Source organism: Chromobacterium sp. Ag138, from assembly GCF_055181315.1.
In genome coordinates this window covers 3,583,133-3,631,769 of sequence record NZ_JBUPWA010000001.1, presented here as the reverse complement: position 1 = coordinate 3,631,769, position 48,637 = coordinate 3,583,133, and the positions used below count along the sequence as shown (strand labels likewise).

The following is a 48,637-nucleotide window of genomic DNA, read 5'->3' as shown; positions in this document are numbered from 1 at the left end:
CGGTATTCCTCCACATCTCTACGCATTTCACTGCTACACGTGGAATTCTACCCCCCTCTGACGCACTCTAGTCGTGCAGTCTCCAATGCCGTTCCCAGGTTAAGCCCGGGGCTTTCACATCAGACTTGCACAACCGCCTGCGCACGCTTTACGCCCAGTAATTCCGATTAACGCTTGCACCCTACGTATTACCGCGGCTGCTGGCACGTAGTTAGCCGGTGCTTATTCTTCCGGTACTGTCATCCCCGCCAGGTATTAACCAGCGGGATTTCCTCCCGAACAAAAGTCCTTTACAACCCGAAGGCCTTCTTCAGACACGCGGCATGGCTGGATCAGGCTTGCGCCCATTGTCCAAAATTCCCCACTGCTGCCTCCCGTAGGAGTCTGGGCCGTGTCTCAGTCCCAGTGTGGCGGATCATCCTCTCAGACCCGCTACTGATCGTCGCCTTGGTGAGCTCTTACCTCACCAACTAGCTAATCAGACGTCGGCTGCTCGTATAACGTGAGGCCTTACGGTCCCCCACTTTCCCCCTCAGGGCGTATGCGGTATTAATCCGGCTTTCGCCGAGCTATCCCCCATTACACGGTACATTCCGACGCATTACTCACCCGTTCGCCACTCGTCAGCGGTGCAAGCACCCTGTTACCGTTCGACTTGCATGTGTAAAGCATGCCGCCAGCGTTCAATCTGAGCCAGGATCAAACTCTTCAGTTCAATCTCAAGCAAATTTTCTGGCACGCAAGTTCAAAGAAATAAACAAGTATCTCTTGTCTCTTGCAGTGCAAGTGTTCGGCTTTCGCCAAGCACTTACACCTATCGGTTATTCGTTCTGTTAAAGAGCAGTGCTATCCGCTGCGTCGTCATCACCGGAACCGTTTCGTTTCCGCTGTTTCGTTCGCTGCGTCAGCTGAGGAGACGAACTATACGCCCGGGCCCCGCCTCCGTCAACACCTTTCTGCAAAGAAATTGAAAAAAACTGGTCAAAACACCGTAAAGCACTGATAACAATAGAAACGGGCTTCGTAAGTCTTCTGAACCGCTTCCACTAGCCTGCCGGCCGCCATGAATGGATAATCTCCGGTCCCACCTTTTCATGCAGTTTCGAACGTGAACCACAAGACCTGGATCTTCGACCTCGACGACACCCTCCACCACGCCAGCGGCGGCATCTTCGACCATATCAACAAGCTGATGACCGAATACATGATGCGCCACCTCGGCGTGGACGAGACGGAGGCCTGCGCGCTGCGCACCCGCTACTGGGCGCAATACGGCGCCACCATGCACGGCCTGTCCACTCATCACGGCATCGACCCGCAGCAGTTCCTGATCGAAACCCATCCAGTTGAAGTGCTGGAACAGTGGCTGCAATTCGAAGACCAATTGGCGGAAAACCTCAGCGTCCTTCCCGGCCGCAAGATCATCCTGTCCAACGGTCCGCAGCACTATGTGGAAGGCATTCTACAGCGGATGCGGATTCAGCATCACTTCGAATCGGTATACGGCGTGGAGAGGCTGAACTATATCCCCAAGCCCCACCTTGACGCCTTCCATACCGTACTGGCCCGCGAAGGCCTGAATCCCGCGCATTGCATCATGGTGGAGGATTCCTTGCCCAATCTGCTGACGGCGAAGGAACTGGGCATGACCACCATCTGGGTCAGCCGCGAGCCGCGCAAGCCGGCGCACGTCGATCACCGCGTCGATAAGATCAGCCAGTTGCTGCGTCTGCATCTGGACTGAGCCAGTACATATATATAGAAAAAGGCCGGGAAACTTCCCGGCCTTTTTGCTGGATCGCGCGGATCCGCTTACTTCAGCTTGATCTCGGACCAGACCTTGTTCAGCTCGCGGCGATCCTTGGCGTTCAGATCGTGCAACTGCTGCAGACGCGGCAGGTCGGTGGCGGTCGGGAAGATCGCCGGGATCTTGGTCAGCTCGGTCTTGACGAACTTGCCGGCGGCGGCGTTCGGGTTGCCATTGCCCATCTCGTTGGTCAGGCCGGCGGCGTTCTTGCCGTCCAGCATGAAGTTGATGAACTTGTAGGCCAGGTCCTTGCGCGGCGCGTCCTTCAGCACCACGAAGTTGTCCAGCGACAGGGTGTTGCCTTCCTTCTGCAGACTGAAGTTCAGCGCGAAAGCGCGCTTGGCCTTCTTGGCGTCCTGCTGGGCCTGGAACATGTCGTTGGAGTAGCCGAAGGCGACATAGATGTTGCCGACGGTCAGTTCCTTGATATAGGACTGGTTGTTGAAGGCGGCCCAATACGGCTTGGCCTTCAGGATCACGTCGCGGGCGGCTTTCCAGTCGGCGGGATTGGTGGAGTTGGCCGGCTTGCCCAGGTACATCAGCGCGGCGGAAACCAGCTCGCGCTGCGAATCCAGCACGGTGACCTTGCCCTTGATCTTGGCCAGCAGCGCCGGATCGAAGATCAGCGCCCAGCTGTTGACCTTGTCGCTCAGGCCCAGCTGCTTCAGCTTGGTCTCGTTGTAGCCGATCAGCGTGGTGGTGAACGCGTACGGGGCGGAGTACTTGTTGCCCTTGTCGAAGAAGCTGTTCAGATAGCCCGGGTTCAGGTTTTTGAAGTTGGGCAGCTGCGCCTTGTCCAGCGGCTGCGCCTTGCCCTGCTTGATCAGCGCGTCGACGGCGAAACCGGTCGGCACCACGATGTCGTAGCCCTTGGCGCCGGCGGCCAGCTTGGCCAGCAGCTCTTCGTTGTCGCCGTAGTAGTCCTGCACCAGCTTGCACTTGCAGTAGGCCTCGAAACTCTTGGCCGCGCTCTCGGACAGGTAGTTGTTCCAGTTGTACAGATGCAGCTCTTCGGCGGCGAACGCCTGGGTGGAGGCCGCCAGCGCCAGCAGCGCGAGGATCTTCTTCATTTCGTTTCCTTTGTATTGCACAGCTTGGTGGTACTACGAGTTAACCGGGAGACACCCCCTCGCGTCGCCCGGGTGAGGCGGCGACGGCAAGGCATTATGCTGCAACGCAAAACGCCTTGCCGCCGGATCGGCCTTTCGGCCTGGCGGCTCAACCGTTTGCGCGCAAGGCGCTCGGCGAAACCTTGGACGCGATGACGATCAACGCCAGCGTCAGCAGCATCAGCAAGGAGGACACCGCGTTCACCTCCGGCGTCACCGCGATCTTGATCATCGAGTAGATCTCCAGCGGCAGCATGCTGGCGCCCGCGCCGGCGGTGAAGAAGGTGATCACGAAGTCGTCGATCGACAGCGTGAACGCCATCAGCGCGCCGGCGATGATACCGGGCTTGATCACCGGCAGCGTGATCAGGCGGAAGGCCTGGAACGGCGTGGCGCCCAGATCGCGCGCCGCCTCCACCAGGCTGTCGTCCATGCCCTGCATCCGCGCACGCACCACGATGGCGACGAAACCGATGCAGAAGGCGATGTGCGACAGCAGGATGGTGACGAAGCCCAGCTCCAGAATGCCGATCAGTTGGTTGACGATGACGAAGAAGATCACCAGCGACACCCCCATCAGCAGCTCGGGGATGGCGATCGGCGTCAGCACCAGGAAGGGCAGCAGCCTCAGCTTGTACTTATGCAGCGCGATGCCGGCCAGCGTGCCCAGAATGGTGGCGAAGAAGCTGGCGATGATGCCGATCAGCAGCGAGTTGCCGGCCGCGGCCAGCATCTTCTCGTTGTGGAACAGCTTCTGGTACCACTTCAGCGTGAAGCCCACCCACTCGGCGTTCAGCCGCGAATCGTTGAACGAGTACAGCACCACGATCACCAGCGGCAGGTACAGGAACAGATAGGTCAGGCCGGCCGAAGCCCACAGCCATTTGGATTGCTTCTTAGCCACGCGCCTTCCCCTTTCTAGCCACCACGGCCCCCAGCACGGCGATCAACAGCACGCCGCCGGTCAGCATGATCGACAGCACCGAACCGAACGGCCAGTCGCGGGTGTCCAGAATCTGCTGCTTGATCAGGTTGCCTATCATGATGGATTCGGTGCCGCCCAGAATGTCGGGGATGGCGAACATGCCCAAGGCCGGAATGAACACCAGCGCCGAGCCGGCGAACACGCCGGGCAGGCTCAGCGGCCAGGTCACGCGCCAGAAGCGCTGCCAGGCGCTGGCGCCCAGATCCTGCGCGGCGTCGAGCAAGGCCATGTCGTGCTTTTCCAGGTTGGCGTACAGCGGCAGCACCATGAAGGGCAGGTGCACGTAGACCAGGCCGACGATCACCGCGAACGAGGTAAACAGCAGCCGCACCGGCTCGAAGCCCAGCGTGGTCAGCACCAGGTTCAGCGCCTTGGTGAACGCCGACTGCGGGCCGAGGATGATCATCCACGCGTAGATGCGAATCAAGAAGTTGGACCAGAACGGCAAGATCACCAACAGCAGCAGCAGGTCGCGGTACTTCTTGCCGGAGCGGGCGATCAGCCAGGCCAGCGGATAAGCCATCAGCAGGCAGACCACGGTGGTGGTCAGCGCGTAGCCGGCCGACTTGATGAACAGCTCGATGTACAGCGGCTCTTCCACCAGGCGGTGAAAATTGTCCAGCGTCAGCTCCCAGACACGCTGACCGTCCTCGATGGTGAACAGCGGCGCCAGGCCGCCGTAGTCGCCGGGCTGGCGGAACGCGGCCACCAGCATGATCAGCGACGGGATCAGGAAGAACAATACCAGATACAGCAAGGGGGGCCAGGACAGCGCCCACTTGCCGAAACGATCACGCATCGCCATCGCTTACTCCGTCAGGAAACTGCCGGCGTCGAAACGCCAGGCGACTTCGACCACGTCGCCGTCGTCGAAGAACTTGGCCACGCCGGGAATATTGTTGGGCTGCATCGCCTCCACCAACACGCCGTCGGCCACCTCCACCACGTAGAGGGTGACGTCGCCCAGGTACAGGCAATCATGGACGCGGCCCTTGAAATAGGCCTCGTCCGGCAGTTCCGGCAGCTCCTTGTCGAGCTTCACCTTCTCCGGCCGCAGCGCCAGCCAGCCCTGCTGGCCTTCCTTCACGCCCGGCACCGCCTGGCACTTGACGTCGCCGCAGCCCTTCAGCGCCACGGTCATGGCGTCGCCGTGCACCGCCTTGACCGTGCCTTCCAGCACATTGCACTGGCCGAGGAAGTCGGCGACGAAGCGGTTCTTCGGATAGCTGTATAGCTTCTCCGGCGCGTCCAGCTGCTCCACCTTGCCGTGGCTCATCACCGCGATGCGGTGCGACAGCGCCAGCGCCTCGCCCTGGTCGTGGGTGACGTAGACGAAGGTGATGCCCACCTCTTTCTGCAGATTGATCAGCTCGATCTGCATTTCCTCGCGCAGCTTGGCGTCGAGCGCGGACAGCGGCTCGTCAAGCAGCAACAGGCGCGGACGGTCCACCAGCGCGCGGGCGATGGCCACGCGCTGGCGCTGGCCGCCGGACATCTCGTGCGGGTAGCGGTCGCCGAACTGGGTCAGGCGCACGTCCTCCAGCAATTCGTCCACTTGGGCGGCGATCTTGCGCTTGTCCCACTTGGCCATCTTCAGCGGGAAAGCGATGTTCTCGCGCACCGTCATGTGCGGGAACAGCGCGTAGCTCTGGAACACGGTGTGCACCGGGCGCTTCTCAGGCGCCACCTGCGACATGTCCTTGCCATCCAGCAGAATCTGGCCGGCGTCCGGCTGCTCGAAACCGGCCAGCATGCGCAGCAAGGTGGTCTTGCCGCAGCCGGAGGGTCCCAGCAGGGTGAAGAACTCGCCCGCCTCGACCGACAGGCTGACGTCATTGACAGCCGTGTAGTCGCCAAAGCGTTTAACCACGTTTTTGATTTCCAGGAGAGCCATCTATCTTCCCCGCCACGAAAAAGGGCGCCATTTTAACAAAAAATCGGTTTCCGGGGCCGCGAAAATCCCTTGTAAATTCAAGACCTCAGCTCACTTTACCGCCTGGCGCGCCCGACAAGTCAAGCCGGCGGGATAAGTTGCTCTTTTCACTGACAAAAACCCGCGCGCGCCCTCTTTCGGAGGACGCCGAAAACTTAAAATGGTTCTCACTGAAATGATGCATTTTGACAACAAACTTGTCTGAAACAAGCGATTCATGTCGCCAAGCGCCGCTTTTCATGTCGCCGCCGCGACAAACGCCCTGTCCTTTTCCAGCCCAGCAGGCTGATTACGCCGCGCCGCCAGCGGCCAGCATTGGCGACTTCCCCCGCGATGTCAATATCATCAATCGTTTACATTTAACCACAATGCAAAAGGACGCCCGCAGGCGTCCTTGCATGACCGATGGTCCGGCTGGATCAGAACTTGGTGCCGACGCCGATGCCGAACACCCACGGATCGACATGCAGCGTGCCCAGCTTGGCGCCGCCGAGCTTGTCGGCGGTCACGTCGGTCTGAATCCACAGCTTCTTCACGTCCACGTTGACGAACCAGCTCTTGTTGATCGCGTAGTCGGCGCCGATCTGCAGCGCCGGGCCGAAGCTGTTGTTCTTCACGCTCAGCGGCGTGCCCAAGGCATTCAGGCCCGTGCTGTAGAAGCGGGTGTAGTTGATGCCGGCGCCGACATACGGGCGGAAGGTCGCTTCCGGCGCGAAATGGTATTGGGCGGTCAGCGTCGGCGGCAGCACGGACACTTTGCCGATATCCGCGCCGTTGGCGGTGATCTTGTGGCGGGAAGTGCCCAGGATCAGCTCGGCGCCGATATTGTTGGTGATCATGTAGGTGAAGTCGATTTCCGGCACCGTCGAGCTCTTGGCTTCGACATTCAGGCCCGGCACCAGGCCGGAATTGCTCCAGCTGCTGGACGGCGCGACGTTGATCACGCGGAAACGTGCCAGAATGTCGCCTTGGGCGGCGAAAGCGCCGGCGGACAGCATGCCGATCATGGCGGCGAGTGCGAGCTTCTTCATTTCTGTTCTCCAATGACTAGGTAATGCCGCCATGAACCATGCCGGCGTTGACAGCCATGCACGCCGGCAGTAGCGTGCGACGTCCGCAGGCAGATTATCCAAGCCCCTCCTCTCACACTTTGCGTCAGATCATGAAACAGTCATGAAATATGCCGATCTACGGGAATTCATCGCCCAACTTGAACAAAAACAGCTGCTGAAGCGCATCAATGCGCCGGTATCGCCACATCTGGAAATGACCGAAATCGGCGACCGGGTGCTGAAGGCCGGCGGCCCCGCGCTGCTGTTCGAACAACCGGCCCATGACGGCCGCCGCTACGACTTCCCGGTGCTGGCCAATCTGTTCGGCACGTCCGAGCGCGTGGCGATGGGCATGGGCGCGGAAGACGTGATGCAGCTCAGAGAGATAGGCAAGACGCTGGCCTATCTGAAGGAGCCGGAGCCGCCCAAGGGCCTGAAGGACGCTTGGGACAAGCTGCCGCTGTTGAAGCAGGTGCTGTCGATGGCGCCCAAGGAAGTGAAGAAGGCGCCGTGCCAGGACATCGTCTGGGAAGGCGAGGCGGTGGACCTCGGCAAGCTGCCGATCCAGCACTGCTGGCCAGGCGACGCCGCGCCGCTGATCACCTGGGGCCTGACCGTCACCCGCGGCCCCAACAAAAAACGGCAGAACCTCGGCATCTACCGCCAGCAGGTGATAGGCAAGAACCGCGTGATCATGCGCTGGCTGGCCCACCGCGGCGGCGCGCTGGATTACCGCGAATTCCGCCAGCAAAACCCGGATCAGCCCTATCCGGTGGCGGTGGTGCTGGGCTGCGACCCGGCGACGATACTGGGCGCGGTAACGCCGGTGCCGGACACGCTGTCCGAATACCAGTTCGCCGGCCTGTTGCGCGGCAGCCGCACCGAGCTGGTCCAGTGCATCGGCTCGGACCTGCAGGTGCCGGCCCGCGCGGAGATCGTGCTGGAAGGCCACATCCACCCCGACGACATGGCGATGGAAGGCCCCTACGGCGACCACACCGGCTACTACAACGAGCAGGACAGCTTCCCGGTGCTGACCATAGACCGGATCACGATGCGCGAGAATCCGATCTATCACAGCACCTACACCGGCAAGCCGCCGGACGAGCCGGCGATCCTGGGCGTGGCGCTGAACGAGGTGTTCGTGCCCATCCTGCAGAAGCAGTTCCCGGAAATCGTCGACTTCTACCTGCCGCCGGAAGGCTGCAGCTACCGGATGGCCATCGTCAGCATCAAGAAGCAGTACCCCGGCCACGCCAAGCGGGTGATGATGGGTTGCTGGAGCTTCTTGCGCCAGTTCATGTACACCAAGTTCATCGTGGTGGTGGACGACGACGTCAACACCCGCGACTGGAAGGAAGTGATCTGGGCGATCACCACCCGGATGGATCCGGTGCGCGACACCACGCTGATCGACCACACGCCGATCGACTACCTGGACTTCGCCAGCCCGATCTCCGGCCTGGGCGGCAAGATGGGCCTGGACGCCACCAACAAGATGCCGGGCGAGACCAACCGCGAATGGGGGACGCCCATCGTGATGGACGACGCGGTCAAGGCGCGCGTCGACGCGCTATGGAGCGAACTGGGGCTGTAACGGCCCGTGGCGAACAAAAAGCCGGGCACGCGCCCGGCTTTTTTCATGCCCGGGCCGGCGTCATCCCAGCAGGCGATGGACGATGGCCAGCCAGCCGACGGCGCCGCCGCTTGCGCTGAGGGCGACGGCCTCATTCTCCAACAACAGCAAGCCGCCATCCGGCAGCGCTTCGCCGCCGCAGTTCCACGCGCCGCGCTGCAGATACAGCAGGACCAGATCGGCGGCCTCCAGCCGCACCGCGTCCCCGTCCGCCGGCGACAGCCGCTCCAGGCCGCCGCGCCCCCAGTCGCGCGCCAGCATCAGATTGCAATCGCGCAAGGCTCCGCCCAGCAGCCGGCACTGGATGCCGATCTCGCCGGTGAAAGCCACCACCTGGCCCGGCGCGTCCAGCGTCAGCCGGCGGCCATCGGCCAGGCTCAGCTCCATGCCATCCCCCTCCAGCAGGCCCAGCTGGCGGTCCACCCCGGCGAAATGCGAAAACGGTCCGCCCTCCGCCACCTCGGCGATGGACATCCGCACGGCGAACGCGTCGCGCCGCTGCGGATGCGGCAGCCGGAACAGCTCGCGGGTGCGGCCGCCGCCATTGGCCCACGGCATGTCCAGAAAACTCTGCGGGGTCAATACGCGCATGCCGACTCCTGAAAAAATGAACGCCCACCCGCATGATGCCGGATGGGCGTTGCGCTGAACAGCCGCGCTCAGCGCTCGGCTTCAGCGCCTTGCAAAATCACTTCCCTGCCGTACACCGGGCTTTCGGCGTAGCCGGCCGCCCGGTAGCGGATGGGATGGCCCAGCTGGCGGCGCAGCTGTTTCAACGCCGCCTGGTCCAGCCCCTTGCCCGGTTCCGCCGGCCGGATCGCCAGCACCGCGCCGTCGCTGCGCTCTATCCCCAGCTTCACCAGCGGATAGGCGCCCACTTCCACCAGCACGCCGCGCTCCCAGGGTTGGCCGCCCATCGCCAGCAGCGAGGGCAGCAGGACCAGCAGCCACAGCGCGCGCCGCGTCACGGCTTCACCAGCAACAGATGGCTATTCGCCGGCACGGTGATCCGGGCCGCGCCGCGCGATACCGACAAGGCCTGGCGCCAGGTTTCCTTGCTGCTGTCGTTGCGCCAGCCCACATCTGACGCCTGGAAGCGCACCGCCGGCAACGCCAGCGTCTTGCCGGCCGGGAAGTACTGGTTGGCCGGCAGCGTGATGGTCTTGGCCGGGAAGCCGAAGCCCGCCACGTCCTGGCTATAGGCGCCCAGGCCCAGCGTGGTGGTCAGCCGCTGCAGCAAGCTGCTGTAATCGCCGCCGCCCACCGCGCGCAATCCGTCGTTCAAAGCGCTCTCTCCCTTGCTGGGGCCGGTCACCCACGGTTTCATCACGCCGGGGCCGAACTGGTGCAGCATCTGCATGCCCAGCGCCAGCGCCTTCGGATAGCAAGTGTAATCGTCGGCGGCGACGCTCCAGCCCTTCAGATTGCACGCCGGGCTGGCCAGGAACTGCTCGAAGTCGCCGCGCGGACGCAGGTCCGGATGCGAGTTGGCGTCGCGGCCGCGCCCGCCGGTGTAGGTGTCGGCCGACACCAGGTAGCCCATGGTCTGGGCCGCCAGCTCGTTCTCCCACACCGTGGTCGGCGTCGAGCCAGGCTTCTGGCGCAGAATCTTGTTGTAAGCGTACAGCACGTGCAGGTACTCATGCGCCATGGTAGACAGCGCCAGGCTTGGGCCGTTGTCCTTCATCGACCAGTTGCCCGGGCTGTCGGCCTTGGCGAAGGTGTCCAGATCGATGAAGGTCACCAGCGCCTGATTGCTCTTGCCGATCACGTCGGCGCAGTCGGCGTCGCCCTGGCACATGCTGGCCGCGGCCGAAGCCAGCAGCGCGTTGGTCCAGCGCACGTAGCCGAGCAGGCGGCCGCCGCTGGTCTTGGCCGGATCGTTGAGCCGGCTCAGCACCAGGTGCACGTCCTTGGTGTCGCCGGGCAGGGCCAGGCTGCGCCAGCTCGGGTGGATGTCGTTGCCCCAGGGCTCGCTGACCACGCTGGCTTCCAGCGGATAGACGCTGTTGGCGAAACGCTCCGCCAGCGCATCTGCCTGGGCATTGTCGACGCTCACATCCAGGCCGCCCTGCCCCCAGACATAGACCTTGCCGCCGCCGTTGGGCAGATCGCGCACCGCTTTCAGCGTGGTGGGGCTATCGCCGTCCATGTCGTGCCAGGTGCGGGCGTCGCCCAGCGCGTAAGCTTGCTGCTGCAGCGCGGCCTGCGCGCCGCTCAATTTGGCCGAATGCTGCAATTGCAGCCGTTGCAGCGCGCCGTTGCGGCTGTTCTTCGCCACCGCGTTCAGCACCGCCTGGCTCTCGGCCTCCAGGCGGTCCGCCACGGCGCGGTCGGCGCCTCGCAGTCCGCTGCCGGAAAGCTTGAACTGGGTGGAGGTATCGCCGCCGCTGACGCGGACCAGCTCGGCCTGCCAGGCCGAGGTCACCGGGCCGGCGACTTGCAGCGTCTGGTCGCGGCCGGTGGTGTTGCTGTAACGGTAGACCGAGCCCGATGCCGCCCCGCCGGCGCTGGCCGGCAACTTGCAGCTGCCGCCCGCGCAATCCAGCGTGCCGACCTCGACGCCGCTGACGCTGCGCTGGGAAAAAGCGGTAGAAGGCGCGCTGCCCGACCCGCTGTCGGCGGACTCGCTCCCGCCGCCGCCGCATGCGGTCACCATTGCGCTCAGAATCACGGAAGCCAGGACTGTCTTTTTGATCTCTTTCATCACTTTGTCGTCTTTTTGTGGTTAATTTCTGAATACAATCTTGATATTAGCCATACGACATAAATCAACACAATGTCAATTTATTACAATTAATCGTCGGACAAATGCCGTCGCCTAGGCGGCCGCAGCGTCTCCCTCCGGCAAACCTGCTATCATTCAGCGCATTTTCCGAACAAGGATCTACCATGGCATTCCTGCGCAACCCCAACTCCGCTCAACGTCTGAAGCGATTGAACGCCCGTCAGCGCAAGAAAATGCGCGTAGGCGAGTTCCGCGAGCTGGGTTTCCATCTGGTGGCCGAGCTGCACGACGGCGCGGATGCCGACGCGCTGCTGGACGGCTGGCTGACCCGCTTCGACGAAGCCGGCATCAGCTTCGGCGGCCATTTCGACGGCAAGAACCGCCTGGAAGGCGTGGCCTTCCCGATCAGCGGCGTGCAGATCGACGAAGCGCTGCGCGGCGATCTGGTGGCCTGGCTGCAGGCCCGCGCCGAAGTGAAGTCGCTGGAAGCCAGCGAACTGATCGATCTGTGGCACGCCGCCTGAGGCTTGCTCCAGATGTGAAAAAGCCGGCGATCGCCGGCTTTTTTCTTGCCCGCCCGGCTTATTCACAGGCTCAGGCGGAAATCGTTTTTATCCACAGGCTTCATGACAGCTGCCGGAACACCCGGTAGCCGACGTAAAGCCAGGTTTCGCGCGCGAGAAAGCGGGACCAGCTGGCCAGCGTGCGGAAACGGCTGGACTGGGTGGGCGCCGGATGCGCGCGCAGGCCCAGGTCGCCGGCCATCAGCACCGCGCGCCGCATGTGCAGCGGATCGCTGACCAAGAGATAGGAGCGGATGCCGAACTGGTTGCCCAGATCCCGGGCGTTGGACAGGTTCTGCCAGGTGGTGCGCGACTGGTTCTCCACCAGCATCGCCGTCATCGGCACGCCCTGCCTGGCGGCGAACTCGCGCCCGACGTCCGCTTCGGCCGGATAGCCCGGCTCCGGCGTGCCGCCGGTGAACACGATCCAGCGCACCTTGCCGCTCTGGTACAGCTTGACCGCATGGTTGATGCGCTCGCGGAACACCGGCGAAGGCTTGCTGCCCCAGGCGGCGGCGCCCAACACCAGCGCGGCGTCGGCAGACGGCACGTCTTCGCCGCTGCCGTAGTCGACGATGCTCCACGCGACATAGGCGAAGCCCAGCACCACCAGCAGAACCGCCAGCAGGAAGCCTCTTATCATCAAGCGCAAGTAGAGCATCGGGACCGCAAGAAAAGGAAAGGGATCAGCGATTGTAACCTCAATGCCGCCGCCGCGGGCAGCCCCGGGCTAACGTTCCAGTTCCCAGATCGCCGCCTGCAGGGTTTCCATCCGCGCCGCCAGCGCGGTCTGCGCATCCTGCAAGGCCTTGTTGTAGATGTCCCGTCCCATCTTGTCAGCCAGGAAGTCCAGCAGGAAACGAGCGTCGAAACTGCCGACTTCCAGCCCCAGCTGGTCGGACAGGTATTGCTGCAATTGCGGCGCCAGCTGTTGCAGCTGCTGCTCGCTGAGGAGGAATTGAGTCGCCATCGTCGAATCCGGGCAAAGAGAGAAGGAGGAGATTATGGCATGGCGGACGCATCGATATCGATGCGCGGCTGCCGCGCCTCCGGCTACAGCCGCGACCACTCCCGCCCCAAGCGCAGCAAACCTTGCTGCACCGCGCGCTGGCTGCGTTGCAGACCATCCCGCCACGGTTCCCGCCCGTCATCCCGCCGCGGCCAATGCCGGCAGGCCTGCTCGAGCAGCTCGAACCTCGGCGGACAGCTGTCGTAGCACAACGCGATGCCGTCGGCGCAGCTCCGCCTGGCCAGGCGCGCCAGCTTGTCCGGCAGCGGCGCCGGGCTGAGGCAGACGCGGGCGCCGTAGAACAGGCTGGAGCGCCAGAAGCGCTGCTGGCAGCGCCAGTCGTCCAGCAGGCAAGACCAGGCACGGACCGGAAACTCGATACTCCACCACCAGGCGGGATGATTCATCGCGCGCTCCATTTTGTGCAATGCACAATAAACGTTATACCTCCATCGGAACGCCGCCACCAGCCGCTTGTGACGCGCATAAAAAAAACCGGCGCACGCAGCGCCGGCAAACACGAGTCGAACAAAGGATGGGAAATCGTTTACAGCGTCACCCAGCGCGGGCGGGTCAACATGTCCGGCTGCAGGATGTCGTCCAGCTGTTCGCGGGTGAGCAGGCCATGGGCCAGCACCACCTCGGCCACGCTGCTGCCGTTGGCGTGCGCCTCGGCGGCGACGCGGGTGGCGGCCTCGTAGCCGATCACCGGGTTCAACGCGGTGACCAGGCCGATCGAGCTTTCCACGCTCAGGCGCAGACGCTCGCGGTTGGCGGTGATGCCCTTGACGCAGTGCTCGGTCAACGTGTCGCAGGCGTTGGCCAGGTGGCCGGCGCTGCGGAACAGGCTGTAGGCGATCACCGGCTCGAAGGCGTTCAGCTGGAGCTGGCCGGCTTCGGCGGCCATGGTGATGGTGACGTCGTTGCCGATCACCTCGTAGGCCACCTGGCTCACCACCTCCGGAATCACCGGGTTGACCTTGCCCGGCATGATGGACGAGCCGGCCTGGCGCGCCGGCAAGTTGATCTCGCCGAAGCCGGCGCGCGGGCCGGACGACAGCAGGCGCAGGTCGTTACAGGTCTTGGACAGCTTCACCGCCGCGCGCTTGATCACGCCGGACAGCTGGACGAAGGCGCCGCAGTCCTGGGTGGCCTCGATCAGGTTGGGCGCGGTGATCAGCTGGCTGCCGATCAGCTCGGACAGATGCAGGCACACCAGCCGGGCGTAGTCGGGGTGGGCGGTGATGCCGGTGCCGATGGCGGTGGCGCCGAGATTGATCTCCAGCATCAGGGCGCTGGCTTCTTTCAGCCGCTGCTCATCCTCGCCCAGCATCACGGCGTAGGTCTGGAATTCCTGGCCCAGGGTCATCGGCACCGCGTCCTGCAGCTGGGTACGGCCCATCTTCAGGATGTCCTTGAACTCCTCGGCCTTGTCCGCGAAAGCCTTGCGCAGCGTTTCCATCCGCGACACCAGCTTCAGCACGCCCCAGAAGGCGGCCAGGCGCAGCGCGGTCGGGTAGACGTCATTGGTGCTCTGGCACAGGTTGACGTGCTCGTTCGGGTGCAGATATTGGTACTCGCCCTTGGCGTGGCCCAGCAGCTCCAGCGCGCGGTTGGCGATCACCTCGTTGGCGTTCATATTGGTGGAGGTGCCCGCCCCGCCCTGGATCACGTCGACGACGAACTGGTCGTGCAGCTTGCCGGCGCGGATCTCCTCGCAGGCGTCGACGATGGCCTGGGCCAGTTTGGGGTCGAGAATGCCGAGATCGCGGTTGGCCTGGGCGGCAGCTTGCTTGATGCAGGCCAGCGCGCGGATCAGGTCGCCGTAGCCGGCGATGGTCTGGCCGGTGATCGGGAAATTCTCGATGGCGCGCAACGTGTGCACGCCCCAGTAGGCGTCGGCCGGCACGTCGCGGTTGCCGAGCAGGTCGTGTTCGATACGGGTGGACATCTGGAGGTCTCCTCAGGGCGGCCGTCATGCGCGGCCTGGAATGCCCCGCACTGTATGCCCGCCCCGGAAGCTTGGCCAATTCCGAATGGCGATGGGGTCATGCAGGAAATGCATAACCTTGGGCCGGCCTTGTCGGGCGCGGCTTTGTCCTAGACCTCGGGGTAACGCTCGGCCAGGTAATCCCACAAATCCTCCAGCGCCGCGCGGCCGCGGCGGTGGTCGCAATACAGCCGCACCTCCATCTCCACGCTCCATTCATCGCCGCCGGCCGCCGCCAGACGGCCGGCCTCGCATTCGGCCGCCACCGAGCTCTCCGGCAGGAAGGCCAGGCCGTGTCCCGCCAGCGCCATCTGCTTCAGGCCCTCGGCCATATCCGTCTCGTAGCGCAGCGACAGATGCGCCGGCTCGGCTCCCCCGACCAGCAGCAGATCGCTCATCAGCCGGAAATAGGCGTTGCTGGCGTAGCCGAGGAAGGGCAGCGGCGCGTCGGCGGAGCCGGGCAGCGCGTAGCGCGCCGCGCCGCCATCGGCCGCCGCGTACGGCCGCAGCCGCTCCACGCCCAGCCGCAAACCGCCGTAACGCGCGTCGTGCAGCTCCACCGGCTGCTTGGGATGGTGGTAGCACATCAAGAGATCGCTGCCGCCCTCGACGAAGGCCAGCACCGCATCGTGGACGTTGCTGGCCTGCAAACGGCAGGACAGCCGGCCGAAGCCGGCTTCGACCTCGGTCAGCCACTTGGGAAAATAAGAGAACGACAGCGTGTGCGGCACCGCGAATTCCAGCGTGCCTTGCGGCAAGGGCTGCAGGCCGCGCAGCATGGTGCGGGTGGTGTTGAGCTGGGCCAGCAGCGGCACCGCCTGTTCGCGCAGCAGCTTGCCGGCGGCGGTGAGCTTGGTGGGATAGGTGGTGCGGTCGATCAGGTCCGCCCCCAGCCAGCTCTCCAGCGCGCGGATGCGGCGCGAGAACGCCGGCTGCGTCAGATGGCGCAGCTCGGCGGAGCGGGTGAAGCTGCCAGTGTCGGCCAATACCAGGAAGTCTTCCAGCCAGCGGGTTTCCATCGGCGCTCGTCCAGATTCGGGATGCCCGATGTTACACCGGCGCGGCGTGGACCGTCCGCGCGCGCCGCGCACAAATTGCCAACACTTCCGCCTTTGACGCCGGCCGCCCATCGGTGCACATTGCAAGCATGCACTCTCTCGCCACTTCTTTCCCCTGGCGGTCATGGCGCGGCCGCACGCTTGCGCTAGGCGCCAGCGGCCTGCTGCACCTGCTAGCGCTGCTGTGGCTGCAAACCGCGCAGAATCCTCCCGCTTCGGCCGATCAAGCGCCGCTGCGGATCAAGATACTGCCCATCACCCTGGCGGCCGAAGCGCCCGCCGCGACAGCCAATGCGCGCGCGGCTGCGGCCGAGCATCCGGCGCCGCGCATCGCCGCCCCTTCCCATACGCGGGCGGCCGGCCAGGCTTCGCGGCCTGCCCGCCCCGACCGCCGCGGTGCCAGCGCGGCAACCGGCGAGGCGCGCGTCACCATCGAGGGGTTGCGCCAGCAAATGCGCCGCCTGGCGCCGGAGAACCCGAACGCCAAGCCGCTGCCCGAAAACCCGGAGAAAGCCCGTCTCGCGCGCGGCATAGACCGGGCGGAACGCGCCGATTGCAAAAATGCCTACGCCGGCCTGGGCCTGTTGGCCGCGCCCATGCTATTGAAAGACGCGCTGGATAAAGACAACGGCTGCAAGTGGTAGCCTGCAGCCGTCGATAAAAGCGGAAAAGCGCGGGCTCAGCCCTGCAGTGTCACCCAGTCCTGGGTGGCTTCGGCGGCCTGGAACTCGTGCACCGCCTCCCGCATCAGCGCGAACGCCGCCGGCGCGTCCAACCGCTGGCAGGCATCGGACAGCCGGGCCAGCAGCGACGCCATCTCCTCTTCGGGCAAATGGTATTCCTGCGCGCGCATGATGCGGGCGTGGTCAGTGGGCAGCACGTTGTCGCCGATCAGCAGTTCTTCGTACAGCTTCTCGCCCGGCCGCAGGCCGGTGACGCGGATTTCGATGTCGCCGCCCGGCTGGTTCTCGTCCTTCACCTCCAGCCCGGACAGATGCACCATGCGCCGCGCCAATTCGATGATCTTCACCGGCTCGCCCATGTCCAGCACGAACACGTCGCCGCCGTCGCCCATCGCGCCGGCCTGGATCACCAGCTGCGCCGCCTCCGGTATGGTCATGAAGTAACGGGTGATGTCGGCGTGGGTCAGCGTGATCGGGCCGCCGGCCTTGATCTGGCGGCGGAACAGCGGGACGACGGAGCCGGAGCTGCCCAGCACATTGCCGAAGCGCACCATCACGAAGCGGGTGCGGCTGCCGCGCGCGTGGCGGGTCTGCAGCGTCAGTTCGGCCAGACGCTTGGTGGCGCCCATCACATTGGTGGGGCGCACCGCCTTGTCGGTGGAAATCAGCACGAAGGTGTCGACGCCGCAATCCTCGGCGGCGCGGGCGGTGGTGTCGGTGCCGAAAGCGTTGTTGACGATGCCGGCCACCGGGTTGTGCTCCACCATCGGCACGTGCTTGTAGGCGGCGGCGTGATACACCGTCTCCACCTGGAAGGCGCGCATCACCTGGGTCAGCCGCGCATAGTCAGTGACCGAGCCCAATATCGGCGTGCGCGGGATCCGCGGCGCGATCTGCGCCAGCTCCTGGTCTATGCTGTACAGCGCGAACTCGGACAACTCGAACAGCACGATGCGCGCCGGACGGTTCTTGACGATCTGCCGCGCCAGCTCGGAGCCGATGGAGCCGCCGGCGCCGGTGACCATCACCACCTTGTCGCGGATGTTGCGCGCCAGCAGCTCGGCCTTGGGCGGCACCGGCTCGCGGCCCAGCAGGTCTTCGATCTCGACTTCCTTCAACTCTTCCACCCGCGCCTCGCCGGACACCAGGTCGGCCATGCCGGGCAGGCGCTTGATCGGCACCCTCAGCTTTTCCAGCGATTCCAGCACCTCGCGCTGCCGGCCCCGGCCCACCGACGGCATCGCCAGCAGGATGCACTTGGCCTGGGTGTCCTTGATCAGCGCCGGCAACTCCGCCGGCGCGTGCACCGCCACGCCGCGATAGGTGCGGCGGTGCAGGTCGGGATTGTCGTCGACAAAGGCCATCGGCCGATACTCGCGGCCGGCCTGCAGGGCCAGCATCAGTTGCAGGCCGGCCTGGCCGGCGCCGTAGATGATCACCGGATCGCGCGGCGCCTCGGTGGCGTCGATCCGCCGCACCAGGCCGCGCAGCAGGAAGCGGCTGCCGCCGATGTAGGCCATCGCGAACACCCAGAAGATGATCACCGACGCGCGCGGCATCGCCCAGATATGGGCCATCTGGATCACCGCCTGCAGCACCAGCACCGACAGTGTCACGCCGCTAAACACGGTGAAGATAATCTTGTCATCCAGATACTTCAGCACCGCGCGGTACAGGCCCAGCTTGATGAAGATGGGAATCGCCCACAAGGGCGGCACGATGAAGATCCACAGGTGCGGGTTGAGCTTGGGGTCCCAATAGCCGCCCAGGCGCAGAAACACCGCGCTCCACAGCGCGAGCGGCAACAGCAGCGCGTCCATCAGCGCCAGCATCGCCATCTTGTTGTGGCGGGAGAAGGCTAGCAGTTTTTCAAACATGGTCATTCTTTCGTATCCGGCCGCCATTGATACAGCGCGTCCGGACAGCGTTCCTCGTTATCCTGCCCGTCGCCCAGGCTCAGCAATTTGAAACCATGCGCCTCGTAAAAGCGCCGCGCGCCGGCGTTGGCTTGAAACACATGCAGCCGGCAGGCCCGCATCTGCCACAATGCCACCCGCTCCAGCAGCGCTCGGCCAATGCCGGCATTCCGATGGCCGGCGCCGAAATACAGCTGATCCAGCCACAGCAGGCCATCTTGTTCCGAGTAAGCGGCGAAGCCGGCGATCTCGCCGCCCCGCTCCGCCAGCCAGACATCGCCTGCTGGCAGCAACGAATCGGCGAACCAGGCCCGCACCGCATCGTCGCCGTGCGCCAACGGCGCATACGGCATCTCGCGGCGGCAGGCCAGGTAAATGGCTGCCAGCGTACCGGCGTCGGCGGCTTGGGCGGCGCGGATGGAGAAGGTCATCGGCTGACGATCTTCATCAAGGTGGCGACGATGATGCGGATGTCTTCCCACAGGTTGTGCGTCTCGGCGTAGCGGACGTAATAGCCGAGCTTCTCCGGCAGCACCTCGTCGATGTAGGCGCGCTCGGGATCGGCGGCGCGACCCAGTATCTCGTTTTCATCGATCATGCGGATCGACGCCCAGTCGGTGATGCCAGGGCGCACCGACAGCACGATGTCCTTCACCTCGTCCGGATAGTGCGCCACATACTTGGGCACCTCCGGCCGCGGGCCGACCAGGCTCATGTCGCCGAACAGCACGTCGATCAGCTGCGGCAGCTCATCCAGCTTGGTCTTGCGCAGCAGGCGGCCGGCGCCGGTGACGCGCGCATCGGCGCCTACAGTCAGTTGGCCGTGGCGCTCAGTATCCACCTGCATGGTGCGGAATTTGTGGATGCGGAACAGCGTGCCGCCGCGCCCCACCCGCACCTGGCGGAAGAACACCGGCCCCGGCGAGTCCAGCTTCACCCACAACGCCACCGCCGCGAGCGGCAACGCCAGCGCGACGAGGCCCGCGCCGGAAGCGGCGATGTCGAACAAGCGTTTTGCCAGCCGCGAGCCGTGGCGGCGCGGCCGGCAGCAGGGCGGCAGCAATTCGCCGCCCTTTTTTTCCAGCCGCTCGCTCATGCGCCCAGAATCTCGCGCACCGCGGCGATGACGCGGGTCTGGTCATCGTCCGTCATACGGGTGTACAGCGGCAGCGTCACTTCGGCCTCGAAAGCGGCGTCGGCTACCGGGAATTGCTCGCGCGTCAGCTGGTAGCCGTCGCGCCATACCGGCTGGCGATGCAGCGGGATGAAGTGCACCGAGCAGCCGATGCCCTTTTCCGCCATCCTGGCGATGAAGTCGTCGCGGCTGATGCCGGCTTCCGGCTTGATCCGCACCGGGTACAGGTGCCAGGCGTGGTTGCTGCCCTCGTCCTTGGCGCGCGCCGGCAGGATCAGCGGCAGATCGGCCAGTTCGCGGTCGAAGCGCTGGGCCATGGCCTCGCGCTTTTCATAGAAGCCGCGGATCTTCTTCAATTGGTGGATGCCCATCGCCGCGGCGGTGTCCGGCATATTGTACTTGTAGCCCGGGGCCACCACTTCGTAGAACCAGGCCGGGGTCTTGGACACGTAGCGGTCGAAGGCGTCGCGGCTGATGCCGTGCAGGCGCATCACCTTGCAGCGGGCGATGATGTCCTTGTGCTTGGACACCACCATGCCGCCCTCGCCGGTGGTCATGGTTTTGTTGGCGTAGAAGCTGAACACGGTCACATCCGAATCCAGCGTGCCCACCAGTTTGCCCTTGTAGTAGGTGGGCATCGCGTGGGCGGCGTCCTCGACGATCTTCAGGCCATGCTCGCGGGCGATGGCGATGATCTCGTCCATCTCGCAGGCCAGGCCGGCGAAGTGCACCGGGATGATGGCCTTTGTTTTATCGGTGATCGCGGCGCGGATCGCATCCGGACGGATATTGAAGGTGGCGGCGTCCACGTCCACGCACACCGGGTGCGCGCCCAGATAGCGCACCACTTCGGCGGTGGCGGTGAAGGTGTAGGACGGCACGATCACCTCGTCGCCTTCGCGGATGCCGATGGCTTCCAGCGCCAGGTGCAGGCCGGCGGTGGCGGAGTTGACCGCGATCGCCTCGACGCCGTCGCCCAGGAAAGCCGCGAAATCGGCCTCGAACTGCTTGGTCTTGGGGCCGGTCGTCACCCAGCCGGAACGCAAAGCGTCGACCACTTCGTTGATCTCTTCCTCGCCGATATCCGGCAAGGCGAACGGCAGGAATTTTTGTTCGCTCATTTCTGTATCTTTCGCTATCGGGTCCGGCCGGCTTCTCGCCAGCCGTCAACATGCCACTCACTCATTCGCGGCCGGCACCCCCGGCCGCGGCGCAAAACCGGTCAAAGCGCCATGCGCCAAATCTTCCAGCAGGCCTGCTGGACACGCTCCGTGGTCACAGGCCCAAATCCTTTTCCACCTTGCCAAAGTACTTCAGCCGCTTCTTGTAGGCGTCGCGCACGCACAAGGCATCTTCGCACTTGTTGCGCACCTCTTTCAGCCAGCGCACCTGCTCCTTGCCATAGGGATCCAGCCGCTTGCCGGTATCGCCGTCTATGCCTTTGGTTTCATCCTGAATGGCGGTGAAGCGCTTGGCCAGTTCCGAGTCCAGGGCAGACAGCTCGGCGTCGGCGCAAATCATTTTTTCCACCTTCAGCTTGGCGTAAACGCAGTTGAAGCCGGCGGACTGTGCCGGCACGGCGGCGAGGCTCAAGCAGGCGGCCGCGGCCGCCATCCAGATTTTCTCGATCATCTTGTTCTCTTTCTTTTATCGGTTACATCACGATTGCCCGTTTCCAGGCAGATTCGGCGGAACGCCCGCCAGCGGGCTTCCTCCCTACCTTACAGTTTCACGGCAGCCAGGAAGCGCCGCGCCAGCACCGCGTAGTCGTGGTTGGCCAGCACATAGGCCTTGCCGGCCGCGCCCATCGCCTCGCGCTCAGCCAGCGGCAACACCGCCATGCGCTTGACCGCGTCGGCGATCACGGCCGGATCCTCCACGCCTATGCTCAAGCCCGCGCCGGCGTCCTTGACCATATCGTTGCCGGCCTCCACCGAGTGGATCACCGGCTTGCCCGCCATCATGTAGTCGAACAGCTTGTTCGGATTGATGCCGAAACGGTAGATCGGCAGCTTGCGCCAGCCGATGTAGAGCGCGTCGCACTCGGCCAGGAAGGCGGGAACGCTGCGCTTGGCGATGGACGGCAGGAACATCACATTGTCCAGCTTCAGTTCGGCGGCGCGCGCCACCAGCGCCTGCTTGTCCGGACCGTCGCCCACCAGCACGAAAGTCACCGGCGCGTCGCGCATCAAGGCCGCGGCCTCCAGCAGATAATCCAGCGCGTTGGCCAGGCCGTGGCCGCCGGCGTAGCCGACGATGAAGCGCCCATGGGACTTCAGCTCCGCCAGCCGCATCCGGTGCTCGGCCGGCAGCGGCAGCGCCTCGCCCTGCCACTCGCCCACGTCCACGCCATTGGGGATCACCGCGTATTTTTCAGGCGCCATGCCGTGCGCCATCATGTAGTCCTTGGCGCAAGGCAGCATCGACACCACGGTGTCGGCGCGCCGGTAGCCGAAATCCTCGGCCCACTGCAGCAGGCGGATGAACGGGTGCTTGGGCGACATGCCGCCCACTTCCACCGGCGTCAGCGGCCACAGGTCGTGCACCTCGTACACCAGCCGGGCGCCGGTCTTGCCGGCGATCCACGCCGCCGGCACGGTGTCCAGCGGATAGGTGGACGAGGCGATCACCACGTCCGGCTTCCATTCTTTCAAATAGCGCCGCGACAAGCCCATCACGCGGGCCAGGAAGCTGAAGATGTTCAGCACCCGGCCGACGCCGTTGCCCTCGTAAGGGCGGGTCTTGCACCAGGTGTAGCGGATGCCGTCGATATCCTCGTCGCGGTACTTGCCGTCGACTTGCGGATGGGTCTGGCGCAGGTGCGACACGTCGGCCGCCAGCATGTTCACTTCGTGCCCGGCCTGCACCCATTCGCGCGCCAGGTAATAAGGGCGGAATTCCATGCCGTGGCGCGGGCTGCCGGCGTAGTGGTTGATGTAGAGGATTTTCATGATTTACAGCGTCGCGTACAGCTTGATCAGCTTGTCGGCCTCGGCCGCCCAGCTGTATTTGTTCAACACCGCCCGCTTGCCGGACTCGCCCAGCGCGCGCATGCGCGCCTCGTCGCCCAACAGCTCGTTGATGGCGGCGGAGATGGCGGCCGCGTCCTGCGGATCGACCAGCACGCCGCAGCCGGCGTCGTCGACGATCTCGCGCCAGACCGGGAAGTCGCTGGCGATCACCGGCATGCCGGCAGCCATGTATTCAAACAGCTTGATCGGCAGCGCGTCCACGTAATTGGGCGTGGGGAACAGCGTCACCAGGCCGATTTTGCTCTTGGCCAATACCTCGGCCACGCCCTTGCGGTCCAGCACGCCCAGGTCGTTGACGCGCGCCCAGCCGGGCTCGGCCGTCACCTTGGCCCTGAGGTCGCTCTCGCTCCACGGCCCGGCCAGGTTCAGCCGGGTGGCGGTGCCCGGCAGCGCGGCGACAATCGGCTCGATGCCGCGGATGCGGCTGATGCCGCCGATGTAGCACACTTCGTTGCGGCGGCTTTCCCACGGCGTGTCGCGCACCAGCTCTTCCAGGATCGGGAAATTGCACACGTCCAGCGCGTTGGCGCCCAGCTTCTCGAAGCGTTTGCGGATGTGCGGGGTGGAGGTGACGATGGCGTCGAAGCGGCGCGCGGCCCAATCTTCCAGCGTTTCGAAGCCGCCGGACACCAGCGGGCGCACCGCGCCGGGGATCCAGTGCTTGGCCAGGATCTGGCGCGGCACGTCCTCGTGCACGTCATACACCACCTTGATGCCGGCCTGCTTCAGGCGCACGCCGGCGGGGATCAGTTCCGGGTCGTGGAAATGGACCACGTCGGGCCGCAGCTTCAGCGCGGCCTGGTAGACGCGCTTGACGGTGCCGGTCATCCGCGACAGCCGGCCGCCGGTCTTGGGGCCGACATCGTGGATGCGCACGCCGTTGCGGATTTCCTCGCCCTGGCCGTCGGCGACGATCAGCGTCACCTCATGGCCGGCCGCCGCCAGCGAGCTGCACTCCTTGACGAAGATGCGGATGTCGTGGCGCGGATGGGCGGAGGTCAGGTGGGCTATTTTCATCAGGTTCAAACCTTGTTGGCGGCCAGTTCGCGGATCAAGTCGGCGAAGCCGGCCATATTGGCCCGGTGCAGCGCCTTGGCCGCCACCAGGCCGCGGTTGATCTCGGCGGCGGAGCCCAGCGCCGCGTCGTCCTCGGCCTTGATCATCGCGCGGCACAGCTCGGGCCCCAGGCGATTGGCGTCCTCGGCGATCATGCCGTTGAGGCCGTCTATCACCCACTCGCCGTTGGCCGGCAGATTGGACAACAGCGGCAGGCAGCCGTGGCCCATCGCCTCCATCAGGCTGACGCTGGTGGCGTCCGAGCGCGGCACGCTGACGAAGACGCGCGACTCGGCGTACAGCCTGCCCAGCGCGGCGCTGTCGACGAAGCCGGCGAATTCGACGCGCTTGAGGCCGAGCGAGGCCGCCAGTTGTTTCAAATTCTCAGTCTCGCCGCCGCTGGCGGCGACCACCAGGCTCCAGTCGGCGCAGCAGCCGCTGTTCTCCACTTCAGCCCAGCCCCTGAGGATGGCGTCGATGCGGTACAGCGGCTTGTGCAGCCGGCAGGACAAGATCTGCTTTTTCTTGGCGCCGATCTCCGGCTGCGGCGGCAGCGCGTCGATGCCGTAACTCAACAGCGAGATGCGGCAATCGCCGGCCAGCTCGCGGATCTTCGCCGCCATGTACAACGAATCGGACGTGATCGCGGCGGCGGCTTTGAGATTGCCGCGCACCATCGCCCGCAGCAGCGGGTTTTGATCCGGCAGCAGCAGCACGTCCGAGCCCCAGGCCGTCAGCAACATCGGGATCCGCGAACCCGCCAGCGCGCGGCGCGCATGCCAGGCCACGCTGTTGGCCTGGTGGACGTGGACCACGTCGGGCTTTACCTCGGCGATCCAGGCCTTCAGACGGCCGGCGGTGGGCCAGGCCTTCAGGCTGAAGTCGACGCGCAGCTCGCCCTTCAGGTTGGCCGGACGGCGTTCCGCCGGCACGTCGCCGTTGCAGGCCAGGTACAGCTCGTCCACATGCGGCGCGATGCCGGAGAGAAAACGCCAGGTGTGGATGGAGGCGGAGCCCGCCACCAGCAGGCGGGCGATCTTGTCAGTCATTGGCCCAGGCCTCGTACAGACGATGCAGCTCCGGGCTCTGCGCCAGCCACTCGGCGTCGCCGTCGCGGGTGTCGCCGACCACTCGCGCCGGATTGCCGGCCAGGATGGCGAAATCCGGATACTCGCCGGCCGGCACGAAGCTGTAGGCGGACACGATGCTGCCCTTGCCCAGCTCCACGCCCGGCATCAGCACCGAGTGCGGGCCGATGAAACTGTACGGCCCCAGCCGGGTGGACTTCTTCAGATAGCCGACATGGTTGTCGCGCGTCAGGTACTCGCGGCCGTACAGCCGGATCGCCACATGGCTGGAGTGGGTCAGCACCGACACGTAGTTGGTGACCTGGCAGCCCTCGCCGATGTACAGGCCGCCGGAGGCGTCGATCAGATTGAAATGGCCGATATAGACATTGTCCTCGACCATCAGCTTGTCTATGTGTTCGATGCGCGTCATGTTGGAGACGCGGGTGCGCTTCAGGAACACGCCGTCGCCGCGCTGGAAGCCGTATACCATGCGCGGCCGCACCCATGCCGACAGCCGAAAGCGGATACGGCTGAGCAATCCATTCCAGTTCATCGTGCCGCCTTATAAAGCCAGGTGAAGTAAGCAAGGAAATAGCCGGCCATCACGACCGACACCAGTTGGAATGTGGCGACCGCATCCTGCCAGAGATGGAAGCCCAGCCACAACGAGCCCAGGAACAGCACGGCCTGCACCAGGGACAGGAAAAACGCGAAGCGCTGGCGATTGATCACCGGCGGCACCATGCCCAGCGGCGAGGCGACGAAATGGAACAGGATGTACAGCGACATCGCCTCGGCGTAGCGGCCGGCCTCGGCCCAGTTGCGGCCGAACACCAGCGTGAACAGCGGCTCGCCGAAAATCTGGATCACCAGGAAGGGAAACAGCGACATGCCGAACAGCGTCAGCATCATCTTGCGCAGGATGGGGCGCAGCGGCTTGCCCAGATTGCGCGCCTCGGCCAGCTCGCGATAGGCCACCTGGGCCACCGCCTGGCCGATCAAGGCCGCCGGCAGCTTCAGCACCCGCATCATCAGGCCGTAGAAGCCGACCGCCGAGGTGCTGGCCAGCACGGCCAGCACCGCCAGCGTGGCGGAGTCCAGCAGCGCCGTGCTCAAGGCGTGCGGGGCGTTGATCTTGGGAAATTCGATATAAGCGAGCGCCGCCTCGCGCATGCCCTGGCGGCTGACGCCGCGCCGCCAGCCGAAGCGGGCCTTCAGGTCCTGCCAGCTTTGCGCCAGCAGCGAGCCGAGCTGGCCGGCCAGCTGGCCCAGGATCAGGCCGCCGGCGCCGGCGCCCAGCCAGCCGGCCAGCACCTGGGTGCCGGCCATGCCGAAAGACTGGGTCATGCGGCCGTTGGCGTTGGCCTGGTAGCGGCGGTGGCGGTTGTTCCAGTTGGTCCACGCCTGCATCAGGCCCGCCAGCCATACCGACAGCGGCAGCAGCACCAGCCAGGACTCCAGCTCCGGCGCGCCCAGACGGGCGGCGATGTGCGAATGGCCGCCCATCAACACCACCAGGCCGATCAGCAAGGCCAGCGCGCTGGCGCACAGCAGAGACAGGCCCATCAGGTTGTCGGCGCGGCTTTCCTCGGCCGGCAGCACGATGGCCATCTCGTAGCGGGCGGTGGCCAGCACCGCCAGCGTCGACATCCACGACACGTACACCGCCTGGATGCCCACTTCGTGCGGGTCGTACAGGCGGGTGATCAGCGGCGAGGCCAAGAGCGGCACCACCTGGGCCACCGCCGCCCCGGTGACCAGGGTGATGATGTGGCGGATGAAACCGCTTTTAGGCACGCGCAGCGACGACAATGACACCATCCGCTCAGCCCAGCGCCTTCTTCACCGCGGCGACGATGGCGTCCTGCGCCTCTTCCGTCAGGAAGGGATGCATCGGCAGGCTCATCACCCGGCGGCCGGCGGCCTCGGACAGCGGGAAGCTGCCCTCGCCCTGGCCCAGGTGGGAGAAGGCCGGCTGCAGGTGCAGCGGGATCGGGTAATGGACGGCGGTGGGCACGCCCAACTCCTTCAGCTTGGCCTGCACCGCCTCGCGCTCGGCGACCTCGATGGTGTATTGCGCGTAGACGTGGGTGTTGCCCGCGCCGATCACCGGCACGCGGGCCACATCCTTCAGCAAGTCGCTGTAGCGGGCGCCGATGCGCTCGCGGGCGGCCACTTCGTCGGCGAAGCTGGGCAGCTTGGCCAGCAGCACCGCGGCCTGGATGGTGTCCAGGCGGCCGTTCAGGCCGATGACCGGATGGTGGTAGCGGCGGTCCTGCCCGTGCACGCGAATCTCGCGGATCTTCTTGGCCAGCGCGTCGTCGCTGGTGAACACCGCGCCGCCGTCGCCGTAGCAGCCCAAGGGCTTGCTGGGGAAGAAGCTGGTGCAGCCGATGGTGGACAGGTTGCCGGACTTCTTGCCGTGCTGGCTGGCGCCGAAGCTTTGCGCGCCGTCCTCGATCACCGGAATGCCGTGCTTGTCGGCGATGGCGTTGATCGCGGCGAAATCGGCCGCCTGGCCATACAGGCTGACCGGCATGATCGCGCGGGTGCGCGGCGTGATCGCGGCTTCCAGCAGGTTCGGGTCCAGGTTGTAGCTGACGGGGTCGATGTCGACGAACACCGGCTTGGCGCCCAACAGCGCGATCATCTCGCCGGTGGCGATGAAGGTGAACGGGGTGGTGATCACCTCGTCGCCGGGGCCGATGCCCAAGGCCATCATCGCGATCAGCAGCGCCTTGGTGCCGTCGCAGACGCCGATGGCGTGCTTGGCGCCGGTGTAGGCCGCCAGTTGCTCCTCCACCTCCTTCACCTCCGGCCCCATGATGTACTGGCCATGATCCAGCACCGCGTGGATGCGGGCGTCGATGTCGGCTTTCAGATGCTGGTATTGCGCTTTCAGATCGATGAACTGGATGGACATAAGAGGATCAACCCCAAATCAATATTTTAGAAAATCGCGCGGCGGCGGCCCACCGCAAACGATGGGGAGCCGCCCTGGACAGGCCGCGCGGGCGGCGCTTACTCGCCGCTCTTGATCGGCGTGCAGTGATTGCCGCCAACCTCGTAATGGATGCCGCATACCGGGCAGGAGTGCGTGCCGATATCATTGGACAGCCGCTCGCCACAGGAGCACATCCAGCCGATGCGCTTGGCCGGCGCGCCCACCATCAGCGCGTAGGCCGGCACGTCGCGGGTGACCACCGCGCCGGCGCCGATGAACGCGTACTCGCCCACCGTGTGGCCGCAGACGATGGTGGCGTTGGCGCCGATGGAGGCGCCCTTCTTCACCACCGTGCGGCGGTATTCGTTCTTGCGGTTGACGTGGCTGCGCGGATTGTTGACGTTGGTGAACACCATGGACGGGCCGCAGAACACGTCGTCCTCCAGCGTCACCGCGTCGTAGATCGACACGTTGTTCTGCACCTTGACGTTGTCGCCGATCAGCACGTCGTTGCCGACGAACACGTTCTGGCCGAAGGAGCAGCCTTTGCCTATCTTCGCCCCACCGCAGATGTGCACCCAGTGCCAGACGCGGGTGCCTTCGCCCAGGGAGGCGCCTTCATCGACGATGGCGCTGGGGTGGATGTGAACCTGGCTCATTTTTGCCGCTCCCATTTTTCCAAAAGCTTGTCCAGGCGAGTCAATTGCTGCTCGGAACGAACCATCGCCTTTTCCTGACGGCTCATCAGGTCCTCATAGCGAGCCCGCTGGCGCTCGGCATCCCGCTGCTGCGCCGATGCCGCCGCAACTTGCTTTTGGGCTTCGACATGCGCCCCGAAAGAAGAAAATATCAACATCAAGACACCACCAACCAGCCAGAATCCCAGGCCCCACAGCGCGCCATCCACTATCTTTCTGAACATGCTGTCCGCCTTAGTAATCCAGCGGCAGGCTGACGCGGCGGCCATCGCGGGCGGATAGGTACATCGCGATCAGCAGTTCCAGCGACTTCAGGCCCTCGCGGCCGTCGGTTTCCGGCGCGGCTTCGCCGCGCATGGTCTTGATCACATTGTCGTAGTACAGCGGGTGGCCGAAGCCGTAGACGCTGGTGGTCGCGTAGCTGGCTTTCTTGATGTCTTCATCCATCGCGTGCGGCTCGGCGAATTCCCAGTGCTGGATCTCATTGACGGCCACGCCGCCCACGCGCACCGAGCCCTTCTCGCCCAGAATGGTGATGCTGCCTTCCAGATTCTTCGGATAAGTCAGCATGGTCACGTTCATGCTGCCCAAGGCGCCGGAGCGCCATTTGACGCTGACGGTGCCGGTGTCTTCCACTTCGATATTGCGGGCCAGCGTGGCGGTGTAGGCCTGCACGCTTTCCACCGGGCCGATCAGCCAGTCCAGCAGATCGACATAGTGGCTGGCCTGATTCATGAACGCGCCGCCGTCAAACTCCCAGGTGCCGCGCCAGCCGGCCGCGTCGTAGTACTCCTGCGGACGGGTCCAGAACACATTGACGTTGACCATGTAGATGCGGCCGAAGCGCTTTTCGGTCATCGCGCGCTTCAACAACTGCAGCGTGTCGTTGCGGCGGTTCTGCTTGACCACGAACAAATGCCGGTTCGCCTTGTCGGCGGCCTTGACCATCTCCAGGCCGTCTTCCCAGCGGGTGGCCATCGGCTTCTCGGTCATCACATGGAAACCGGCTTCGGAGCACTCGATGCTCTGGCTCGGATGCAGGCCGGACGGCGTGGTCAGAATGACGATGTCGGCATTGGTTTTGGCCAGCATGTCGGTCAGGCTGGCGTGGCCGCGGGCCCCGGTGCGCTCGACTGCGGCCTGCAGCGCGGCCGGATCGATGTCGCAAACGTCGACCAGCTCGGCGCGGTCGGCGTGCTTCTCCAGCGCGCCGAAGTGATTGTTGGCGATGCGGCCGCAGCCGACCAAAGCGAAGCGGATCTTGCGATCGGCAATCGGAGGAGTCACTATCATTTGAACGTCCAGTAACGTACTGAATACACCAGTATCTTCAAATATTCGGCCAGCACCGCGCCGGCGTCATACAGGGCAAGGCTGTGGCGCAAATCGTTGCCTGGATACACGATGTGCATGCCCCAGTCCACGTCCGGCCAGGCTTGGCGGAAAGTCTCCAGCGCCCTCCTGGAATGGAACCACGAGGTCACCAGCGTGGCGCGCCGCGGCTGATGCGAGGCCAGCGCCTGCCGTGTGAATTCGGCGTTTTGCCGGGTATTCCGCGACTGGCACTCATAGCCTATCTTCCCGCGCGGCACGCCGGCCATCACCAGCCTGCGCACGATCAGCAGGCAATCGCCCTCGCCGCTGACGAAGACGAAAGGCGCGCGGCCCTGATGATACAGTTCCGCAGCGCCTATCACCCGCTCGCCGCTTTCCCCGCCCAGCACCACGATCCAGTCCGCGCGCGGCTGGGGCACCTCGGCCACCAGCCAGCTCTTGGAATAGCGGATCAGCGGCGTCAGCGCCAGCGCGGCCAGCAGCGTGAACATTCCCAAGCCCGCCAGCCACGCCCCCGCCCGGGGAAAGCGCCCTTGCATCCCTTAAGCCTTGACGATGTGCTCTGCAGGCTCCAGGTACTTGCCGCGGCTGTCGACCACCAGCTGGGCCTTGGCCTTGATCAGCTCGTAGTCGAACTTGTCGTGGTCGGTGGCCAAGAGCACGCAGTCGTAGCTGGCGATGGATTCGGCGGTCAGCGGCACGCTCTTCAGATCAAACGCGTGTTCGCGCATCTTCGGGAACACCGGCACGTGCGGATCGCTGTACGCCACTTCGGCGCCCAGGTCGCGCAGCTTTTCCATCAGGAACACCGACGGGCTCTCGCGCATGTCGTCGACATTCTTCTTGTAGGCAATGCCCAGCACCAGCACGCGGCTGCCGTTGATGGCCTTTCTGCGCAGATTCAGCGCGGAAGCCACCTTGGACACCACGTAGTCCGGCATATTGCTGTTCACTTCACCCGCGAGCTCGATGAAGCGAGTGTTGACGCCGTACTCGCGCGCCTTCCAGGTCAGGTAGAACGGGTCGATCGGAATGCAGTGGCCGCCCAGGCCCGGGCCCGGATAGTAGGGCACGAAGCCGAACGGTTTGGTGGCCGCGGCGCGGATCACTTCGTGGATGTCGATGCCCATCTTGTCGGCGACGATCTTCATCTCGTTGACCAGGCCGATGTTGACCGCGCGGTGGATGTTCTCCAGCAGCTTGGTCATTTCGGCGGCGCGGGTGGACGACACCGGCACCACTTTGTCGATCACCGCGCTATACAGCGCGACGCCGATTTCCTGGCAGGCTTCGGTGACGCCGCCGCACACCTTGGGGATGGTGCGGGTGGTGAAGTTGGGATTACCCGGATCCTCGCGTTCCGGCGAGAACACCAGGAAGGCGTCGCTGCCCACCTTCAGGCCGCGCGACTCCATCCGCGGCAGCAGTTCTTCGTCGGTGGTGCCCGGATAGGTGGTGGACTCCAGCGACACCAGATGGCCTGCGCGCAAGTAAGGCACCAGGCTGTCGATGGTGTTCAGCACGAAGGACAGATCCGGCTCGCGGTACTTGTTCAGCGGCGTCGGCACGCACAGAATCAGCGTGTCGGCTTCGCCGGCGCGGGAGAAGTCGGTGGTGGCTTCGAAGCCGCGGGTCAGCGCGGTGGCGATGCTGTCGGCGGAAATGTGCTCGATGTAGCTGTTGCCGGCCATCAGGGCGTCGACCTTGGCCTGGTCGATATCGAAGCCCAGCACCTTGTAGCCGACCTCGGCGAAACGCAGCATCAGCGGCAGGCCGACATAGCCCAGACCCACGATGCCGATCACAGCGGATTTGTCCGCGATACGATTGAGCAGTTGCTGCTTGATCACGATGAATGTCCCAACAGGATGTAAAAGCTTGAGCGGCAGACGCCTGTCTGCCGCCCGGTCATTTAGTACTCGGGTTTAAGGCACTGCCACTTCCGACCCGGGCCCATGGCCCGAAACCGGCGCATGATACGCGCGCAACTTGGCATTATACGCCGCCTTGCTTGGGACTTTGGGTAAGCAAACGTAACCGCCGCGCCCTTTCCGCAACGGATTTGTCCTGGCTCAGATCAGCAGGTGCCCGGCGGTCTGCTGGTTGGTCTGCTTCAGCCGGTTGACGAACTCGCCGAACTCCAGCCCGAAACGCCCCTCCAGCTCGTCGGCGCGCTTCTTCAGCGCCTCCCACTGCGTCAGGCTCGGGCTCTGGCGAAAGGCCATCACCGCGACGTTGCCGTGGGTGGCGGCAGGCAGTTCGATCACCCGCCCTTCGAAAACGTTCAACAGCCGCTCGATGAAAGCCTGGTAGCGCTTGTCGCCGCTCCACCAGTTGGTGACGAACACGCCCTTGGGACTCAGCGCGCGCTTGCAGTCTTCGAAGAAGTCTTCCGTCGTCAGCGCGTCGACGATCTGCAGGCCGTCGAAGCCGTCCACCAGGATGGCGTCGGTGGAGCCGCGGAAGATCTTCACGTAATCGGCACCGTCGGCCTCGACGATCTCGAAGAAATCGCCCTCCTCAGGCAACTGGAAGAAGGCGCGCGCCACCGCGATCACCTGCGGATTGATGTCCACCGCCACGCTGACGGCGTCAGGCAGGTACTCATCGATGAATCGCGCGAAGGAACCGCCGCCCAGGCCGATCTGCAGGATATGCTTGGGATCGTCGTTCCACAGCAGAAAGCCCATCATCGCGCGGCTGTAGGACAGCACCAGATCCGGCGGATCGTCGAGGTCCATCGAGCTCTGGATGGTTTCCGATCCCAGGTGCAGCGAGCGGATATTGCCCTCTTCCGAGATTTCCACCTCCGGCATCGCCTCCACCGCCGGCCGCACGCGGCGGCGGAACGGGTGCAGCGCCCTACGCGCCACAACCGGACTCCTTGGCGCGGGAGTCCAGGATGCTGATGGTGCGCTTCTGCGGCGCGGGCTCGTCCGCGTCGTCCGCATCCGGCGCCGGATCGCGGAATTCTTCCTTGTCGAAGGCGGTGTCGCCGTCGGCGAACGGCGCGTCGCCGGTTTTCAGCGCGGCGAAATCGTACAGCTTGGTGTCGGCCAGGTGCGACGGGACGACGTTTTGCAGCGCGCGGAACATGCTCTCGACGCGGCCGGGGAAACGCTTGTCCCAGTCGTTGACCATCTCCTTCACCACCTGGCGCTGCAGATTGGGCTGCGAGCCGCACAGATTGCACGGAATGATCGGGAATGCTTTCCAATCGGCATAGCGGATGATGTCCTTCTCACGGCAATAGGCCAGCGGGCGGATCACCATGTGGCGGCCGTCATCGGACACCAGCTTGGGCGGCATCGCCTTCATCTTGCCGCCATAGAACATGTTCAGGAACAGCGTGTGCAGGATGTCGTCGCGATGGTGGCCCAGCGCGATCTTGGTGGCGCCCAATTCGTCCGCCACGCGGTACAAGATGCCGCGGCGCAGGCGCGAACACAGGCTGCAGGTGGTTTTGCCTTCCGGCACCAGCCGCTTGACGATGGAGTAGGTGTCTTCCTCGACGATGCGGTACTCCACGCCGATAGACTTGAGATACTCCGGCAGCACGTGCTCCGGGAAGCCCGGCTGCTTCTGGTCCAGATTGACCGCGACGATGGAGAAGTTGATCGGCGCGGACTTCTGCAGGCCCAGCAGGATGTCCAGCAAGGTGTAGCTGTCCTTGCCGCCCGACAGGCAGACCATCACGCGGTCGCCCTCTTCGATCATGTTGAAATCATTGATGGCGTCACCAACGTGGTGGCGCAGGCGCTTGGCCAGTTTGTTGCCTTCAAACGCGGCCTTCTTGGCCTTGTCGTCGAGCGCGGCGTTCAGTTCGGACATGGGTACGGCTAAGAAATTGAAAAACAGGCGATTTTACCGTTTTCCGCCGCCAAAATCCATGGCGGCGGAAAACCGTCACAGCACGATGCCGCGGCCGCCATCCACCGCCAGGATCTGGCCGGTGACGTAAGTCGCGTCCAGCAACAGAAAAGCCACCGCGCGGGCGATGTCTTCCGGCACGCCGGTGCGCTGCAGCGGAATGGTCGCTTCTATTCTGGCGCGAACCTCCGGGCCGAACGATTCCGCGCCGTCCGGCCACAAATTGACGCCCGGCGCCACGCCGTTGACGCGCACCGCCGGCGCCAGCTCGATCGCCAGGCTGCGGATCAGCTGAGCGTGGCCGGCCTTGGCCAGGTTGTACACCACATGTCGCGCCATCGGCCTGTCCACATGGATGTCGGCGATGCCGACGATGGCGCCGCCGCGCCGCGTCAGCTCCGGCGCCAAGGCCTGGCTGAGAAACAGCGGCGCTTTCAGATTGCTGCCCATCAGATCGTGCCAGGCGGCCTCGTCGATCCTGCCCACTTCCGTCGGGAAGAAACTGGACGCGTTGTTCACCAGGCCGTCCAGCCGGCCGAAGGCCGCCACCGCGCGCGCCGCCAGCTCCGGCAGCGCCGCGGCATCCAGCAAATCGGCCTGGACCAGCTTGGCGCTGTCCGGCCGCGCCGCGTTCAATTCCGCCGCCAGCGCCTCGGCGTCGGCGCGCGAGCCGCGGTAGTGCAACACCAGCCTCAGCCCGCGCGCGTGCAGCAGCCGGGCGATGCCCGCCCCCACCCGGCGCGCGGCGCCGGTGATCAGGACCACGCGCTCATCTTGTTGTCGCTCTGTTAGCATTGCTCCCTCGAATCGAATTCCTCGCCCCTTCACGGGCGCTGCGCTTTGCACCACAATCGCGCCACATTGTAGCAGGACGACAGCCATGACCACCTTACCCGCCGCCAGTCCAGAAGCGCTGGCCACCAGCAAGGCCCTGTGCGGCCGCATCAGCCAGGCCGTCGCCGAGGCCGGCGGCTGGATACCCTTTTCGCATTATATGGAATTGGCGCTATACGCGCCTGGCATGGGCTATTACGCGGCCGGCAGCAGCAAGCTGGGCGAGGGCGGCGATTTCATCACCGCGCCGGAGCTGACGCCGCTGTTCGGCCAGTCGCTGGCCCGCCAGCTGGCGGAGCTGCTGCCGCAGACCGCCGGCGCCATCTACGAATTCGGCGCCGGCACCGGCAAGCTGGCGATAGATCTGCTGGCCGAGCTGGAGACGCTGGGCTGCCTGCCGCAGAAGTACGTGATCCTGGACCTGTCGCCAGACCTGATCGACCGCCAGCGCGACAATATCCGCGCCGCGCTGCCGCGCCTGGCCGGCCGCGTCGAATGGGCCGACCGGCTGCCGGACGCCATCGACGGCATCGTGATCGGCAATGAATTGCTGGATGCGATGCCCTGCGAGATGGTGTTCCGCGACGAAAACCGCGCGCTGCGGCAGCGCGGCGTCACCATCCGCGACGGCGCCCTCGCCTATGAAGACCGCGATTTCGCCGACGCCCGGCTGGCCGAGCTGGCCGCGCAGCTGGTGCCGGACATCCCGCGCTACGAGACCGAGATCAGCCTGGCCAACCGCGGCTTCATCTCCACCGTCGCCGGCGCGCTGACGCGCGGCGCCATCCTGATGATCGACTACGGCCACGCCGCGTCCGAGTACTACCACCCGGAACGCAGCATGGGCACGCTGCTGGGCCACTACCGCCACCACACGGTGCAGGACCCGTTCTACCTGCCCGGCCTGATGGACCTGACCTGCCACGTCGACTTCAGCGCCGTCGCCCAAAGCGGCATCGATGCCGGCCTAGACCTGATAGGCTATACCAGCCAGGCGCAGTTCCTGGTCAACTGCGGCCTGGTGGACCGGCTGCAGTCGCTGGACCCCAGCGACGTCAAAACCTATCTGCCGGTGGCCAAGGCGGCGCAGCGCTTGCTGTCGCCGCAGGAAATGGGCGAAACCTTCAAGGCGATGGGCTTCGGCAAAGGCGTTTCCATAGACTGGCTGGGCTTCGCCCGCGGCGACCGCTGCTACACGCTGTGAGCCCCCGCCACAATCCCGCAAAAGGCGCTTGACAGCTTCTGGGGCGCTGCGTATAGTTCGCGTCTCGGTGCGACAGCATCGAAATGTGGCGAATTAGCTCAGTCGGTTAGAGCGACGGAATCATAATCCGCAGGTCCGGGGTTCGAGTCCCTGATTCGCCACCACAGTTTGACGAGAAGACGCGAAAGCGGTTTCTCCACGGCGAATTAGCTCAGTCGGTTAGAGCGACGGAATCATAATCCGCAGGTCCGGGGTTCGAGTCCCTGATTCGCCACCAATACCATCAAGGGGTTACAAGATTTTTCTTGTAGCCCCTTGATGCATTTCACTCCCATGCAGGCACTGCATTCCGCATGAACCTATCCCGATGCATGCCCGCGCCCCACTCCAACCCATCCTACCAGAAACGCATCGCCCAAGCTCAGGCGTGAACCTGATTTTGGCCAGCCGCTCCAAGCCGCTGCCCAGCGGATTCGCGCGACAGAGCTAGGCCAGCCCTCCCGGGTCCGCGCAAAAAAACAGGACTGCTGCGCTAAGATGAAGCAGTGGGGAGGGCCGTAAGAAATGGATTTCGTCATTACCGAACAGCTGCAGAACGTGCTGTTTGAGCATATCGCTCGCAGTGAAAATGGCATTGCCGTAGTGGATGCCAATGACTTGATCCTCTTCCACAACGACACCTTCCTGGAAATGTTCGGACTCCAGGACCGCCCTGTCGTTGGTTGCCGGTTCGATGACTTAATAAGCTGGATGCATGCCCATGGCGTCGGCGCCAAGACCCACGGCGTCTCGCGGGAGGACTGGCTGTCCTCAATGCGCAGCCAATACCGCTCTGCCGCGTTTCGCAACTTTGAGCTGGATCTGGTTGACGGCAGATGGCTGCTGATGACCGAGCAGGTCAATCCCTCCGGAGAAGTCGTACTGGTGGGCAGCGACATCACCCGCCTGAAACAGACCGAGCACGCCTTGCGCGTCGCCCAAGAAGAACTGGAAAAACAGGCATGGTCAGACGAATTGACGGGGCTGCCCAATCGACGCCATTTCATGCAAAGGCTTGACGGCGAATATCGCCGAGCCTTGCGCCACCAGCACCCCTCCACGCTAGCCATTCTGGACTTGGACCATTTCAAGCGGATCAATGACCAATATGGCCACCCTGCCGGCGACGCCGTATTGAGGCACTTCGCCGGACTGCTGCATGAAAATTTGCGCAAGGAAGATATGACCGGTCGTCTGGGCGGAGAGGAGTTCGGTCTGCTATTGCCCGAAACGACGCAAGAAGAGGCGCTGGGCGTGTTGGAACGCATCCATCAGCAGTTGTCCCTGCAAAGATTGGACGCCATCGCTCCGGACTTTGCCTATACCTTTTCTGCCGGCTTGATGGCGCTTGCTCATGACCACCCCCTCAGCCTGCAAGAATGGATAAGCTCGACCGACCAGGCCTTGTATCAAGCCAAAGCCGCCGGCAGAAACCAGGTGGCGGTCTATCGCGGAGAAACGCAATGAACCGCCCAGGGCAGGCTCTTAAAACAGGCTCGCCCTGCCCGTTCGCCATCCCCTAGCCGTCAAACACCCCGATCCGGAAGCGCTTTTTTCTGCCTGCTCTTCCGTTCCGGGGCATAGCCACGCAAGAACACCGCAACCGCAGCCCGCACCGATTGCGCTATCTGATCGTTCGACGGCAGCTCGCTGCTTGCGCCAAGCAAATGCCGCTGATATTCAGACTCCAGCATGCCGAGAAGATGCGCGGCGGCCGTCGCCGGCTCGGCCTCGCGCAGACGCCCGGCCTCCATCTCCTGGCCCAGATAATCGGCCAGCTTGTCTATCTGCCGTGCCAAGCCCTTGTCATACAATAGCCGGCCCAGGCCCGAACGCCGGCCCTCCGTAATGATGATGCCGCGCAGCGTGACGAGACTGGGCTGCAACATGCTGGCCAGAAAGTGCTCGCCGAACTCCTGCAATGTAATGTCTATATCTTTGCCAGGATCCAGACGATCGAACGAGGATGCCAGCAGATCGATGGCCAGTTTTTTCATGACCATCTCGAACAGCTCTTCTTTGGACGGGAAGTAGCCATACAGCGTGGGCTTGGTCAAGCCGATGCGTGAAGCGATTTCCGCCATCGAAGTCGCATCATATCCTTGCTCGAGGAAGACTTCCGCCGCCCCCTCGATGATAGCCTGGCGGCGGCTCTCTGTTTTTACGCGCATGTCGCCCTGGAATGGATATCGCAAGCTGAACTTGCCGAAGGCTGCATTCTAGCACCATAAGCATACCGATCAGTCAAGATATGTCAGAGCCAGCGAGCGAGCGCGCAACGTCTGCGCCTCGCCAGGAAAGCACCCAGCTCCAGCCGCGCCATCTCCCCATCCAGCAAGCGGACAAGCCGGCCCATGCTGGAATGCGGCTCCTCGCCCATCGCGATGCCGCGCATCATCGACAGGTCCGGACTCAGGATCACGTCCAAGCAGCGCTCGCCAAACCGTCGCCGCGCCCTTTCCAGGTCATCGCATGGCGTCAGGCTGGCAAGGGCGCGCATCATGCGCTCTGCCGCCTGTGTCTTCATCACCACACGGAACAGTTTCTCCTGGAAGGGGAGGCAACGGAACAAAGCAGCGGTCGATCCCCCTTGCCCTAGGCGCGCTTTCCGCCTTAGACGCGGCTTGGCAGCCGAATTCCAAAAGACTGCGGCCGCAGCCGGCACGATGCCTGGCCGGCTAGTCTCGCGTCCCACTCAATAACTTTACCAATAAGTTTAATTAATCATTGACAGCGACAATTCGCCATTGATATAAATTTACTCATTGGTTTAGTTAAGGAGATGAACATGACCGCTGATGCAGGACTTGCCACCCGCGTGATCACACGTTGCGGCGCAATGCTGGCGCTGAGCGGCGCGCTTGCCGGCTGCGCCGGCATCCCGGATCTGGGCCCCAAGCCGCAAGCACATACGCTAGCGCAGCTGCAAAGCGCGCGCAGCCTGCCAGGCTCCGGCGAAGCCTGGGCAGCGCAACAGTGGTGGAAACGCTACGGCGATGATCAGCTCGACCAGATGATGGACGAGGCCTTGGCCAATTCCCCGGACCTGGCCACGGCGCAGGCTCGCCTACTCAAGGCGGAAGGCTATGCCCAGGCCGCCGGCGCCAGCTTGCTGCCCAGCGCGGATCTGAATCTCAGCTCGACTCGGCTGAAGCAAAGCTACAACAATGGCGCGCCCAAAGCCTTGGCGCCGCAGGGCTTCAACAGCGCGTCCCGCGCGGCGCTGGACTTCAGCTACGAAATCGATTTCTGGGGAAAAAACCGCGACTCGCTGGCCGCGGCCACCTCCGAACTCGAGGCCGCCCGCGCCGAAACGGCGCAAAGCCGCTTGATGCTGACCAGCGCCATCGCCGCCGGCTACGCGCAACTCGCCAGCCTGCACGCCGACCGCGACGCGGCGGAAAAAGCGGTGCAAGTGCGCCGCGACAGCCTGCAATTGCTGAAAGACAGGCAATGGCACGGCCTGGAAACGCTGGGCAGCGTGGAGCAGGCGCAATCCCGTCGCGCCGCGGCGGAAGCGGACCTGATCGCCGCCGACGAGGCCATTGCACTGCAGCGCAACAGCCTGGCCGCCTTGCTGGGCGCCGGGCCCGACCGCGGATTGGCCATCCATAGACCGGCTGTCGACCTCAGCCGCCCGCAGGCGCTGCCGGCTACGCTGCAGGCGGAGCTGATCAGCCGCCGCCCGGATCTGACCTCGGCCCGCTTGCGCGTCGAAGCAGCGGCCAAGCGCATCAATGTCGCCCGCGCCGGCTTCTTTCCCAACGTCAATCTGACGGCTTATGTCGGCGGCCAGTCGCTGGGCGCGATCGACCTGCTGACCAAGTCCGGCTCCAGCATCGCCGGCATCAGCCCGGCCATCAACCTGCCCATTTTCCGCGGCGGCCAGCTGCAGGGCGAATACCGCGCCGCCCGCGCCGGCTACGACGCCGCCGTGGCCAGCTACAACCAGACCCTGATCCAGGCGCTGCGCGAAGTCGCCGACGCCGTCACCCGACAACGCACGCTGGAGCCGCAATTGTGGCAACGCCAAGCCGCGCTGGAATCAGCCGAAGAAGCCTACCGCGTAGCGAACGACCGCTATCGCGGGGGCCTGGCCAACTACCTGACGGTGCTGAACGCGGAAGACAGCGTCATCGACACCCGCCGGGCGCTGACCGATCTGCAAAGCCAGCAATTCATGCAAGACATCGCGTTGATCAAGGCGCTGGGCGGCGGCTATCGCGACGCCGGCATCTGATCCGCCATCGAACTCTCAATACGTCATTCAAGGAATCCAGCCATGAGCGCCCAAACCGAAACCCTGCCCGCCTCCGGGATGCCCGCCGACAAACTGCCCGCGCGCCGCAAGAAGCTATTCCTCCAGCTCGGCGCGGCCCTCGCCGTCGCCGCCGTCGGCTACGGCGGCTACTGGACCCTGGTGGCTTCCCACTATGTCAGCACCGACAACGCCTATGTGGCGACCGAGGTGGCTCAGGTCACGCCGGAAGTGGCCGGCACCGTGCGAACGGTTGATGTCGTGGATACCCAGCATGTCAAGAAGGGCGACGTCTTGGCGGAACTGAACGACAGCGACGCCAAGCTGGCGCTAGCCCAAGCCCAGGCGGACCTGGAACGCGCGCAGCGCCGCGTGAAAGGCTATTTCGCCAACAATGACAGCCAGTCCGCCCAGGTGCAGGCGCGCCAGGCCGAACAAGCCCGCGCCGCGGCCCAGCTCGTTGCCGCCAAGTCCGATCTGGAGCGCGCCCAGCTCGACTTCCAGCGCCGCCACGCCCTGGCCAAGAACGGCTCGGTCTCCGCCGAGGAATTGAGCAACGCGCAAAACGCGCTGTCCGTGGCCGAGGCCAACCTGCGCGCCGCGCAAGCCGCCGCCAGCCAGAGCGATGCCAACTACCGCGCCGCCATGGAGGCGCTGAAGAGCGGCCAGACCCTGACCAGCGACGCCACCGTCGACAGCAATCCGGAAGTGGCGCTGGCGCGCGCCAAGCGCGACCAGGCGCGGCTGGATCTGGCGCGCACGGTGATACGCGCGCCGGTGGACGGCGTGGTGGCCAAACGCCAGGTTCAGATCGGCCAGCGCGTGCAGGCGGGCACCCCGCTGCTTGCCGTCGCGCCGCTGCAGCAGGCCCACGTGGACGCCAACTTCAAGGAAGTGCAGCTGGAAAAAGTGCGCATCGGCCAGCCGGTCAAGCTGACCTCCGACCTCTACGGCGACGGCGTCGAGTACCACGGCAAAGTCGTCGGGCTGTCCGGCGGCTCCGGCGCGTCCTTCGCGGTGATTCCGGCGCAGAACGCCACCGGCAACTGGATCAAGGTGGTGCAACGCCTGCCCGTCCGCATCGCGCTGGACCCGGCCGAACTGCAAGCCCATCCGCTATCGGTCGGCCTGTCGATGACCGCCACCATAGACACGCGCGCCAACTGAGGTAACGGCCATGTCCCACTCCACCACGCCAGCCTCGCCGCTGACCGGCGCCACCTTGTGGCTGGCCGCGCTCGCCCTGTCGGCAGGCAATTTCATCGCGGTGCTCGACACCACCATCGCCAACGTATCGGTGCCCAATATCGCCGGCGGCCTGGGCGTGGCCGCCAACCAGGGCACTTACGTCATCACCTCGTACGCGGTGGCCGAAGCCATCACCGTGCCGCTGACCGGCTGGCTGGCCGCCCGCTTCGGCACGGTGCGCCTGTTCATCGCCTCCATGATGCTGTTCGGCCTGTTCTCGCTGCTGTGCGGGCTGTCCCATTCATTGGAAACGCTGCTGCTGTTCCGGGTCTTGCAAGGCCTGGCCGGCGGCCCGCTGATGCCGATGTCGCAGACGCTGCTGCAACAGATTTTCCCAAAGGAGAAGGCCAACGTGGCGGTGGGCTTGTGGAGCATGACCACGCTGGTGGCGCCGGTGCTGGGGCCGGTGCTGGGCGGCGTGCTGTGCGACCAGGTCAGCTGGCCTTGGATCTTCTACATCAACGTGCCGATCGCGCTGCTGTGCGGCTGCCTGGGCTGGCGATTGCTCAAGGGGCAGGAGAGCGCGCGGCAAAATTCGCGCATCGACGCCATAGGCCTGGGCTTGCTGGTGGTGTGGGTGGCCGCGTTGCAGATCATGCTGGACGAAGGCAAGGACCTGGACTGGTTCGCCTCCACGGAAATCGTCTACCTGGCGATCATCGCCGCAGTCGGCTTCCTGGCTTTCCTGATCTGGGAGCTGACCGACCACAATCCGGTGGTCAATCTCAGAGTGTTCCGCCACCGCGGCTACTGGGTCAGCGTGACGACCATCGCGCTCGCCTTCGGCTCGTTCTTCGGCGCCACCGTGCTGACCCCGCAATGGCTGCAGAGCTATATGGGCTACACCGCCACCGACGCCGGCATCGCCCAGGCGCTCAGCGGCGTGCTGTCGGTGCTGGCCGCTCCATTGGTTGCCCACCTGACCACTCGCATGGACCCTCGCCCCCTGGTGTTCATGGGCGTGATGTGGCTGGGCGGCGTCACCTTGTTCCGCAGCTTCAACACCACCGACGTCGGCTTCTGGCAGGTGTCCATTCCGCTGTTCTTCCAGGGGCTGGGCATGCCGTTTTTCTTCGTGCCCTTGATCGGCCTGGCCATGTCCAGCGTGGATGAGCCGGAAATGGCCTCCGCCGCCGGCCTGATGAACTTCCTGCGCACCATGTCGGGCGCCATCGCCACCTCGCTGGTCACCACCGGCTGGGACGACAAGGCCAAGAAGTACCACGACATCCTGACCGGCATGGTCGACAGCGGCGGCGAGGCCATGCGGCAGATGAGCGCCGCGTTTGGGGCCGAATCCGCGCGCAACATGCTCAACAGCCTGGTGGACGCGCAAAGCATCATGCTGTCGACCAATGAAATGTTCTGGATCAGCGGCCTGTCCTTCGTGGTGGCGGCCTGCTTCGTCTGGCTGGCGCCGAAACCGACCCGCGTAGCGGACACCAGCCACGTGCACTGAGCGCGGCCAGCAACATTCCGCTCACGCCTGAGGCCGCCGCGCCGATGCGGACCGTGCCAGCGGTACGGCAACGCGGCACCAGGCTTGTTGGCGGCGCCTGGGGCCTACGCCCAGCGCATGCGTCCCCTTGCCGCCGCTCCCGTCAAACCGACGCATCGGGTATTCACCATGAAAATTTTCAGCCGCTGCCTTTTGATCTCGGCCGCCACTTTCATTTTCGCCGTCGCCGGATGCGGCTTGCATACGCTATTCCAGGCCCGGATTGCCCATTCCGGCGATCTGATCCGGTCCATCTCCGCGCTGATCGGCACCTTGTTTTCCATCGTGCTGGGCTTGCTGGTCTCGTCATCGTATACCGCCTTCAACAGCCACCAGACCGACTTCAACGCGCTGGCCGCCGCGGCCGCCAATATCGATCTCCTGCTCAAGCAATCTCCAGAAGAGTCGGAAGCATCCCGATCCTTGCTGAAAGACGTCATTTTGCGAATATTGGGCCGCTACTGGCCAAGCAAACGCGACTTTGCCGTGCACGAGCTGAGCTATAAAGACCTGGCTGGCGATATCGAGGCCTTGTTGAAAATAAACCACCGCTTCCAGGCATTCAAAAATGTCAGCCGCGACGACTTGAATGCCATCCGCCAGTTTTCCAACCACTTCATCACCATTCAGTCGAACATCATCCGCAGCCTGTCAAACCAGATTCCATCCTTGCTGCTGGTGATTGTATTCGGCTGGGCCTGTCTGCTGTTTTCCTGTATGGCATCCTGAATGGCGGCGATGCGCTCTCCTTATCCATCCTGTTCTTGGGCGCCGTCGCCATCGCCAGCGCCAACTTTCTGATCCTGGAATTGACCCATCCCTGCCAGGGCATATTCACGGTTTCCCGCACGCCATTCGATCTATTGCTGGAATCGCTCAACAAGGAGGCGCACGCCGACGTATCCGTGATTGCCGCCTCGCCATGACCATGCGGCTACGCTCAATCCCCCTCGCAAATCAGCCTTTGCAGGACAAGAGTGTCCGCATCCAGGCGCATAGCCATGCATTTAACTCGGCGGAATCATCATCCGCAGGTACGGAGTCCAAGTCCCGGACTCGCCACCCCATGCCAACCAGGCCAGCGCAAGCTGGCCTGGTTCTGCTGTTCGATCGCCCCGGAAGAGGCTCCCGCGCCGCCTATTGAACCATCCGGCCCGGCGCTATACTCAAGCACGACTCCACCCTCAGAGCCGCCCATGATCCGCCCATCTCCTCTGCTCGGCAGCTTCCGGCTTAGACTGGCCATTTTGTTCGGCGGGCTGTTTCTCGCCTCGGCGCTGCTGGCCGCCGCCTGCCTCGACCAAGTGCTGTCCGACCGCATCGTGCGCGACCAGGGAGAGGCGATGAGCAGCCTGGCCGGCAGCATCGCCAAGGCCATCGAAAGCAATCTGCGGGAACGCCACCGAGAAGTGCTGCTGCTGGCGCAAACACCCACCTACGTTCGGGCGCCGCTGGACGGCGACGACCTGCGCCAGAGCCTGGAGCGCACCAAGCAGGCCTACAAGTACTACGCCTGGATCGGCATCGCCGACACGCAAGGCAAGATCGTTTCCGCCGCCGGCGGCATGCTGGTCGGCCAGAGCGCCGCCAAGCGCCCCTGGTTCATCCACGGCCTGCATGCGCCTTTCGTCGGCGACATCCACCAGGCCGTGCTGCTCGCCAAGCTGATGCCCGCCTCCTCCGCCCAAGGCGAGCCGCTGCGCTTCGTCGATTTCGCCTCCCCGGTTTACGACCCATCCGGCAAGCTGCGCGGCGTGCTGGCCACCCACGCGCTGTGGGACTGGGTGGAAGACATCATCCGCGAGCGATTGCCGCCCAAGTCCGGCCTGGAAACCTTCATCGTCGACCGGCACGGCAACCTGCTGTCTCCGTTCGACGCGGTGGGAAAAATACGGTCGCCGGCGCCGATGCCGGCGGAGCAGAGCTTCCGCCTCGGCCCCTGGCCCGGCGGCGGCGACTACCTGTACAGCGAATCCCGGGTGCAGGAGGCAGGGCTGGGTTGGCGCGTGATCGTCCGCCAGCCCAAGCAACAGGCGCTGGCGGCGCTGAACCGCCTGCGCGGCGCCTTGATGCTGCTCGGCCTGGCCGCCAGCGCGCTGCTGATGGCCGCGGTCTACCGGCTGGCCACCTCGTTCAGCCGGCCGCTGGAGCAGCTGGCCGGCACCGCGCAGCGCGTCGGCAGCGGCGAAGAAGACGCCGACTGGGCCATAAGCGGCGGCACGCAGGAATTGCGCCAGTTGTCGGAAGCGATGCGCAACATGACCTCCTCGCTGCTGGCCCGCAAACAACAGCTGGCCGATATCAACGCCAACCTGGAGCAAATGGTGGCCGACCGCACCGAACAGTTGCGCGAGTCCAACCACTTGCTGCTGCGGAAGGCCGCGGAACTGGCGCTGCAAGCGCGCCAGGATGCGCTGACCGGCCTGCACAACCGCATGGCCGCCAACGAGCAGCTGCAGGAGGAACACCTGCGCTACAAGCGCGCCGGCGCGCCGTATGCGGTTCTGCTGCTGGACGTCGACCACTTCAAGCGCGTCAACGATACCTTCGGCCACGATGCCGGCGACCGCGTGCTGCGCCACATCGCCGACACGCTGCGGGATTCGGCGCGCGCCACCGACTTCGTCGCGCGCTTCGGCGGCGAGGAGTTCCTGCTGCTGCTGCCGGCAACCGACGCCGCCGGCGCGGCGGTGCTGGCCGAAAAGATCCGCGCCGCCGTCGAGCAATCGCAGGCTCCGGATGTCGGCCGGATCACGATCAGCATAGGATTGGCCACCGCCGACGCCGCCGATGCGCAGCCGGAAGCGGCGGTGAAGCGCGCCGATCTGGCGCTGTACCGCGCCAAGACCGGCGGCCGCAACCGGGTCGAAACCGAGGCGGCAAGCTGAGCCGGCCAATTTATCCACAGCATCGAGCGCGCCGCGCGGTTTATCCACAGTACGTCGCGTGGCGCCCGGACTGACAGTCAGCCGCCCGGCAGCGCCCGCTCCAGCAAATAGCCGATATCCACCGCCCGCGCGTCCAGCGCGCCCGCCACCCGCCCCCAGTGTCCGTCCGCCAGCCTGCTGGCGATGAAGCCGTCGGCCACCGCCGCCGGCGCGCATGCCCGTAGCAAGCAGCCTTGGGCGGTCAGCGCCAGCTGTTGGGCGAAGCGGCGGCCGAGCGCCTCCAGCTCCGGCGCGGACAAGGCCGCCATCGCCATGAGATCCGCCAGCGCGGCGCGCAGACGGCGGTCGTCGCCGGCCAGCCCGGCCAACTCGTCCAGCAGCCGCTGCCAGGCCTCCGGCTCCCGCCGCAGCGCCCGCATCACGTCCAGGCACATCACATTGCCCGAGCCTTCCCAGATCGAATTGACCGGAGCCTCGCGGAACAGCCGCGCCATCGGGCCGGCGTCGACGTAACCGTTGCCGCCGAACACCTCCATGGTTTCGCCGGCCAGCTCCACCGCGCGCTTGCACACCCAGAACTTGGCCGCCGGCGCGACGATGCGCTTCCAGGCCGGCTCGTCGTTTTCAAAGCCCTCGGCCAGCCGCGCCGCCAGCCGCAGCGCCGCCTCGCTCTCCAGCGCCAGATCGGCCAGCACCGCGCGCATCAGCGGCTGCTCGGCCAGCCGCTTGCCGAAGGCGGCTCGCCGGCGGGCGTAGGCGATGGACTGGACCAGGCCCTGGCGGATCAGGGCCGCGCTGCCGATCACGCAATTGAGCCGGGTATAGGCGGCCATCTCGATGATGGTGGGGATGCCGCGGCCGGGGTCGCCGATCAGCACGCCCCAGGCGTCCTGGAATTCCACTTCGCTGCTGGAGTTGCTGCGGTTGCCCACCTTGTCCTTCAAGCGCTGGATCGCCACCGCGTTGCGGCTGCCGTCCGGCCGCCAGCGCGGCAGGTAGAAGCAGGACGGGCCGCCGTCACGCAACTGCGCCACCACCAGATGGGCATCGCTCATCGGCGCGGAGTAAAACCATTTGTGGCCGCGCAGCGCGTATTCGCCGCCGCGTCCGCCGGCGCCGATCGGCGTCGCGGTGGTGGCGTTGGCGCGCACGTCGGAACCGCCCTGCTTCTCGGTCATGCCCATGCCCAGCCAGGCCGACGCCTTGCGTTCGACCGGCAGGTCGCGCGCGTCGTGGTCGCGGCTGAGCAGCTTGTCGCCCAGCTGCGCCCATAGCACCGGCTCCCGCCTCAGCAGCGGAATCGCCGCCTGGGTCATGGTAGCCGGGCACAGGGTGCCGGCCTCCACCTGGCCGTGCAGGTAGAACCCGGCCAGGAAGGCGGTCCAGCGTCCCTTGCGCTCGCTGTCGAACGGCAGCGACACCAGCCCCTGGGCGCGATACAGCGCCAGCAGCTCGTGCCAGGACGGATGGAATTCGACGCGGTCGATGCGCCGGCCGCGGCGGTCGAAGGCCTGCAGCTGCGGCGCGCAGCGGTTGGCCTGCTCGGCCAGCTCGAAGGTCGCCGCGCGGCCCAGCCGCTCGCCGTAATCGGCCAGCCAGGGCCCCGCCCAGTCCGCGCCGGCGCGATGCAGGGCCTCCTTCAGCGCGACATCGGTGTCGAACAGACTGTAATCCTGCAACTCGTCGTACTGATTGCTCACCTCGTGGGTCTGCCAGCTCATGCGCCGCTCCCGAATGGCTGCGCCGCCTCGCGGCGGCGCTCAAATGAACGTTTGCTCCATCACTTCAGCTTAGCGGACCGGATCGCCGGCCGCAGCCGGCCCAAAGCGCATCAGCGCAGCGGCAGGTGCACGTCGGTCAACAGCAAATGCTCCGGCGTGTCGCTGGCCAGGTTCAGGTAGTGGAAGTACACCGGGAAATCGCGCAGCGCCTCGCCGCTGGCCGGCAACCACTCCCGGTACAGGTACCAGATTGTGTCGCCCAGACTATGATGCGATCCATGATGGCAGGCCACCGCGCAGCGCCCGCCCGGAATCTGCTTGGCGATCACGCCTTGCGGATTGGCCGGCACCGGCCCCGCGACGCTGCCGCAGATGTCGAAGCGGAACCGTTCCAGCTCGACGGTTTCCGGATTGTCGTAGGCGATGCCGTAGGTCTGGCTGCCGGCGACCGGCGACAAGCCGCTCGCCTTGCGCCACTCGATGAAGCGCAGCGCGCTGTCGTTGACCCGCTCCGGCGGCCCCAGATGTTCCAGCGCCGCCACCATGACGGGCTCGGCGGTGATGATGTTGACTTCCATGCTGTCCATTCTTTCTTTGACCGGAGGCGTCATCCGCGCATGCCAGCCCGGCCAATCCGGACGGCGCCGGAACTCGCTGGGCGAACAGCCCAGCGCTTGCCGGAAGGCGCGCGAAAACGACTCGGGATTGTCGAAACCGCAGTCCAGCGCGATGGAGGTGATCTTGCGCCGCGGCTGGAACGCCAGCCAGTACGACGCCCGGCGCAGCCGCTGCATCAGGATGTAGCGGGCCACGCCCACGCCCAGATACGCTGAAAACTGTCGGTGGAAATGGAAGCGCGAGAAATGGGCCAGCTGGCTCAGCCGCTCGACATCGAGGGGCTGGTCCAGATAGCTGGCGATGTGATCCAATACTTTTTCGAAACGCCGCGCGTAGCGGTCCGCCTTGTCCATGCTCGTCCTCCATGGCGGCCACTATGCGGGAATGCGCGAAAACCTTCTTGACGCGGCTTGCTCTGTTTCACGCCGCGTCCGGAACCGGTGCCGGGCATGCCAGCATACAATACGCCCGGCGCCGGGTGCGCCTCAGTCCGCCGCGCGCGCCCAGTCCTCGATCAGGCGCTCCGGCGTGCGGCAGGCGCGGCGCTTCAACACGAAGCCCTGGCAGCGTTCGGCGAAGCCGCGGCGGTTTTCCAGCATGTCCTGCCGCATCTCGTCCAGCTCCGCGCGCCGGCACTGCTGCAGCCGGGCCGGGTCCAGCTCCTGCTTGCGCCGGGCAAGCTCCGGCCAGTTGCGCTCCGCCGCGCCGGCCATGCTCAGC

The 48,637-nt window shown here is 64.9% G+C and carries 49 protein-coding genes, 2 tRNA genes and 2 other annotated features (1 of these 53 only partly in view); of the genes, 14 read left to right on the top strand and 37 right to left on the bottom strand.

Annotated elements, in window-relative coordinates; all coding sequences use genetic code 11:
* Positions 1–134 (bottom strand) — a sequence feature (16S ribosomal RNA rRNA prediction is too short).
* Between the two features lie 31 nt (positions 135–165).
* Positions 166–707, bottom strand: a sequence feature (16S ribosomal RNA rRNA prediction is too short).
* 401 nt (positions 708–1,108) lie between these two features.
* Positions 1,109–1,744 carry a pyrimidine 5'-nucleotidase gene (locus ACY3GB_RS17020; RefSeq protein WP_463089775.1) on the top strand — a complete coding sequence of 212 codons (636 nt, stop codon included), beginning with the start codon at positions 1,109–1,111 and terminating at the stop codon, positions 1,742–1,744.
* Positions 1,745–1,812: 68 nt separating this feature from the next.
* Here the strand turns inward: ACY3GB_RS17020 and ACY3GB_RS17015 are convergent, their stop codons facing one another.
* The 5 genes from ACY3GB_RS17015 to ACY3GB_RS16995 all read right to left on the bottom strand — a co-directional run bounded on the left by ACY3GB_RS17015 (position 1,813) and on the right by ACY3GB_RS16995 (position 6,865).
* The gene (locus ACY3GB_RS17015) at positions 1,813–2,877 is read right to left on the bottom strand and encodes an ABC transporter substrate-binding protein (RefSeq protein ID WP_463089774.1); all 1,065 of its coding nucleotides are present in this window, start codon (positions 2,875–2,877) and stop codon (positions 1,813–1,815) included.
* Between the two features lie 148 nt (positions 2,878–3,025).
* Positions 3,026–3,820 carry an ABC transporter permease gene (locus ACY3GB_RS17010; protein ID WP_463089773.1) on the bottom strand — a complete coding sequence of 265 codons (795 nt, stop codon included), beginning with the start codon at positions 3,818–3,820 and terminating at the stop codon, positions 3,026–3,028.
* Positions 3,813–4,706 carry an ABC transporter permease gene (locus tag ACY3GB_RS17005; protein WP_463089772.1) on the bottom strand — a complete coding sequence of 298 codons (894 nt, stop codon included), beginning with the start codon at positions 4,704–4,706 and terminating at the stop codon, positions 3,813–3,815. Before ACY3GB_RS17005 ends, ACY3GB_RS17010 begins: the two co-directional genes overlap by 8 nt.
* A gap of 3 nt (positions 4,707–4,709) precedes the next feature.
* On the bottom strand, positions 4,710–5,771 hold the full coding sequence (locus ACY3GB_RS17000) for an ABC transporter ATP-binding protein (protein WP_463089771.1): 1,062 nt from the start codon (positions 5,769–5,771) through the stop codon (positions 4,710–4,712).
* Between the two features lie 482 nt (positions 5,772–6,253).
* A complete protein-coding gene (locus ACY3GB_RS16995) occupies positions 6,254–6,865 on the bottom strand; it encodes an OmpW/AlkL family protein (protein ID WP_046157451.1) in 612 nt (203 codons plus the stop codon).
* Between the two features lie 142 nt (positions 6,866–7,007).
* Between ACY3GB_RS16995 and ubiD the strand changes: the two genes are divergently transcribed.
* Positions 7,008–8,483 (top strand): 4-hydroxy-3-polyprenylbenzoate decarboxylase, encoded by a 1,476-nt coding sequence (ubiD, locus tag ACY3GB_RS16990; RefSeq protein ID WP_463089770.1) that lies wholly within the window; start codon positions 7,008–7,010, stop codon positions 8,481–8,483.
* Between the two features lie 60 nt (positions 8,484–8,543).
* Here the strand turns inward: ubiD and ACY3GB_RS16985 are convergent, their stop codons facing one another.
* The 3 genes from ACY3GB_RS16985 to ACY3GB_RS16975 form a co-directional block, all read right to left on the bottom strand.
* Entirely contained in the window at positions 8,544–9,113 is a 570-nt protein-coding gene (locus ACY3GB_RS16985) for a HutD/Ves family protein (protein WP_463089769.1), read from the bottom strand.
* 68 nt (positions 9,114–9,181) lie between these two features.
* Positions 9,182–9,490 carry a hypothetical protein gene (locus tag ACY3GB_RS16980; protein WP_463089768.1) on the bottom strand — a complete coding sequence of 103 codons (309 nt, stop codon included), beginning with the start codon at positions 9,488–9,490 and terminating at the stop codon, positions 9,182–9,184.
* Positions 9,487–11,229 (bottom strand): M30 family zinc metallopeptidase, encoded by a 1,743-nt coding sequence (locus ACY3GB_RS16975; protein WP_463089767.1) that lies wholly within the window; start codon positions 11,227–11,229, stop codon positions 9,487–9,489. The genes ACY3GB_RS16980 and ACY3GB_RS16975 overlap by 4 nt, the downstream gene beginning before the upstream one ends.
* A 185-nt stretch (positions 11,230–11,414) precedes the next feature.
* Between ACY3GB_RS16975 and ACY3GB_RS16970 the strand changes: the two genes are divergently transcribed.
* Complete coding sequence (locus ACY3GB_RS16970) at positions 11,415–11,774, top strand: YggL family protein (RefSeq protein ID WP_463089766.1); 360 nt, start codon at positions 11,415–11,417, stop codon at positions 11,772–11,774.
* A gap of 100 nt (positions 11,775–11,874) precedes the next feature.
* Here the strand turns inward: ACY3GB_RS16970 and ACY3GB_RS16965 are convergent, their stop codons facing one another.
* The 5 genes from ACY3GB_RS16965 to ACY3GB_RS16945 form a co-directional block, all read right to left on the bottom strand.
* A complete protein-coding gene (locus tag ACY3GB_RS16965; RefSeq protein ID WP_463089765.1) occupies positions 11,875–12,474 on the bottom strand; it encodes a YdcF family protein in 600 nt (199 codons plus the stop codon).
* Between the two features lie 69 nt (positions 12,475–12,543).
* Positions 12,544–12,783, bottom strand: coding sequence for a DUF2164 family protein (locus ACY3GB_RS16960; RefSeq protein ID WP_021477392.1), 240 nt, complete (start codon positions 12,781–12,783; stop codon positions 12,544–12,546).
* Between the two features lie 83 nt (positions 12,784–12,866).
* Positions 12,867–13,229: a hypothetical protein gene (locus ACY3GB_RS16955; RefSeq protein WP_463089764.1), complete on the bottom strand. Its 363-nt coding sequence runs from the start codon at positions 13,227–13,229 to the stop codon at positions 12,867–12,869.
* A gap of 140 nt (positions 13,230–13,369) precedes the next feature.
* Positions 13,370–14,773, bottom strand: coding sequence for an aspartate ammonia-lyase (gene aspA / locus ACY3GB_RS16950; protein ID WP_463089763.1), 1,404 nt, complete (start codon positions 14,771–14,773; stop codon positions 13,370–13,372).
* 149 nt (positions 14,774–14,922) lie between these two features.
* Positions 14,923–15,831, bottom strand: a complete 909-nt coding sequence (locus tag ACY3GB_RS16945) for a LysR substrate-binding domain-containing protein (RefSeq protein WP_463089762.1) — start codon at positions 15,829–15,831, stop codon at positions 14,923–14,925.
* 128 nt (positions 15,832–15,959) lie between these two features.
* Here ACY3GB_RS16945 and ACY3GB_RS16940 point away from each other — a divergent pair, with 128 nt between their 5' ends.
* Complete coding sequence (locus tag ACY3GB_RS16940; RefSeq protein ID WP_463089761.1) at positions 15,960–16,514, top strand: hypothetical protein; 555 nt, start codon at positions 15,960–15,962, stop codon at positions 16,512–16,514.
* A 35-nt stretch (positions 16,515–16,549) separates the two neighbouring features.
* Here the strand turns inward: ACY3GB_RS16940 and ACY3GB_RS16935 are convergent, their stop codons facing one another.
* The 19 genes from ACY3GB_RS16935 to ACY3GB_RS16845 form a co-directional block, all read right to left on the bottom strand.
* Entirely contained in the window at positions 16,550–18,430 is a 1,881-nt protein-coding gene (locus ACY3GB_RS16935) for a polysaccharide biosynthesis protein (RefSeq protein ID WP_463089760.1), read from the bottom strand.
* A 2-nt stretch (positions 18,431–18,432) separates the two neighbouring features.
* Positions 18,433–18,900 (bottom strand): N-acetyltransferase family protein, encoded by a 468-nt coding sequence (locus ACY3GB_RS16930; protein ID WP_463089759.1) that lies wholly within the window; start codon positions 18,898–18,900, stop codon positions 18,433–18,435.
* A complete protein-coding gene (locus ACY3GB_RS16925) occupies positions 18,897–19,565 on the bottom strand; it encodes a sugar transferase (RefSeq protein WP_463089758.1) in 669 nt (222 codons plus the stop codon). The genes ACY3GB_RS16930 and ACY3GB_RS16925 overlap by 4 nt, the downstream gene beginning before the upstream one ends.
* Positions 19,562–20,725 carry a DegT/DnrJ/EryC1/StrS family aminotransferase gene (locus ACY3GB_RS16920; protein WP_463089757.1) on the bottom strand — a complete coding sequence of 388 codons (1,164 nt, stop codon included), beginning with the start codon at positions 20,723–20,725 and terminating at the stop codon, positions 19,562–19,564. The genes ACY3GB_RS16925 and ACY3GB_RS16920 overlap by 4 nt, the downstream gene beginning before the upstream one ends.
* 154 nt (positions 20,726–20,879) lie before the next feature.
* Positions 20,880–21,236: a lysozyme inhibitor LprI family protein gene (locus ACY3GB_RS16915; RefSeq protein ID WP_463089756.1), complete on the bottom strand. Its 357-nt coding sequence runs from the start codon at positions 21,234–21,236 to the stop codon at positions 20,880–20,882.
* 89 nt (positions 21,237–21,325) lie between these two features.
* Complete coding sequence (locus tag ACY3GB_RS16910; RefSeq protein ID WP_463089755.1) at positions 21,326–22,555, bottom strand: glycosyltransferase family 4 protein; 1,230 nt, start codon at positions 22,553–22,555, stop codon at positions 21,326–21,328.
* Between the two features lie 3 nt (positions 22,556–22,558).
* A complete protein-coding gene (locus tag ACY3GB_RS16905; RefSeq protein ID WP_463089754.1) occupies positions 22,559–23,653 on the bottom strand; it encodes a glycosyltransferase family 4 protein in 1,095 nt (364 codons plus the stop codon).
* A 5-nt stretch (positions 23,654–23,658) separates the two neighbouring features.
* Positions 23,659–24,741: a glycosyltransferase family 4 protein gene (locus tag ACY3GB_RS16900; RefSeq protein ID WP_463089753.1), complete on the bottom strand. Its 1,083-nt coding sequence runs from the start codon at positions 24,739–24,741 to the stop codon at positions 23,659–23,661.
* On the bottom strand, positions 24,734–25,315 hold the full coding sequence (locus ACY3GB_RS16895; protein WP_463089752.1) for an acyltransferase: 582 nt from the start codon (positions 25,313–25,315) through the stop codon (positions 24,734–24,736). Before ACY3GB_RS16895 ends, ACY3GB_RS16900 begins: the two co-directional genes overlap by 8 nt.
* Positions 25,312–26,574, bottom strand: coding sequence for a lipopolysaccharide biosynthesis protein (locus ACY3GB_RS16890; RefSeq protein ID WP_463089751.1), 1,263 nt, complete (start codon positions 26,572–26,574; stop codon positions 25,312–25,314). The genes ACY3GB_RS16895 and ACY3GB_RS16890 overlap by 4 nt, the downstream gene beginning before the upstream one ends.
* Positions 26,575–26,587: 13 nt before the next feature.
* Positions 26,588–27,685: a DegT/DnrJ/EryC1/StrS family aminotransferase gene (locus tag ACY3GB_RS16885; protein ID WP_463089750.1), complete on the bottom strand. Its 1,098-nt coding sequence runs from the start codon at positions 27,683–27,685 to the stop codon at positions 26,588–26,590.
* Positions 27,686–27,783: 98 nt separating this feature from the next.
* On the bottom strand, positions 27,784–28,365 hold the full coding sequence (locus ACY3GB_RS16880) for an acyltransferase (protein WP_463089749.1): 582 nt from the start codon (positions 28,363–28,365) through the stop codon (positions 27,784–27,786).
* A complete protein-coding gene (locus tag ACY3GB_RS16875) occupies positions 28,362–28,628 on the bottom strand; it encodes a hypothetical protein (protein WP_463089748.1) in 267 nt (88 codons plus the stop codon). The genes ACY3GB_RS16880 and ACY3GB_RS16875 overlap by 4 nt, the downstream gene beginning before the upstream one ends.
* Before the next feature lie 10 nt (positions 28,629–28,638).
* Entirely contained in the window at positions 28,639–29,697 is a 1,059-nt protein-coding gene (locus ACY3GB_RS16870; protein WP_463089747.1) for a Gfo/Idh/MocA family protein, read from the bottom strand.
* Complete coding sequence (locus ACY3GB_RS16865) at positions 29,694–30,230, bottom strand: YdcF family protein (protein ID WP_463089746.1); 537 nt, start codon at positions 30,228–30,230, stop codon at positions 29,694–29,696. The genes ACY3GB_RS16870 and ACY3GB_RS16865 overlap by 4 nt, the downstream gene beginning before the upstream one ends.
* Positions 30,231–30,281: 51 nt before the next feature.
* The gene (locus tag ACY3GB_RS16860) at positions 30,282–31,586 is read right to left on the bottom strand and encodes a nucleotide sugar dehydrogenase (RefSeq protein ID WP_463090952.1); all 1,305 of its coding nucleotides are present in this window, start codon (positions 31,584–31,586) and stop codon (positions 30,282–30,284) included.
* A gap of 225 nt (positions 31,587–31,811) precedes the next feature.
* Positions 31,812–32,612: a polyamine aminopropyltransferase gene (locus ACY3GB_RS16855; protein ID WP_463089745.1), complete on the bottom strand. Its 801-nt coding sequence runs from the start codon at positions 32,610–32,612 to the stop codon at positions 31,812–31,814.
* Positions 32,602–33,570, bottom strand: coding sequence for a tRNA 2-thiocytidine(32) synthetase TtcA (ttcA, locus tag ACY3GB_RS16850; protein WP_463089744.1), 969 nt, complete (start codon positions 33,568–33,570; stop codon positions 32,602–32,604). Before ttcA ends, ACY3GB_RS16855 begins: the two co-directional genes overlap by 11 nt.
* Before the next feature lie 75 nt (positions 33,571–33,645).
* Positions 33,646–34,404: a pteridine reductase gene (locus tag ACY3GB_RS16845; RefSeq protein WP_463089743.1), complete on the bottom strand. Its 759-nt coding sequence runs from the start codon at positions 34,402–34,404 to the stop codon at positions 33,646–33,648.
* An 85-nt stretch (positions 34,405–34,489) separates the two neighbouring features.
* Between ACY3GB_RS16845 and ACY3GB_RS16840 the strand changes: the two genes are divergently transcribed.
* From ACY3GB_RS16840 to ACY3GB_RS16825, 4 genes are all read left to right on the top strand, one after another.
* Positions 34,490–35,647 carry a class I SAM-dependent methyltransferase gene (locus ACY3GB_RS16840; RefSeq protein ID WP_463089742.1) on the top strand — a complete coding sequence of 386 codons (1,158 nt, stop codon included), beginning with the start codon at positions 34,490–34,492 and terminating at the stop codon, positions 35,645–35,647.
* 87 nt (positions 35,648–35,734) lie between these two features.
* A tRNA-Met gene (locus ACY3GB_RS16835) sits at positions 35,735–35,811 on the top strand.
* 36 nt (positions 35,812–35,847) lie between these two features.
* Positions 35,848–35,924 (top strand) — tRNA-Met (locus tag ACY3GB_RS16830).
* A gap of 287 nt (positions 35,925–36,211) precedes the next feature.
* The gene (locus tag ACY3GB_RS16825; RefSeq protein ID WP_463089741.1) at positions 36,212–37,153 is read left to right on the top strand and encodes a GGDEF domain-containing protein; all 942 of its coding nucleotides are present in this window, start codon (positions 36,212–36,214) and stop codon (positions 37,151–37,153) included.
* Between the two features lie 59 nt (positions 37,154–37,212).
* Here ACY3GB_RS16825 and ACY3GB_RS16820 read toward each other — a convergent pair whose 3' ends face one another.
* Together ACY3GB_RS16820 and ACY3GB_RS16815 are read right to left on the bottom strand one after the other, a co-directional pair.
* Entirely contained in the window at positions 37,213–37,857 is a 645-nt protein-coding gene (locus tag ACY3GB_RS16820; RefSeq protein ID WP_463089740.1) for a TetR/AcrR family transcriptional regulator, read from the bottom strand.
* Between the two features lie 83 nt (positions 37,858–37,940).
* Positions 37,941–38,189: a hypothetical protein gene (locus ACY3GB_RS16815; RefSeq protein WP_463089739.1), complete on the bottom strand. Its 249-nt coding sequence runs from the start codon at positions 38,187–38,189 to the stop codon at positions 37,941–37,943.
* Between the two features lie 285 nt (positions 38,190–38,474).
* Here ACY3GB_RS16815 and ACY3GB_RS16810 point away from each other — a divergent pair, with 285 nt between their 5' ends.
* The 6 genes from ACY3GB_RS16810 to ACY3GB_RS16785 all read left to right on the top strand — a co-directional run bounded on the left by ACY3GB_RS16810 (position 38,475) and on the right by ACY3GB_RS16785 (position 45,578).
* Positions 38,475–39,926, top strand: coding sequence for an efflux transporter outer membrane subunit (locus ACY3GB_RS16810; RefSeq protein WP_463089738.1), 1,452 nt, complete (start codon positions 38,475–38,477; stop codon positions 39,924–39,926).
* A gap of 42 nt (positions 39,927–39,968) precedes the next feature.
* Positions 39,969–41,111, top strand: coding sequence for an HlyD family efflux transporter periplasmic adaptor subunit (locus tag ACY3GB_RS16805; protein WP_463089737.1), 1,143 nt, complete (start codon positions 39,969–39,971; stop codon positions 41,109–41,111).
* A 10-nt stretch (positions 41,112–41,121) separates the two neighbouring features.
* Positions 41,122–42,651: a DHA2 family efflux MFS transporter permease subunit gene (locus ACY3GB_RS16800; RefSeq protein ID WP_463089736.1), complete on the top strand. Its 1,530-nt coding sequence runs from the start codon at positions 41,122–41,124 to the stop codon at positions 42,649–42,651.
* 117 nt (positions 42,652–42,768) lie between these two features.
* Positions 42,769–43,419, top strand: a complete 651-nt coding sequence (locus ACY3GB_RS16795) for a bestrophin-like domain (RefSeq protein WP_463089735.1) — start codon at positions 42,769–42,771, stop codon at positions 43,417–43,419.
* A gap of 35 nt (positions 43,420–43,454) precedes the next feature.
* Complete coding sequence (locus ACY3GB_RS16790; protein ID WP_463089734.1) at positions 43,455–43,616, top strand: hypothetical protein; 162 nt, start codon at positions 43,455–43,457, stop codon at positions 43,614–43,616.
* A gap of 270 nt (positions 43,617–43,886) precedes the next feature.
* Positions 43,887–45,578: a sensor domain-containing diguanylate cyclase gene (locus tag ACY3GB_RS16785; RefSeq protein WP_463089733.1), complete on the top strand. Its 1,692-nt coding sequence runs from the start codon at positions 43,887–43,889 to the stop codon at positions 45,576–45,578.
* A 77-nt stretch (positions 45,579–45,655) separates the two neighbouring features.
* Here ACY3GB_RS16785 and ACY3GB_RS16780 read toward each other — a convergent pair whose 3' ends face one another.
* The 3 genes from ACY3GB_RS16780 to ACY3GB_RS16770 all read right to left on the bottom strand — a co-directional run.
* Complete coding sequence (locus ACY3GB_RS16780) at positions 45,656–47,299, bottom strand: acyl-CoA dehydrogenase family protein (protein ID WP_463089732.1); 1,644 nt, start codon at positions 47,297–47,299, stop codon at positions 45,656–45,658.
* Between the two features lie 110 nt (positions 47,300–47,409).
* Entirely contained in the window at positions 47,410–48,270 is an 861-nt protein-coding gene (locus ACY3GB_RS16775; RefSeq protein WP_463089731.1) for an AraC family transcriptional regulator, read from the bottom strand.
* Positions 48,271–48,402: 132 nt separating this feature from the next.
* Positions 48,403–48,637, bottom strand: the 3' portion of a protein-coding gene (locus ACY3GB_RS16770; RefSeq protein ID WP_463089730.1) for a hydrogenase maturation protein. 1,463 nt of this gene lie beyond the right edge of the window; 235 of the gene's 1,698 nt are visible here — the last part of the coding sequence; its start codon lies beyond the right edge, outside the window; the stop codon is at positions 48,403–48,405.

Excerpts from the sequence above, each read along its gene's own strand:
- ACY3GB_RS17015 (WP_463089774.1), bottom strand. The coding sequence starts at position 2,877 with ATGAAGAAGATCCTCGCGCTGCTGGCGCTGGCGGCCTCCACCCAGGCG.
- ACY3GB_RS17005 (WP_463089772.1), bottom strand. The coding sequence starts at position 4,706 with ATGGCGATGCGTGATCGTTTCGGCAAGTGGGCGCTGTCCTGGCCCCCC.
- ACY3GB_RS16995 (WP_046157451.1), bottom strand. The coding sequence starts at position 6,865 with ATGAAGAAGCTCGCACTCGCCGCCATGATCGGCATGCTGTCCGCCGGC.
- ubiD (WP_463089770.1), top strand. The coding sequence starts at position 7,008 with ATGAAATATGCCGATCTACGGGAATTCATCGCCCAACTTGAACAAAAA.
- ACY3GB_RS16985 (WP_463089769.1), bottom strand. The coding sequence starts at position 9,113 with ATGCGCGTATTGACCCCGCAGAGTTTTCTGGACATGCCGTGGGCCAAT.
- ACY3GB_RS16975 (WP_463089767.1), bottom strand. The coding sequence starts at position 11,229 with ATGAAAGAGATCAAAAAGACAGTCCTGGCTTCCGTGATTCTGAGCGCA.
- ACY3GB_RS16970 (WP_463089766.1), top strand. The coding sequence starts at position 11,415 with ATGGCATTCCTGCGCAACCCCAACTCCGCTCAACGTCTGAAGCGATTG.
- ACY3GB_RS16965 (WP_463089765.1), bottom strand. The coding sequence starts at position 12,474 with ATGCTCTACTTGCGCTTGATGATAAGAGGCTTCCTGCTGGCGGTTCTG.
- ACY3GB_RS16960 (WP_021477392.1), bottom strand. The coding sequence starts at position 12,783 with ATGGCGACTCAATTCCTCCTCAGCGAGCAGCAGCTGCAACAGCTGGCG.
- ACY3GB_RS16955 (WP_463089764.1), bottom strand. The coding sequence starts at position 13,229 with ATGAATCATCCCGCCTGGTGGTGGAGTATCGAGTTTCCGGTCCGTGCC.
- aspA (WP_463089763.1), bottom strand. The coding sequence starts at position 14,773 with ATGTCCACCCGTATCGAACACGACCTGCTCGGCAACCGCGACGTGCCG.
- ACY3GB_RS16945 (WP_463089762.1), bottom strand. The coding sequence starts at position 15,831 with ATGGAAACCCGCTGGCTGGAAGACTTCCTGGTATTGGCCGACACTGGC.
- ACY3GB_RS16940 (WP_463089761.1), top strand. The coding sequence starts at position 15,960 with ATGCACTCTCTCGCCACTTCTTTCCCCTGGCGGTCATGGCGCGGCCGC.
- ACY3GB_RS16935 (WP_463089760.1), bottom strand. The coding sequence starts at position 18,430 with ATGTTTGAAAAACTGCTAGCCTTCTCCCGCCACAACAAGATGGCGATG.
- ACY3GB_RS16930 (WP_463089759.1), bottom strand. The coding sequence starts at position 18,900 with ATGACCTTCTCCATCCGCGCCGCCCAAGCCGCCGACGCCGGTACGCTG.
- ACY3GB_RS16925 (WP_463089758.1), bottom strand. The coding sequence starts at position 19,565 with ATGAGCGAGCGGCTGGAAAAAAAGGGCGGCGAATTGCTGCCGCCCTGC.
- ACY3GB_RS16920 (WP_463089757.1), bottom strand. The coding sequence starts at position 20,725 with ATGAGCGAACAAAAATTCCTGCCGTTCGCCTTGCCGGATATCGGCGAG.
- ACY3GB_RS16915 (WP_463089756.1), bottom strand. The coding sequence starts at position 21,236 with ATGATCGAGAAAATCTGGATGGCGGCCGCGGCCGCCTGCTTGAGCCTC.
- ACY3GB_RS16910 (WP_463089755.1), bottom strand. The coding sequence starts at position 22,555 with ATGAAAATCCTCTACATCAACCACTACGCCGGCAGCCCGCGCCACGGC.
- ACY3GB_RS16905 (WP_463089754.1), bottom strand. The coding sequence starts at position 23,653 with ATGAAAATAGCCCACCTGACCTCCGCCCATCCGCGCCACGACATCCGC.
- ACY3GB_RS16900 (WP_463089753.1), bottom strand. The coding sequence starts at position 24,741 with ATGACTGACAAGATCGCCCGCCTGCTGGTGGCGGGCTCCGCCTCCATC.
- ACY3GB_RS16895 (WP_463089752.1), bottom strand. The coding sequence starts at position 25,315 with ATGAACTGGAATGGATTGCTCAGCCGTATCCGCTTTCGGCTGTCGGCA.
- ACY3GB_RS16885 (WP_463089750.1), bottom strand. The coding sequence starts at position 27,685 with ATGTCCATCCAGTTCATCGATCTGAAAGCGCAATACCAGCATCTGAAA.
- ACY3GB_RS16880 (WP_463089749.1), bottom strand. The coding sequence starts at position 28,365 with ATGAGCCAGGTTCACATCCACCCCAGCGCCATCGTCGATGAAGGCGCC.
- ACY3GB_RS16875 (WP_463089748.1), bottom strand. The coding sequence starts at position 28,628 with ATGTTCAGAAAGATAGTGGATGGCGCGCTGTGGGGCCTGGGATTCTGG.
- ACY3GB_RS16870 (WP_463089747.1), bottom strand. The coding sequence starts at position 29,697 with ATGATAGTGACTCCTCCGATTGCCGATCGCAAGATCCGCTTCGCTTTG.
- ACY3GB_RS16865 (WP_463089746.1), bottom strand. The coding sequence starts at position 30,230 with ATGTTCACGCTGCTGGCCGCGCTGGCGCTGACGCCGCTGATCCGCTAT.
- ttcA (WP_463089744.1), bottom strand. The coding sequence starts at position 33,570 with ATGTCCGAACTGAACGCCGCGCTCGACGACAAGGCCAAGAAGGCCGCG.
- ACY3GB_RS16845 (WP_463089743.1), bottom strand. The coding sequence starts at position 34,404 with ATGCTAACAGAGCGACAACAAGATGAGCGCGTGGTCCTGATCACCGGC.
- ACY3GB_RS16840 (WP_463089742.1), top strand. The coding sequence starts at position 34,490 with ATGACCACCTTACCCGCCGCCAGTCCAGAAGCGCTGGCCACCAGCAAG.
- ACY3GB_RS16825 (WP_463089741.1), top strand. The coding sequence starts at position 36,212 with ATGGATTTCGTCATTACCGAACAGCTGCAGAACGTGCTGTTTGAGCAT.
- ACY3GB_RS16820 (WP_463089740.1), bottom strand. The coding sequence starts at position 37,857 with ATGCGCGTAAAAACAGAGAGCCGCCGCCAGGCTATCATCGAGGGGGCG.
- ACY3GB_RS16815 (WP_463089739.1), bottom strand. The coding sequence starts at position 38,189 with ATGATGCGCGCCCTTGCCAGCCTGACGCCATGCGATGACCTGGAAAGG.
- ACY3GB_RS16810 (WP_463089738.1), top strand. The coding sequence starts at position 38,475 with ATGACCGCTGATGCAGGACTTGCCACCCGCGTGATCACACGTTGCGGC.
- ACY3GB_RS16805 (WP_463089737.1), top strand. The coding sequence starts at position 39,969 with ATGAGCGCCCAAACCGAAACCCTGCCCGCCTCCGGGATGCCCGCCGAC.
- ACY3GB_RS16800 (WP_463089736.1), top strand. The coding sequence starts at position 41,122 with ATGTCCCACTCCACCACGCCAGCCTCGCCGCTGACCGGCGCCACCTTG.
- ACY3GB_RS16795 (WP_463089735.1), top strand. The coding sequence starts at position 42,769 with ATGCGTCCCCTTGCCGCCGCTCCCGTCAAACCGACGCATCGGGTATTC.
- ACY3GB_RS16785 (WP_463089733.1), top strand. The coding sequence starts at position 43,887 with ATGATCCGCCCATCTCCTCTGCTCGGCAGCTTCCGGCTTAGACTGGCC.
- ACY3GB_RS16780 (WP_463089732.1), bottom strand. The coding sequence starts at position 47,299 with ATGAGCTGGCAGACCCACGAGGTGAGCAATCAGTACGACGAGTTGCAG.
- ACY3GB_RS16775 (WP_463089731.1), bottom strand. The coding sequence starts at position 48,270 with ATGGACAAGGCGGACCGCTACGCGCGGCGTTTCGAAAAAGTATTGGAT.